Here is a 52,262-nt window from a genome sequence, read left to right as displayed (position 1 = left end):
GCTCCCCACCCGCTCCCCACTGCCGTGGCGCGGCCGATCCGAGAGGACGCCCGTGTCCACCAGCCCCCGCCCCACCCTCTTCGCCCTGCCCGGACTCGGGCTCGACGGCCGCGCCTTCGACGCGCTCGGCCGCGAGCTCGCCGACGTCGCGGACCTCGTCGCGCTCGACCTGCCCGGTGGATCCGGGACCTCGCTCGAGGAGATGACCGCTGCCACGATCCGCCGGATCCGCGAGCACGGCGCCTCCCGCTGGCTGCTCCTCGGGCACAGCATGGGCGGGAAGATCGCCTCGCTCGTGGCCTCCCGCACGGTCACCGGCCGCTCGGGCCTGTTCGGGCTCGCGGGCGTCGTGCTCCTCGCCGGGTCGCCGCTCTCGCCCGAGCCGATGGAGGAGGAGCGCCGCTCGACCATGCTCGGCTGGGTCGCCGACGGGCACCTCGACGAGACGCAGGCGCGCGAGTTCGTCGACCAGAACGTCGGCTCGCCGCTGCCCGCCGACGCCGACGCGGAGGTGCTGGCCGAGCTGCGCCGCTACTCCCCCGAGGGCTGGCGCGACTGGCTCGAGCACGGCAGCCGCGAGGACCGCACCGGCGAGGCCGCCCTCGGGGCTGTGCCCGCCCTCCTGGTCGCGGGCGGAGAAGACGGCGACCTCGGCGCCGACGCGCAGCGCCGCCTCAACGGCTCCCTCTACTCCCGCGCCCGGCTGCTCACGCTCGCCGGGGCGGGCCACCTGCTGCCGTTCGAGCGCCCGGTCGAGGTGGCGGCGGCGATCCGCCGGTTCTGGGAGGAGGAGGCCGGCACGGCGCCGTCGGTTCCGGCCGACGTCGGCGCGGCCATCGCCTCCGCCCGCACCTCCACGCGGGTGCGCGGGCTGCTGGCCGTGCGCGCGCTCGCCGACGACCCGGAGTACGCGCCCCGCGCCCTGACCGTCGCCCAGCTCGCGGAGCTGCGCGCGATCGCCGACCGGGTCGTCCCTCAGGAGGGCGGCCGGATCGACCTGGCCGCGCGGGTGGACACGCAGCTCGCGAACGGCGAGGGCGACGGCTGGCGCAACGCCGACCTGCCGGCCGACCCGATCGCCTACGGTCTGGCGCTCGACACCCTCCGGGGCTTCGCCGGCCTCGGCCCCGCCGAGCAGGACGCGCGCCTCACCGCGATCGCCGACGGCTCCGCGGAGCTCGGCGACGGCTCGGCCGGCGGGCTCGGTGCCGAGCAGCTGACCGCCTGGTTCGAGGACTGCCGCGTCGACCTCGTGAAGCAGTGGCTGGCCCACCCCGCGTCGATGGCGCGGATCGGCTACGACGGCTACGCCAGCGGCGGCGACACGCTGCCGCTCGTGACGGGCTTCCGCCTGCTCGGCGCCGACGACCGCGAGACCTGGGAACCGACGACGAGGAGTCACCGATGAACACGACCGGCATGCGCCGCTTCCCGCTCGACGAGACGGTCGACGCCGTCGTGATCGGCACCGGGGCCGGCGGAGCGCCCCTGCTCTCGGTGCTCGCTGCTCGCGGGCTGCGGGTCGTCGCCCTCGAGGCCGGGCCGCACGTCGATCCGCTCGGCCACACCGCCGACGAGACGGCGGCCGTGGAGATCAACTGGATGGAGGAGCGCCTCAGCGGAGGCGAGACCCCCACCGCCTTCGGGCAGAACAACAGCGGCCGCGGGGTCGGCGGCTCGACGCTGCACTGGGGCGCGTTCACGCCCCGCCCCGACCCGCGCGACCTTCGGCTCCGGAGCGACTCCGGTGTCGGCCGCGACTGGCCGATCGAGCACGCCGAGCTCACCGCGTACATCGAGAAGGTGGAGGCGACGATCGGAGTGGCGGGCCCGGCCGAGTACCCGTGGGACCCGTCGCGCCGCTACCTGCAGGGCCCGCTCGCGCGGAACGCCTCGGCCGACATGATGCTGCGCGGCTGCGCGGCGATCGGGATGCGCGCGACCGACGCGCCCGCCGCCGTGCTCAGCGGCCCTCGGGACGACGGCCGCCCCTCCTGCGTCAACTGCGGCCAGTGCCATCAGGGCTGCCGGACCGGCGCGAAGACGAGCATGGACGTGACCTACCTGCCGGAGGCGGTGCGGGCCGGCGCCGAGATCCGGGCCGACTCGTTCGTGCACGGGATCGAGCTGGACGCTGCGGGCCGCGTGTGCGCCGTGGTCTACACGAGCGGCGGAGTGGAGCACCGGCAGCGCTGCTCCGCCCTGTTCCTCTGCGCGGGCGGCGTCGAGACGCCCCGGCTCCTCCTGCACACCGGCATCGCGAACAGCAGCGGCCAGGTGGGCCGGAACTTCCTGGCGCACGGGGCGACCCAGGTCTGGGGCACCTTCGAGAACGAGATGCGCGGCTACCGCGGCTACCCCTCCTCGGTGATTACCGAGGACACCGTCCGCCCGGCCGACGCGGACTTCGCGGGCGGCTACCTGATCCAGAGTCTCGGAGTGATGCCGCTGACCTACGCGACGACGCTCGCCCGCGGCGCGGGACTCTGGGGCCGCGATCTGATGGACGCGCTCGACGGCTACCGCTTCGCGGCGGGCGTCGGGATCAACGCCGAGTGCCTGCCCGCCGACGGCAACCGGCTGGAACTGACGGACGAGCTGGACGAGCACGGGGTGCCGAAGGCGCGCATCACGTTCTCGGCGGGCGCCAACGAGGAGGCGATCGACCGGCACGCGATCCGGACGATGACCGCGATCGTGGAGGCGGCGGGCGCGACGAGCACGCGGGTGATGGCGCGCACGGCGCACACTCTCGGCACCGTGCGGATGGGCACCGACGCGGGCGACGCCGTGATCGACGCGGACGGCCGCAGCTTCGACGTGCCGAACCTCTGGGTGTGCGACAACTCGGTGTTCCCGAGCGCGCTGATCGCGAACCCGGCGCTCGCGACGATGGCGCTCTCGCTGCGGACGGCGGACCGCTTCCTAGCGGCGTAGCGTCGCGGCGGTGGGGCAGTTGCGGGGCGGCTGCGGGGCGGGACGACGGGCGACGTGCTCCTCCGCGTCGCCGACTGACCGCGCGGGCGCGCCCGGACTGCGCGCCCGGACTGCGCACCCCGCCGGATCAGCCGCGGGGCTGTGCGGGGCGACAGCGCAGTCCCGAGACGCGCTGCTCGAACGGCGGCCCGACGCGACGGCGCTCGACGGCGGTTCGGCGCGCGCCGAGCTGCCGAGCTGCCGAGCTGCCGGATCGTGGTGGCCGAACGGCGGCATGGCGCAATGCGGCGGCACGGCCCTGGTGTCGGCACGGCGTCAGGCGACGGTGCGGCCCCGGTGACGGTCCGCGCCTCAGCGGCAGTGGCGCGGCGGTAGGGCGCTGAGCACTCGCCTCCGAGCGACAGCACGGCCCGATCACCAGCGCGAACCCGCGCAACGGGCCGAACCCGCCCGACAGCCGATTCCCTCAGGGCAGCACGGGAGCACGGCAGAGCGTCAGAACGGCAGAGCGTCGGAACGGCAGAGTGTCAGAACGGGGGCGGCCGGTCCGCGAACCTCGGGGTCGCGGGTGGGCCTGGACGGAGCCGTGCCTCGAGGCCCGGCGGGCGCGTGGTGATGCGGCGGCCGGTGGGGGTGGTCCAGTCGGCGGTGCCGTCGGGGTGGAGGACGTAGGTCCAGCGGTCGCCGTGCCGCACGTGGTGGTGGGCGACGCAGAGGCTGGCGAGGTTGCCGGGGTCGGTGCCGCCGCCGTTGCGCCACTCGACGACGTGGTCGGCCTCGGCGCCCGCGGCGGAGCGGGTGCAGCCGGGGAAGCGGCAGGTCACGTCGCGGAGCTGGAGGAGGAGCCGCAGCTCGCGGTGCGGCAGTCGGCGTGTGCGCCCGACCGAGAGGACTGCGCCCGTCCGGGGCTCGGTCAGCACGCGGGTGACGGTCGCGGGGACGAGGCTCCGGGCGACGTCTGCCGGGATCGGGCCGTAGCCGTCGAGCTCGGCGGAGGCGTCGTCGACGCCGGACGCGGTGCTCGCCGACAGGGTGACCCGCACCTCGGCGCGCACGCCGGTGACGAGGGTCGGAACGGGCCGATCGGCACCGACCGAGTCGGGCACCGTGCCGATGACGTCCGCCTCGCAGAGGAGGTCGGCCAGAGCGTCGGCTCGCAGCTGGGCGAGGGTCCGCTCGTCGCCCGCTCCGGAGATCACGCCTGCGGCGCCCGCACCGGTGATTCCGGCCGGCTCCGCCCCGGTCGTCCCGCTCGACTCCGCCCCGCAGGAGCCCGCATCCGTGGCGGCAGGCGGCTCCGCCCCCGCCGGCCCCTCGGCGCCGTCGCGGAGGATCCGGGCGATCCGGTCGAGGCGGCTGTACGCCCCCACGGCGACCGGGGCGGGGAGGAGGGCGCAGAGCGTCGCCATGCCGTCGACCTCGGGAGTCAGCCAGACCGCGCGGTCCTCGCGGGCACGTCGGTGGCGCTCGGCGAGGGGCTGCTCGTGGAGCTCCTCCCGCAGCCGCGCCAGAGCGCGCCGCAGCTGCGTCGGCGTGGTGCGGGCCGCGAGCTCGGCCGCCCGCGTATCGAACGCGGCGCGGGAGCCCGGAGGCAGGGTGGCCGCGACGGCGCAGACGGCCTGGCCCGCCTCCCACCGCAGGCGCGCCCCGGCGAGGGCGGCGCGGGTGGCCGGCAGGTCTTCGACGAGGAGGCGTGCGTGGTCGAGCTCGCGGGAGGCGACCCGCTCGGAGACTCCGAGGGCGACCGCGAACTCCGCGCGGATCGACCGCTCGGCGAGGTCGCTCGACGCGTGGGGCGCCGAGCCGCGGGCGAACGACTCCGTATGCTCGAGCGCGGCCCGGTGCCCGGCGTGCAGCTCCTCGGCCGCGGCCAGGAGCAGCGGGGACGCCGAGCGGGCCAGCGCCGCGGCTCGGTCGCCGCGAGCACGCACCTCGCTGAGCACCGCCTCCGCTGCTGTCGACCCGCTGATCATCGTCATACGTGTATTCAATCAGCGACCACCGACACGGAAGCGACGGATCGTCACATCCGTGGAGAACCGGCGTGAAGCCCTCCTGTGGAGGGAGGGATCACCGCAGCCGACGCCGCACATCCCCGCCGTCCTCGGGGCGGCGCGCGCAGGACACCGGCGCAACACCCCGCCACACGCACCGCCACGCCCCCGCTCACCCGAACCGCACCGCCACACGCCCTCGCTCACGCGAACCGCACCGCCTCACGCCCCCCCCCTCACGCCGCCAGCCTCACGCGAACCGCCCCGCCACCTCCGCCAGGCACTCCCGGAACACCCGCACGGCCGGCGACGCCAGCTGCGCCTCGCGCTGGGCGGTGAAGATCGTGCGGCGGGGCGTGCCGGGCAGCTCGAGGAGGCGGCAGTCCGGGGCCTCGCCCGCCCAGACCAGGTCGGGCATCAGGGCGACGGCGTGGCCGGAGGCGGCGAGGCGGATCTGCGCCTGCAGGTCGGCGGTCTCGAAGCGGACGTCCGGCTCGAACCCCGCGACCCGGCAGGTCTGCTCGGCGAAGTGGCGGCTCGCGGTGCCGCGCGGCTCCATCACCCAGGCGGAGTCGCGGGCCGAGGCGAGGTCGACGACGGCGGAGTCGTGGCTCACGGCGAGGCGGATCGCGTCGGTCGTCAGGTCGCTGCGCACCAGTCCGGGCAGCCAGGAGGTCGAGTGGCCGGGGTACTGCTCGGCGACGACGAGATCGAACTCCCGCGCCCACGACGTCTCGTGCAGCGCACCCTCCGGCTCGCGCTGCACCATCTCGACCCGCACCTCCGGGAAGCGGTCGGCGACGGCCCGGAGCGCACCCGGCATGAGCGCGAGCGCGGCCGACTGGAACACCGCGACGCGCACCCGGCCGGTCACCGACTCCCCCGAGGCCGCGAGCGCCGCCTCCGCCCGCTCGAGCAGGGCCATCACCTCGCCGGCCGCCTCGACCAGGATCTCGGCCTGGGGTGTGAGCTGCACGCGCCGGCCCGCCTTCCGCAGCAGCTCGACGCCGGCCTCGCGCTCGAGCACGGCGAGCTGCTGCGAGACGGCGGAGGGACTGTAGGCGAGGGCCTCGGCCGCGGCGGCGAGAGTGCCGCGGATGGCCACCTCGCGGAGCAGGACCAGGCGGCGGACATCGAGCACGGCGTCTCTCCGATCGTTCAGCTGAGCTGACCGGTACCGGTAAGGAACGGTCGCTTCTGCTCAACGGTAGTCGGTCGAATACTGAAGGCACCCACCTCAGAGCAGAAGGACCGCACCATGACGGATCTCGCCAGCCCCGCTCTCGCCACCGGCCCCGCCGCCGACGGCCCGTCCGCCGATTCGATCGATCCCCGCCTGGTCGACGAGAGCGTCGCCCTGGTGCGGCGCTGGCTGCGCGAGGCGTCCGCGATCCCGATCGACGCCTCCGGGGCGCAGCTGGCGGGCGTGCTGAAGGACCCGACCGGCCTGGACTTCACGGTCGGCTTCGTCGACGGCGTCGTCCGACCCGAGGACACCCGCGTCGCGGCGGCGGCGCTGAAGGCGATCGCGGGCGGCGTGCCGTCCTTCCTCCCGGCTCCGATGCGCGGCGCGGTCGCCCTCGGCGGCGTCATGGCGCCACTCCTCCCGGACGTCGTGGTGCCGATCGCGCGCCGGGTTCTGCGGCGGATGGTCGGCCACCTGATCATCGATGCGACCGACTCGCGCCTGGGCCCGGCCATCGCCGCGATCCGCCGCGACGGCGTCCGGCTCAACATGAACCTGCTCGGCGAGGCCGTCCTCGGCCGCGAGGAGGCCCACCGCCGCCTGGAGGGGACGCACCGGCTCCTCGCCCGCGACGACGTCGACTACGTCTCGATCAAGGTCTCCTCGAGCACAGCCCCGCACAACCCGTGGGCCTTCGACGCCGCGGTCGACGACATCGTCGAGGAGCTGGCGCCGCTGTTCGCCCGGGCCGCCGCCTCCTCGCCGCAGAAGTTCATCAACCTCGACATGGAGGAGTACAAGGACCTCGACCTCACCATCGCGGTCTTCACCCGCATCCTCGACCGGCCGGAGTACCTCGGCCTCGAGGCCGGCATCGTGCTGCAGGCCTACCTGCCCGACGCGCTCTCGGCGATGATCCGCCTGCAGGAGTGGAGCGCCGCCCGCCGGGCCCGCGGCGGCGCCGGCATCAAGGTGCGCCTGGTCAAGGGCGCGAACCTGCCGATGGAGCAGGTCGAGGCCTCGGTCCACGGCTGGCCACTGGCGACCTGGAGCAGCAAGCAGGACTCCGACACGAACTACAAGCGCGTCGTCGACTACGCGCTGCACCCGGAGCGGATCCGCAACGTGCGGGTCGGCGTCGCCGGGCACAACCTCTTCGACGTCGCGTACTCGTGGCTGCTCGCCGGCACCCGCGGCGTCCGCGAGGGGATCGAGTACGAGATGCTCCTCGGCATGGCCCAGGGCCAGGCGGAGGCGGTGCGCCGCACGGTCGGCTCGCTCCTGCTATACACGCCGGTCGTCGCGCCGGCCGAGTTCGACGTGGCGATCGCCTACCTGATCCGCCGGCTGGAGGAGGGCGCGTCGAGCCAGAACTTCATGTCGGCCGTCTTCGAGCTCGAGGCCGACCCGGCGCTCTTCGCGCGGGAGGAGGAGCGGTTCCGCGCCTCCGTCGCCGCCCTCGACGGGGCCGTCCCCCCGGCGCACCGCGTGCCCGACCGGTTCGCCGCGAGCGGCCGTCCGGGACCGGGCGACTTCCGCAGCACCCCCGACACCGACCCGTCCGTCGCCGCGAACCGCGAGTGGGCGCAGGCGATCCTCGCGCGCGTCCCCTCCTCCCGGGCCGGCGCCGACGCGATCGAGGCCGCCACGATCGGCACCCTCGACGAGCTGGAGTCGGTGCTCTCCGGCGCCCGCGGCAGCGGCTGGAGCGACGTCCCGGCCGAGGAGCGTGCCCGCATCCTGCACCGCGCGGGCGACGAGCTGGAGGCGCGCCGCGCCGAGCTGCTCGAGGTCATGGCGGCCGAGGGCGGCAAGACCCTCGACCAGGGCGACCCCGAGGTCTCGGAAGCCGTGGACTTCGCCCACTACTACGCCGAGCGCGCGCTCGAGCTCGACGCGGTCGACGGCGCCCGCTTCCACCCGGCCGCGCTGACCCTGGTCGCTCCGCCGTGGAACTTCCCGGTCGCGATCCCGGCCGGCGGCGTCCTCGCGGCGCTCGCGGCCGGCTCCGCCGTGGTGCTCAAGCCCGCCGGTCCGACCGCGCGCTGCGGCGCCGTGGTGGCCGAGGCGCTGTGGGCGGCGGGCGTGCCCCGCGAGGCCCTGCGCCTGCTCCGCCTGCCGGAGGAGGAGCTGGGGCGCGACCTGATCGCCTCCCCGCAGGTCGACCGGGTGATCCTCACCGGCGCCTACGAGACGGCGGAGCTGTTCCGCTCCTTCCGGAACGACCTCCCGCTGCTCGCCGAGACGAGCGGCAAGAACGCGATCGTGGTCACCCCCTCGGCCGACCTCGACCTGGCGGTGAAGGACGTGGTGGCGAGCGCCTTCGGGCACGCGGGCCAGAAGTGCTCCGCCGCCTCGCTCGTCGTGCTGGTGGGCTCCGTCGCGCGCTCGAAGCGGTTCCGCGCGCAGCTGCTCGACGCGGTCTCCTCCCTCACGGTCGGCTACCCGACCGATCCCGCGACGCGGATGGGGCCGGTGATCGAACCCGCCGAGGGCAAGCTGCTGCGCGGCCTGACCGGGCTCGGCGCCGGTGAGACCTGGCTGCTGCAGCCGCGGAGCCTCGACGACTCCGGACGCCTGTGGAGCCCCGGCGTCCGCGACGGCGTGCGCCGCGGGTCCGAGTTCCACCGCACCGAGTACTTCGGGCCGATCCTCGGGATCATGACGGCGGCGACCCTCGACGAGGCGATCGCGATCGTCAACGAGGTCGACTACGGGCTCACCTCGGGCCTGCACGCGCTCGACCCGGAGGAGATCGGCACCTGGCTCGACGGGATCGAGGCCGGCAACCTCTACGTGAACCGCGGGATCACCGGGGCGATCGTGCAGCGCCAGCCGTTCGGCGGCTGGAAGAAGTCGGCGGTCGGCCCGGGCACCAAGGCGGGCGGGCCGGACTACCTGCTCGGCCTGGGCTCCTGGACCGCGGCGCCGTCGGAGGCGACCGCTCCGGTCGTCGGACCGGCCGCCCGCCTGCTCGCCGCGTCGCGCGCGGAGCTCCCGGCGGAGGAGCACGCCGCGGTGGAGCGGACGGCGCGCAGCTGCGCGGCGGCGTGGGCCGCGGGCGCTCCTCGCGACGTGACGGGGCTGGAGGCGGAGCGCAACGTCTTCCGCCGCCTGCCCTACGACTCCGCCGTGCTGGTGCGCCTGGCCGCCGGGGAGCCGCTGGGCTCGCTCGTGCGGGTGGCCGTCGCGGCGGCGACCGCGCAGGCACGGGTGGTCGTCTCGAGCGCCGTGGCGCTGCCTCCGCAACTCGCCGCCGGTCTCGACGAGGCGGCCGGCGCCGTCGTGGTCGAGGACGACGCGGCGTGGGAGGCGCGGGTGCGCGCCCACGGCGCCGGACGGGTGCGCCTGCTGGGCGCCTCCGCCGCGACGGTGACGGCCGTGACGGGCGGGCGCCCCGACCTCGCGGTCTACGCGGGCCCGGCGACCGAGGCGGGCCGGCTGGAGCTGCTGCCGTTCCTCCGCGAGCAGGCCGTGTCGATCACGGCCCACCGCTTCGGCACGCCGGACCACCTCACGGACGGGCTGCTCTGACCCGCGCGATCCGACCGGCGTGATCGGACCGCCTGCCGCGAGATGCCTCTCCGGCACGCCCGCTCCCGCGCGTCGCGTACCGGAGCGGCGTCTCGCGGGAGAGGGAGACGGAGGGACGACCGGGCGGAGAGGGATCAGCCGCAGGCCGCACGTCAGTCCGCGTCAGCTCCGCGGCGTGTCCGCAGGGAGGGAGCGCGCGTCGTTGCTGGTGCGCGGGCCCTCCGGGAGGAGCGAGGCGCGTCCCACGCCCGATCGACGGCGGCGGCAGGGGTCAGCAGGATGTGCGCATGACCCGCCAGGAGAACGGCCGGCGCACCGCCGCGCCCGTCCGCGCGCCACGCACGCGCACACGCCCGCGCACGCGCCCGACCGTCGGCTCCGCCTTCGACCCGCGGTCGAACAGCATCAACGCCCTGCGGCTCGGGCTGGCGATCCTCGTCATCGTGTCGCACTCCTTCCCCCTCGGCGGCTACGGCGACGACCCCGGGTTCGGAGGCTCCACCCTCGGCGCCTGGGCGGTCGGCGGGTTCTTCGCCACCTCCGGCTTCCTGATCACCGCGAGCCGGCTGCGCTCGCGATCGCTGGTCGACTTCCTCTTGCGGCGCTTCCTCCGCATCTATCCCGCCTTCCTCGTCTCGCTCCTGGTCGTGGCGTTCGTCGCCGCACCGCTCGCGTCGCTCCTCCTCGGAGCCGGCGAGTACAGCGCGGCCGGGGCGGTGCGCTTCGTGGTCGCCAATGCCGCCCTCTTCATCCGGGAGTACGGGATCGCGGGGATGCTCGGCTCCGTGCCCTACCCGGGCGCGTGGAACGGCTCGCTCTGGAGCCTGTTCTACGAGTTCGTCAGCTACTTCGTCATCGGCCTGCTCGTCTCCCTGGCGCCCGCGCGCTGGGTGCGGCCCCTCGTGGTCACGGGATTCGCGGGCCTCACCCTCGTCGCGGCGGTGCTCGCGACGGACCTCGTCCCGTTCCCGGCGCCCCTCAACCAGACGGTGACGCTCGTCGGGTACTTCCTCGCCGGCGCGCTCGTGCACCTGTACCGCGACCGCCTCCCCCTGACGGGCGCACTCACCGCCGTCGCGGCCGTGCTGCTCGTCCTCGTGATCGCGACCGGCCTCTACCGCGTGCTCGCCGGCCTCCCCCTCGCCTATCTGATGGTCGCGCTCGGCGCCCGGCTTCCCCTGCGTCGAGTGGGCGCGACCCACGACATCTCCTACGGGATGTACATCTACGCGTTCCCCGTACAGCAGCTGCTTTCGCTGGCGATCGTCGGAGCCGGAGCCGACGTGCCGCTCTGGGCGTACATCGCGCTCTCGGTCGCAGCGACGGTCCCCCTCGCGTGGGCGAGCTGGCTGCTGGTCGAGCGCCCCGCGATGCGGCTGAAGCGCCTCACCGCCCGGGCTCCCGTCGACGTCGAGGGCCACGTCCTGCGCTGAGGCGCCGAGCCGCGAGCCCGGAGCCGCGACCCTGCAGCCGTCCTCGCGCACCGCGCCCGCCCGCAGCCGTCCATGCCCGGTCGCGCCCCCGGAGCCGCCCGCCCGCAGCCCCCGCCGGTACCCGCGAGCCCCGCGCAGCCGCCGGACTCCGACTCTCCGCGTCAGCCGTCCCAGCCGCCGGGGAGGTCGCGGACCACCCGCCAGCGCGGGTCGAGCTGCGTCGCCGCCCCGCCGTTCCACGCGCGGCTGTGGAACCACGGCGCGATCACGTCGGCGCCGCCGTGCACGTGGTCGCCGAGATGCGCGCCCCAGTACGAGAAGGTCGAGTTCGTCAGCACCAGGCGGCGGGACGCGGCCAGCAGGGCGAGCTGCTGCGGCACCGGCGTCCCCGCCCCCGGGAAGCGCACCTCGAGGCCCTCGAGGACGCGGGCCAGCTTCACCCGGCACCAGTCGAGGTCGTCCGACACGATCAGGACGCTGCGCACGGGCTCCCGCTCGCGGGCCAGGGCGAGCGCCGCGTCGACGTACTCGACCACGTCGAAGGAGTAGCGGCCGCGGAAGGCCGGGACGCTGTAGTAGTCGCCGCGCCGGATGTTCACGGTGAGGTCCGCCTCCGGTCGCGCCGCCGCCACCAGAGCGGTGAAGGGGCCGCCGGGCGGGAGCAGCATCGTCGCGACGAAGTCCGCCAGCTCGTCCGTCGTGAACTCCACGCCGAGCTCCTGGTGGACGCTCCCGAGCTCGCGGGGGCTGAAGAACGACATCTCCGCCGGGGGCACCACGAGCTCCTCCAGGACCCGCGGGAAGACCTCCGCCCACTCCGCGGTCCTCCGCGTCGCGCGCACCGCGGTCGGCACCCCGCGGCTCCGACGGGCGTGGGCCTGCAGCCAGAAGTAGGCGAGATTCCCGACCCCGAACGACTCGCCGGGCAGCAGCACCGTCGTGCCCCGTCGGCGGAGGGGCGCCAGCAGCGCCGAGCGGACGTCGCCGAGCGTCACCACCGCGGGCCTCCCCTGCTCACGAGAGCTCTCCGAGCGCTACGAGCTGGGCGAAGCCGGGGTGCGCGGCCCGCACCTCCTCGAAGGTGCCGGCCCCCTCGATCCGGCCGCCGTCGAGGAAGAGCAGCCGGTCGGCGCCGCGCACGGTCGAGAGCCGGTGGGCGACCACGAGGACGGTCATGCTGCCGTGCAGCTCGGCGACGGCCCGCGAGATCTCGTGCTCCGTGCGGTTGTCGAGCGCCGACGTCGCCTCGTCGAGGACGAGGACGGAGGGGCGCCGGTACAGCGCCCGGGCGAGGCCGAGCCGCTGGCGCTGGCCGCCGGAGAGGCGGACGCCGCGCTCGCCCACGCGGGTGTCCAGACCCTGCGGCAGCCCGCCGACGAACTCCTCGAGCTGCGCCGTCCGCAGCACCTCGCGCACGCGCTCGTGGTCGACCTCGGCCGCCGGCACCCCGAAGGCGACGTTCGCGGCGACGGTCGCGTCCAGGAGGAACACGTCCTGCGGCACCACGCCGAGCCCCGCGTACCAGGCCGCCGGGTCCTCGTCGATCGGCCGCCCGCCGCAGAGGATCCGGCCGCTCGTGGGCGGGAGCAGGCCGAGGACCAGGTCGAGGAGGGTGCTCTTGCCGGCGCCGCTGGATCCGACGAAGGCGGTCGTGGCGTTCCGCTGGATCACCAGGGAGACGTCCCGCACCACGTCCACGTCGGAGTCGGCGTAGCGGTACGTGACGTGCTCGAGCGCGATGTCGCCGGAGTAGCGGCCGCCCGGCCCGGGCGTCTCGTCGTGCGCCCCCTCGGAGGCGAGCTCCTCGGCCGCCTCGGAGACGATCCGCAGCCCCGCCTGCCCGCTGCGCACGATCGCGAAGGTGGCCGAGACGCGGTTGAGCGTCGGCAGGGCGCGGAGGGAGGCGGCCGCGAAGACGCCCAGGACGGAGAGCGCCTCGGCGCCGGAGCCGGTGGCGACCAGGATCCCCGAGACGCCCACGACGGCGACGACGAAGCCGATCTCGAGCAGGTACTTCGGCAGCTCCGAGACGAGCGAGAGGGAGCGCAGAGCCTGGGCGCTGCGGCGCTTGGCCCCGCTGAAGCCGGCGACCAGGCTCGCCGCGCTCGAGGTCAGGCGCGCCTCGCGGAACCCGTCGAGCGAGGGGAGCAGGAACTGCCACGACTCCAGCGCGGCCTCCGCCATCTCCTCGCCGATCCGGCCCTGCCGCCGCCGCAGGAGCGCCTGGACGCCGCCGAGCAGCACCGCGAAGAAGACGGCCGCGAACAGAGTCGCGACCGGCGAGGCGACCAGCAGGATCGCCACGATCGCGACGAGCACCAGCAGGTCGGAGGCGATGCCGATCACGCCGAGCAGCACGCCGGCCGCCTGCGCGCTGGCGTCGTTGATGGTCCGGTACACCTCGGCGAGGCGCCGGGAGCGGTGGACGGCGTAGGGCGCGAGGACGTACCGCCGCAGCAGCTCCGTCGCAGCGTCGGCCGAGATCCGCGTGGTGCGGCCGAGCAGCCACCACCGGAAGACGATCGTCCCGGCGCTCTTGAGCACGAAGACGACCGCGACGAAGCCGGCGATGATCGGGAGGAGGGTCTGGACGTCGGTCGAGCCGAGGACGCCGGAGAGGACGCCGAGCGCGCCCGTGGTGGTGTCGGTCCCGGTGAGCAGCGCCATGAGCGGCACCATCGCGGCGACGCCCAGGGTGTCGAGGACCGCGAGCGCGAGGGAGCCCGCGACGGCGGCGGTGATCCAGCCCGGAGAGGCGGCGCCGGCCAGCGAGAGGAGGGTGCGCAGCCCCGGTCGCAGGGACCCGCCGCTCACGCCGCCACCCCCTCGTACACGGCGGCGATCCCGCCGCACATGGCGGAGACGTCCCGCACGGCACGAGGAGCCGCGGCCCGCGACGCCTGCCGCTCCAGCGCCGCGGCCACCGCCTCCGGGTCGTCGGCGTCGACCAGCGAGTCCCGCTCGACGATCTCGGGGTTCCCGCCCACCGCGGAGGCGACCACGCCGATCCCGCGGGCGGCCGCGTCGAGCAGCGTGTAGGAGCAGTTCTCCCAGACCGAGAGCTGGGCGACGACGTCCGCCGCGGCGAGCGCCGCCTCCGGATCGGCGAAGCCGGGGAACGACACGGCGTCGCCGAGGCCGAGCCGCTCGGCCCGGGCGCGCAGGGCGCCGTCGAGCGGCCCCTCGCCGGCGACGGTCAGCGTGGCGCCGGGGACGCGCCGGCGCAGCACCGCGAAGGCCTCGAGCAGCGCGTCCAGGCGCTTCTCCGGCGCCAGGCGCGCGAGCGAGAGGACCCGGAGCGACCCGGGCTCCCCCGGCTCGCGGTCGCGGGGCGCGGCGTCGACTCCGTTGAGCACGACCTGCACCGGCAGGCTCGGCCGCCACTTCTCGATCATGGTGCGGCGGGTGGCCTCCGAGACGGCGATCGCGCCGTCGAAGGACCGCAGCCGCGCGTGGTGCGCCGCCGCGGTCGTCCGCGCCCGCAGGGCGGTGCGGTGGTAGACGTCGGGCCCGGCGATGCCGTGCTCCGTCGTGACGCGGCGGACTCCGCGGGGCAGCGGGGTCGCCGCGGCCACGAGGTCGGCGTGGGCGAGGTGGGAGTGGACGATCGCCGGGCGGAGAGCCGCCGCGGTCGCGCGCAGGGTCGCCACGGAGGCGGCGGCGCCGGCGGTCACTCCGAAGCGCCCGGTCGTGACGGCCGAGCCCTGCTCCCGCAGCCGCTCGGCGAGCGCTCCCTCCGGGCAGAGCACGACGAGCCGGTGGCCGGGGATCCCGTGCCGGGCGGCGTCGAGGACGTGGCGGGCCACCCCGCCGAACTCGCCGACCGGCACCACCCAGAGCGCGAGCGGGGTCACAGCCACTCCTCCAGCCGCTCGAGCGCGGTCCAGAAGCCCTCGCCGCTGTTGACGTGCCCCTGCCAGATCTCGGGGATGAACGGCACCCCGGGCGCCAGCTCGTCGAGCGACGCCGCGAAGTCCGGCCAGTCGATCTCGCCCTCGCCGATCTGCACCCCCTCGCCGTCGACACCCGTCGCATCGACGAGGTGCAGGTGCGCGCTGAGCGGAGCGAGCAGCGCCACCGCCTCCGAGAAGGCGAGCCCGAGGTGGTTCGCCGCGAGCTTGGTGTGCGAGGCGTCGAGGCAGAGCGGCGTGCCGGTCGCGGCCGCGAACTCCGCGGTGTCGCGCGGGTCCACGAAGAGGTTGTGGAACTGCTGCCCGCCCATGAGCCACGGGTAGGGCGGGAGGGTCTGCGCCAGCACGCGGACGCCGCTCGCGTCGATCCGCTCGAGGGCGTCGCCGACGCGCTCGTAGAGGGGAGCGCGCTGATCCGGAGCCACGTGCGCGTGCCGGGTGAAGCCGCCCATCGTGACGACCATCATCGGGTCCTCTTCCTGGCGGAACCAGCGCGCGAGGCTCCGGGTGGTCTCGACGGTGCGCTGCACCTCCGCGATCGAGCGCTCCCACACGTCGTCGTCGAAGGAGGCGAGGTCGACGAGGAAGTCGCCCGCGAACAGGTCCGGCAGGTGGGTGGTGAAGCCGGAGTCGAGGCGGCGGGTGAACACGTCGTCCGGCTCGATCTCCAGGTCGCGGTACGAGAAGTGGAACTCGAGGAAGTCGGCGTTCGACTCCGCGGCGAGCGCCGCGTGGTCGTGGTACCGCACCGGCAGGCCCCAGGGGCGGCGGAACCGGAACGGCCGGCCGGACGGCGTGCTCTCGCGCAGGTCGCCGGCGAAGAAGAACCCGCCCTCCTCGACGTCGCGGTGGAGCGCGCGGCCGAGCAGCTGCGGCAGCTCGTTGGGCTGGAGGCCCCGGCCGGGGCTGCGGACGACGACGTCGGCGGCGCGCACCACGTCCCCGATCGAGAGGTCGCGGGAGGCGACGAGCGACTTCGCGAGCGAGACGCGGTTCATCGACTCCCCCGTCGAGACCGATCGGGCGTCGCGCGTGCCGAGCGAGTCCTCGATGTCGCGGATCTCGCCGACCATGCGGCGGAACTCGTCCGGGAGCAGGGACACCGTGTGGTCGTTGCCCTCCATCCCCCGGTCGACCGTGAAGTGCTTCTCGACGATGCGGGCCCCGCGGGCGACGGCGGCGACGGGGACGTGCCAGCCCCGCTCGTGGCCGGAGTAGCCGACGACGCCGCCGCCGATCTCGGCGAGCCGGTCGAGGTAGGCGAGGTTGAGGTCGCGGTAGGGCGCCGGGTACGTCGACTGGGTGTGCAGCAGGGCGAAGGAGGTGCCGAGCGAGCGCAGCAGCGCGACCGACTCGAGGATCTCGGACTCGCGGGACATCCCGGTGCTGAGCAGCAGGGGCAGTCCCCGGGTGCCGGCGTCCTCGATCAGGCCGTGGTTGGTGAGGTCCGCCGAGGCGATCTTGAGGCCCGGGATCCCGTAGTCGACGAGCGCCTGCACGCTCGGGGCGTCCCACGGGGTGCAGAGGACGTCGATCCCGGCCTCGGCCGCGTGGTCGAAGACCCGGAGGAGCGGCTCGGCGGGCAGCGAGAAGCGGCGCAGGAGGTCGATCGTGTACTGGGCGCCGAGGTCCTCCCCCGCGGTGGCCCCGCCGGCGCGCCGGTAGAGGGAGTCGAGGTCGCGCAGCTGGAACTTCACCGCGTCGGCGCCCGCCTCGACCGCGAGGTCGACCAGCCGCCTCGCCAGATCGACCGAGCCGTTGTGGTTGTTGCCGATCTCCGCGATCAGGAAGGCCGGGTGGCCGTCGCCCACCTCGTGACGGCCGATCCGCAGCGCCCGATCGCCCTCGACCGCGATCGCGACGAGGTGCCCGCGGTCGTCGACGAGCGGGAGGTGGCTGATCCCGTCGCGGCCGAGCCGGGCGGCGATCGCGGTGGCCGGCTCGTCCGCTCCCGCCGTGCGGACGGCGGTGTTCGCGACGGCGAGGGCCGGGACGTCGAGGGAGGCCGTCGGGTTCGCGATGATCCAGCGGCGGAAGTCGCCGTCGGACACCGACCCGCGGAGGATCCCGTGCCCGTCGACGCAGAAGACGATCCGCTGCTTGTTCGCGTTGATCTTGGCCAGCGCGGTGAGCACCGGGTCCTCGGCGAAGACGATGAACGGGGCGAGGTGCCGGTCGATGATCATGCGCCGCCTCCCGCCGACAGGCCGAGGAGGGTCTGCTCGACCACCGCGAGGTCCGCCTCGGTGTCGATGTCCCCGCCCTCCGCCTCGTCCATGACGAACAGGCCGACCCGGCCGCCGATCCGGTTGCGCTCGCGCTCGTAGACCTCGGTGCGGGTGAGGTAGAGGGACCCGGTCTCGCGGTAGAAGAAGTCGGCCTCGGCGAGGTCCTGGCGCCGCGGCCGGGCCGTGACGTCGTACTGCGGCACGGCGGCCCCCTCCTGCAGCCGCCAGAGGAACGGCGTCTGCGGGACGACGCCCACCAGCGAGTCGACCCCCGTCGAGGCGAACTGCTCGAGCGCGCGGGCGAGGGTGCCCGGGAGCCGGATCGGCGAGGTCGCCTGGAGCAGCATCACCGCGTCCGGGCGGCGCCCCAGCGCGGCCCGGTGCTCGATCGCGTGGAGCACGACGGGCTCGGTCGCCGTCTCGTCGCGCGCCAGCTCGGCGGGCCGGAGGAACGGCACGTCCGCTCCCGCCCCCTCCGCGATCGCGGCCAGCTCGGGGTCGTCGGTCGACACGAGCACGTCGAGACCGGCGGCGAGCGCCTGCTCGATGCTCCAGACCACCAGCGGGCGGCCCGCGACGGGGCGGGCGTTCTTGCGCGGGACGCCCTTCGAGCCCCCGCGGACGGGGATGACGCAGAGAACGGTCACAGGGTGTCTCCTTCGGCGATGGCGAGTGCCCGGCGGGCGACGGCGACGGCCGGCTCGACGGCCGGGACGGGCGGAGCCGCGGTCGGCGTCTGCCCGCCCCAGCGCGCGAGCCGGTACCGGCTCCAGAACTCGAGCACCCAGGCGGGCGGGTCCTCGCAGACGACCCACGCGGGGATCCCGGCGGCCGCGGCCTCCAGAACCCCGGTCGAGAAGATCGAGGCGACCGGCCGGGCCTGCGCGGCGAGGTCGCCGCCGCGGAGCACCCGGATGCCGCGGCGCTCCCACCGCGCGTGCTGCCAGCGCGAGCGGCGGTCGACCTCGGCGGGGTGGGGGCGGTAGTCGGCGCCCGCCTCGCGGCAGAAGCGGGAGGCGGTGGCCGCGGCCGTCCGCCGGGGCAGCTCCGCGCCGTGCAGCTGGCCGAGGAACAGGGGCCGCTCCTCGAGCCGCTCGGGGCGCGGGCGGCGCGACGCGGTCCAGAGCAGCTGGCTGCCGACGACCTCGGTCTCCACGTCGCTGCGGCCGGAGGTCCAGAAGGCCGCGTCCTCCTCCGAGAACGCCAGCAGCGTCGCTCCGGGCGGGAGCGGCGGGGCGGAGGGGGTGAGCAGCCCGTGCTGCACGACCAGGAAGCGGGCGCCGAGGATCCCGGACCAGCGGTGGGCGGCCGCTCCCGCCGCGAGGAAGTGGCCGGTGGCGATCACGGCGCGGAGGCTCCGCAGCTCGGCGGGCGGGTCCGCCTCCGGGTCGACCGGGTGCGCACTCCAGCGGCCCGGCAGCAGCCCGGACAGCGCGTCGCCGGCTCCGGAGGGAGCGAGGACCGCCGCCGGAGCCCCGCCGAGAGGAGCGAGCGAGGCCGCGGTCGAGGCGAGGGCGCTCGCCGTCGATGCCTCCACCGCGAGCAGGACGGCGGGCCGGTCGCCTCGCACGTGCAGCACCAGGCGGGTCGGCTCGGAGCGCCGCAGCGCCGCCCGGGCGGTGCGCAGCGGGTCGCGGCCGCGCTGCCAGCGGCGCCAGGCCTCCAGATCGGTCGGGTGCGTCAGCGCCACAGGGCCCTCACCTCCCGCATCCGGTGCACGAAGGTGTGCTCGGCGCCGGTGCGGCGCGCGCCCGCCTCGCGGATGCGCCGCGCCCACGAGGTGTCCGCGCCCGCCCGCCGCACGTGCTCGACGAGCTGGTCGCGCTCCTCGAAGACGAGCACCTCGCTGCCCACCTCGTAGAACTCCGCCACCTCGGGCCGGTCGATCAGGGTCAGCGCCCCGACGCCCGGCGCCTCGAAGGCGCGCATCGAGAGCCCGCCGTGGCCCGCGCCGTGCAGAGCCAGGGTCGCGGTCGAGCCGGCCATCACTCCGTAGTAGCCCGCCCGCGGGACGTCGCGGCGGGCGGGGACGCCGGCCGAGCGCCAGCGGCCGGTGCGCGCCACGTCCCAGGGATGCCGCGACCACTGCCGCCCGTACGCCTCGACCGCGACCCCGCCGGTCGCGAGCTCCCGCAGCACGCGCTCGCGCTCGGGGTAGCGGGCGCCGACGAAGGTCACCGCGGCGGAGGGGCGGGGGCGGAAGGAGAGGAGGGAGTCGAAGGCGTCGGGCAGGTGCCCGGCCGGAACCCCCGCGCGGGCGAGCTCGGCGACGTCGGCGGCGGAGTAGCTGACGATCGACACCGCCTCCCCGGCGAGGGAGCGCAGGCGGTCGACGGGGTGCCCCATGTTGCGGAGCTCGTCGTAGAGCCAGAGCACCACGGGGACGCCGGCGCGGCCGATCTCCTCCCACCAGGCGTCGCCGAGGGAGTCGCCCTTCACCACGAGGACGGCCCGGGGCCGGACGGCCCGCAGCGCCGCGATCGCGCGATCGGTCTCGGCGCGCATGGACGAGCGCCGGAGCCGGCCCCCGGGGAGCCGGTGGCCGAGGGCGTCGCGCACGTGGGCCAGCCCGGTCGCGGCGTCGTAGCGGTGGACGACCACGTCGTCGCCCAGGTGGGCCAGCGCCGACTCGAGCGCCTCCCAGTAGCCGTGGAAGACCGGGCTCACCACGAGCACGGACCCGCTCACCGGGACGCCGCCTCGGCCGCGGCGACGAGCCGGAGCTCGCGCCGGAGGACGGCCAGCGGGCGCACGTCGCTGCCGGCGGCGGCGCGCACCGCGTTGGCGGCGAGGTTCACGGCGGAGGCGGCGCGCAGGGCCGCGGCGAGGGCGGCGGGGCGCCCGCCCCACTTGCGGGCGTAGCGCAGGCGCGAGGCGACCAGCCAGACCAGTCGGCGCGCGGGGTCGGAGGAGCCGCCTCCCGTGTGCTCGGCGACGACGGAGCCGGCGAAGACCGAGGGCACTCCGCGCTCGCGCAGCCGGCGCTGGAGGTCGACCTCCTCGCAGTTCATGTGGAAGGACTCGTCGAACCCGCCGACCGCGCGGAACTCGGCCACCGGCAGCAGCATCACGGCGCCCACCACCCAGTCCACCGGCACCGTCGCGCCCGGGGCGCACCGGGTGTCGTGGCCGACGGCCGCGTGCAGTCGCGGGCGCCAGCGCGCGAGCGGAGTGAGCCACTCCACGACGTAGTGGCGCAGCCGCGGGAAGCGCCGGCCGACCCACTGCCGCTCCCCGCCCGCGTCGACGAGGTCCGGAGCGACGACCGCGGGCAGCCACGGCCGTCCCGCCTCGAGCAGGTCGCGGAGGAAGGAGGGCCCGACGACGAGGTCGCTGTTGAGCACCAGGAGCAGCGGGTGGCGCGCCCGGGCGGCGCCCGTGTTCACCGCGGCGCCGAAGCCGCCGTTCCGCTCGCGCCGCACGACCTCCACTCCGTCGATCCCGGCCGGGAACGGGATAGGGGAGGCGTCGTCGACGACGACGATCTCGAGGGCGGGAGGCGACTCCTGGCTGCGGAGCCGCTCGACGAGGGCGAGCGCGGGCGCGGGGTCGCCGTAGTGCGGGATCACGACGCTCACCCCCTCGGCGGTCACCTCGCGACCGTCTCGGCGGCGCGGTCCCGGCGGAGCGAGCGGCGGGTGCTCCGGACGGTGGCGGCAGGGGGCTCCGCGCCGACGGGCAGAGCGCCGAGAGCGGGGAGGATCACCCGGAGCAGGGCGTCGATGTCCTCGACGGCCGCCGCGGCGACGTCCGGTCCGCGCCCGAACGGGTCGGCGAAGTCGTCCTCGGCTCCGTAGGGGGCGGTGTCGTCGGCGAGCAGCCGCAGGAGCGGGACGCCGGGGGCGGCTCCCGCCAGCCGCGCCGCCCGGCGGACCGTGGTGGTGCGGCGCGCGGCGGCCGGGAAGTGGCGGGTGACCCACTCCCGCTGGCCCGCCTCGAACGCGAGCACGGGGTCGGTGCCGGCGAGCATCCGGCCGTCGGCCTGGCGCGCGCGGTGCCCGGCCGTGGAGAGCCCGCGGGCCCGCAGCGCATCGCTGAGCTCGGGGTCGAGCCCGCGGCCGACCTCCGCGTGCGTTCCCGCGCTCTCGACCCGCCAGTCGGAGCCGGCGCCGAGCAGGCACGCCGCGATCAGCTCGGCCGAGGGCGACCGTGCCACGTTCGCATGGCAGAGCAGGAGCAGGCGCCCGCTCATCGAGCCGCCCGGCGGGACGTCTGCGGAGGCAGGGCCCGCGACTCCACCGGGGCGAGCTCGGACCGGCGCGGTGCCGTCGCCGCGCGCTTGCGTCCCGTCGCCGGCTGCGGCTCGGCGTAGTACGCGTTCTTGCGGTCGTAGTAGTAGTACCCGGTGTCGCCGTCGCGGGCGGTGACCATGTTGAGCACGGTGCCGAGCACGCGGGCGCGGACCTGCTGGACGATCCGCCGGGCGGCGACGACCTCGGGCCGGCGCGTCTGGTTCGAGGCGACGACGAAGACGACGCCGTCGACGACGGTCGCGACGATGGAGGCGTCGGTGACGGGCAGCACGGGCGGCGCGTCGATGATGACGAAGTAGTCCTTCGAGAGGCGCGCGACCAGGGCGCGCATCGCCTCGGAGCCGAGCATCTCGGACGGGTTGGGCGGGATGTGCCCGGCCGGGAGGGCGTAGAGGCCCGCGGTGCCGGTGGGGCGGATCGCGTCGTCCACGGGGATCTGGTGGCTGAGGACCTCGCTCAGGCCGATGGCGCCGTCGATGTCCAGCATCCGCGCCACGGAGGGCCGGCGGAGGTCCGCGTCGACCAGGAGGGTGCGCTGCCCGGACTCCGCGGTGACGCGGGCCAGTCCGGCGGCGATCGTGGACTTGCCCTCGGCCTGGTTGGCGCTGGTGATCACGACGCTGCGCGTCTCCTCGTCGACGCTGGAGAAGCGCAGGCCCGTCCGGAGCGAGCGGAACGCCTCCGCGGTGAGCGCGTCGGTGCCGCGGCGGCCGCCGGTCCGGCCCGGGCGTCCGGCCTTGGGGATGCGGCCGAGGACGCCGACGCCGAAGAGCTCGGTGAGGTCGTCGACGGTCCGCACGCGGATGTCGAGGGCCCGGCGGAGGAAGGCGAGACCGAAGCCGAGCACCAGGCCGCCCAGGGCGCCGAGCAGGATGTTCCGCACCCAGTCGGGGCTCGTCGGGGCGGCGGGCGGCTCCGCGTTCTCGAGCGGGACGACGGTGATCTGCGGCGTGCGGTCGGCGGTGGACTGCGTCTCGATGTCGGTGATGACGGCCGCCAGCGCCGCGAGCGCCCCGTTGGCCAGGGCGGCGGCGTTCTGAGCGGTCCCGGCCGCGGCGGTGACCTCGATCAGGGTGCTGCCCGGAGCGACCCGCGCGGTGAGGCGGCCGCTCAGGGCCTCCCCGCCGGGATTCGCCTCCGGGTCGGCCTCGATCCGCTCGGAGACGGCGCTGCTCGAGATCAGCGGCAGGTAGGCGTTGGCCCGGGTCACCGCGGTCTGCGACCCGCTGATCGCATCGGCCGAGCTGCCGTCGCTCGCGGCGATCACGAATCCGGCCGAGCTCGACTCGTAGACCTTCGGAGTGAGGAACGAGAAGGCGGCCATCGCCAGGGCTCCGACGAGCACGGCGACCACGAGGGTCCGCCAGTTCCGCCGGATGAATGCGATGAGATCGACGACAGTCACTGCGCACCTTTCTGCGTGCCGCGCATGCGCCGCACGACGATGCTGAGGTGTCGGTCACGCTAGCAATGCGGAGCGCCTTTCCCTAGGCGGTCCCCGACCCCTCGGGAGGCCCTTTCTGCGAGGATGACGACATGTCCGCGCCAGGGGGAGAGATCGTCGTCGAGAGGCGTTACCCGCTCGTTCACGCGGCCTTTCCGATAGCACATTCCGCTCGGATACTCGATGCCGTCCTGATGGGCCTCCTGGTCTACCGGCTCCCCACCCCCTTCCTCCCGGGGAGCGTCCCGCTGGCCCAGACGGCGCTGGCCGCCCTGGTCCTCGTCAGCCTCTTCCGGCGGCCCACCCGCCGTCTCGGACGGGCCGCCTGGTACCCGTGGCTGTGCCTCGCCCTGCTCGCCTTCGCCCTTGCCGGCTCGTCCTTCGACGGCCTCGACGCCCTGCGCCGGGCGGCGAACATCGCGCTCGTCATGCTCGCCGCGGGCTTCCTCGCGAGCGGGCGGATCGACGTGGTCTCGGGGCTCAAAGGACTCGCCGCGGCCCTGTCGCTGAACGCCGTGCTGTTCGTCGCGGGACTCGCCCCGGACAGCTACCAGGGCGCCCTGACCGGCTTCCTCCAGGACAAGAACGTGGCCGGTCTCGTCTACGGAGCGGCGGCACTGCTGGTCTCGGCGCTCAGCTCGCGGCTATGGCTGCGGATCGGCGTGCTCGCGCTCGGAGCCGCTGCGGTCGTCGCCACCGACTCCCGCACGTCGATGGCGGCCTACGCCTGCGCGCTCGTGTGGCTCGTCGCGGCGCCGCATCTGCGCCTGCTCTTCCGCGCGCTCCTCGGCGGCGGCCTCGTCCTGCTGTTCCTCTGGGCCGAGCGGAACCTGGCGACGGCCGGCGACTACGGGGTGGAGCGGGCCGGCTCTGACGCCCTGCGCGCCCGCATCCTCGACGCCTCGGTCGACAAGGTGGCGCTCTCGCCGTGGACCGGCTCGGGGCTCGGCGAGGCGACCGCGCGGGTCGACGGGATCGACTGGTTCTTCCACAACTCCTACCTGGCGCTGATGGCCGAGGGCGGGGTCGTGCTGCTCGTCGGCGTCATCGGCACCGTGCTCGTGGCCGGCTTCGCGACCACGGCCGCCGGGGCCGGGAGCCGCCCGGGGCACGCGGTCGGCGCGGCGAGCATCCTGGTGCTGCTGTGCGCGACGCAGCTGGGCGAGGTGTTCTTCGCCCCGATCTCGTTCGTCGTGATCGGCGCGGGTCTCGCTCTGCTCGCGGAGCAGTCCGCCCGCGTCCGCTCTCTGCCGCCGGAGTAGCGCCTCCCGCGTCCACCCGATCCGGCGCGTATCCGCGGATCCGGGGCGCGCAGGTCCCGGTCGGCGGGCGCTTCCCGGTGCGCCGGAGGTCGCCTGGTCAGGCTCCGGTCGACCGCCGCTCAGCCCCGGCCGCGCTCGCGGACCGCGTCGCGGAGGATGGCGCGCACGCCCGCCCACATGTGCCGCGCGTTCAGCTCGGCCAGCACCCGCTCCCGGCCCGCGCGGGCGACCTCTGCCCTCTTCCCATCGTCGCTCAGCACCGCCTCCAGCACCGCCGCGATCCCCGCCGGATCGTGCAGGGGCAGCGAGAAGGACGTCTCGCCGTCGCGGACGTAGCCGGCCATCGCGGCGCTCGCGGTGACCGCCGTGCAGGTCCCGCAGCCGGAGGCCTCCAGCAGGACGCTCTGGCCCGTCGGGTAGGCGAGGTCGTGGCTGGTGACGACGACGAGCTCGGCGTCGCGCAGGTTGTCGCGGTGCCCGCCGACCGGGACGGGGTCGTGCAGGACGACGTTGGCCGGCAGCGCCCGGGACGGCCGCCGCGCAGGAGTGGTCACGATGTCGAACCGCCGGTGCGGCAGGCGCTCGGCGGCGGCGACCAGCGAGTCGAAGTCGCGCCCGCGGTCGACCCCGACGGCGAGCACCTCGAACCGCTTCGGACGCGGCGGAGCGGGCCGGTAGTAGTCGGAGTCGACCCCGAAGAGCACCGGTGCGATCCGCCGCTCGTCGACGCCGTGGCCAGCGAAGACCTCGCGCTGGTTCTCGCTGAGCACGATGATCCGGTCGACCCCCTGAAGCGTCCGGACCACCTGTCGGCGCCGCTGCGGCGAGCCGGTGAGCAGCTCCTCCGCCCACCAGCAGGAGAGGACCACGAGCGGCGTGCGGCCGTACGGCCCGAGCCGCGCGCGCCGGAGCAGGGCGGGGAGGCCCGCCTCCGGCTCGAGCACGCAGAGCACCGCGTCGGCCGAGCGGACCGCCCGGAGCGCGCGCAGCTGCGTGTCCACGTTCAGCCCCGTGCGGTGCTCCACGATGTCGCGCAGCTTCACGTGCGCGGGCCGAGACGCGTGACCGGGGACGAGGAGCCGCGTCGAGTCGTCCCGGAGGAGGTCGGCCCGGTACGGCAGCCTCCCGCGGGCGAAGGGCTCGCCCGGAGCCAGGCGCAGGGACGGGTGCTTGAGGAACAGTCCGAGCACTCTGAGGACTTCCGGTTCGCGGGTCATCGTCGTCCTTTCCCGAGGGAGGAGGAGAAGCTCCCCGCGGCATTCCCCGGAAAGCGGATCGGTCTCCTGGCGGGAGGATCAGGAATCATCGGAGAGGGCCATCCGCGCCAGAAGTCCGTCGATAGCCGACTTCCCGGAGGACGGGGAGTAGGAATCGTTCCAGCGGGCACGATCCCTCTCCCGCGACTCCGATAGTCCTCTCTTCTTCCGGGCTCTGATCAGCTCGGCCAGAGCCCGCGGATCCCCGGCTCGGAACGTGGCGTCGATCGACGGGCCGACGACCTCGGGGAGCGCACCGGCATCGCTCACCACCACGGGGACGCCGGCCGACATCGCCTCCGTCACGACCAGGCCGAACGACTCCGGCTGCACCGACGGCACCACCAGGAGGTCGATCCGCGAGAAGAGGTCGCCGGGCTCGATCCACCCCGGCCGGTCCACCAGAGCGGCGACCGGAGCGAGGGCCGCCTCCACCTCGCGACGCTCCCGCTCCGCCACGAACCGGGGCTCGCCCGCCAGCACCAGGCGATACGCGCCCGGTTCCCCGGCCTCCAGCAGCGCCAGCGCCTCGGTGAGGACCCGCACCCCCTTCGCGAGCGAGGGACGCCCGAGGAAGCCGAGGACGGTCGTCCCGTCCTCCCGCGGCCGCGCCTCCGGCAGCTCGACGCGGCGGCTCCAGTTCGGCAGCACGGTCGACCCGGGGACGACCCCCGCCAGATAGCGGGAGGGGACGAGGGTCGCCAGCGCGCCGCGGCGGGCCACGGGCGCGAGCAGCCGCTGCAGGCCGGACGGGCGCTGGTGCAGATGCACGATCCGCCGCGGACGCCCTGCGGTCGCGACGGCCGGCACCAGCCCGTTGCACCACAGCACGCCCTCGCGGGAGGAGGCGTCCCAGCGCCGCAGCGCGCGCATCCAGGCGGGTCTGCCCACGGCCTCGAGCTCGACGACCCGGTGGCCGGCGGCGAGGGCGGCGGCGACGAGCGCACGCGGCTCCGAGGGGCCGACGACCACGACCGGGACCTCGAGCGCCTCGAGCGCCTCCGCGATGCTCAGCAGCATCACCTCGCCGCCGCCGATGTCGCCGTTGTTGGTCGCGAGCGCCACCGGAGGCCGCCCGGCGCCGCCCGCTCCCCCGTGGATCATCCGCCGCCCCGCCCGCCTCCGTGCGGCGCCCCCGCGGCCCGCGGGCCCATCCTCACCGAGACGAGCGCTCCGCTCCACCGCCCCCGGCCGGACTCCGCGGGCCGCAGGAGCGCTGGAATACTGACCGGATGGAGCTCGTGGGCGTTCTCTGGGCCGACGAGGCCGTGCCGCTCGTGTCGGCGTTCGTCCACCGGCGGGCCGACGCGGCGGGCCTGCGCGCACTCGTGCTCAAGGGACCGACCGCCGCCGCCGACCGGCTCCGGCCGCCCCGCACCTCCGGCGACGTCGACCTGCTGGTCGCCCCCGACGACCTGCCCCGGATCCTGGCCCTCCTGGCCGCCGACGGCTGGACCGAGCGGCCCTGGCCGGACGGACCGACGCTCGCGGCCAAGCACTCGCGCTCCTACCGGCACGCCGCGTGGCCGGTCGACATCGACGTGCACTGGCGGTGGCCGGGATTCCTCGTGCCGCCGCGCGACGCCTTCGAGGCGCTGTGGAGCCGGCACCGGATCGTGGAGCTGGCCGGCCGTCCGGTCGCGACCGCCAGCGTCGCCGACTCGGCGCTCGTGCTGGCGCTGCACGCGCTCCGCGACGCCTGGCAGATCACCGACCCGCGCCTCACGCGGCCCTCCGACTACGACCTGCTCGTCGAGGCGGTGGCCGCCCGCGCGCAGCTGCACGCTCCGCTCCGGGCGGCGGCGGAGGAGCTCGGCGCCGTCCAGACCGCGCAGCCCTTCCTCGATGCGCTCGGCATCCGCGCGCGCGCCGGGGAGGTGCCCGCGGCCGAGCTGCGGGCGTGGCGGATCAACGCGAGCTCGCCCCACGCCTCCGCGGGGTGGGTGCAGGCCGTGCGCGCGGCCGGCTGGCGGCAGCGGCCGCTGCTCCTCGCCCGCGCCGTCTTCCCCGCTCCCCACGCCCTGCGCGCCGCCGACCCCGCCATCGGCCCGCGCCGGATCGACGTGGCGGCCGGCTGGTGGCGGCGGCTGCGCCGCGGCGCCCGCACGGCTCCGCTCGCGTGGGACCACCTCCGACGAACGGACAGGACCTGACATGACCCGCCGGCTGATCCGCGCCCCCTTCGGTCTCGGCGTGCGCTTCACCTTCGACGACACCGTCCCCGACCGCTTCGTGGCGGAGGTGGAGGAGTCGTGGAACGACGTGGACGACGACGCCGATCGCCCGGGCTCCGAGTACCGGGTGTCGCTGACCGAGCCGGTCGGGGAGCCCGGAGTGATCGCGCAGCCGACCGAGGACGCCCTCGCCGAGCACATCGGCGCCGCGCTCACCCTCGCGGCGGCCGACGCCTGCGAGGGTCGGCTGCTCAGCGTGCACGCCTCCGCGGTCGCCCTGCCCGACGGCCGCGTCGTCGCGTTCGTCGGGCGGCCCGGTGCCGGGAAGTCGACCCTCGTGAGTCTCGCCGCTCGGCGGTACGGGTACGTGACCGACGAGACGCTCGCCGTCCGCCGCGACGGGCGGGTGCTGCCGTTCCGGAAGCCCGTCGCCCTCCTCGACGGCGGCGACTGGAAGCGGCACCGCTCCCCCGCCGCGATGGGCCTGCAGCCGCTGCCGGACGCTCCGCTGCGCCTGGCCGCCCTGCTCCTGATCGCCCGCGACCCCTCCGGCCCGGCGGAGCCCCGGCTCGAGCCGATCGCCTTCGACGAGGCGCTCTCGGTGCTGCTGCCCGAGCTGAGCCACTTCTCACGGCTGCCCGCGGCACTGCACCACCTCGCCGGGCTGCTCGACTCCGTCGGCGGGGCCCGGGTGCTCCGCTACCGCGAGGCGGAGACCGTGCTGCCGCTCCTCGAGCGGATCGGGGAGCCGTCGCCGGTCGTCGCCGACGCGCCCGAGGCCGATGCGGCGGCGCCCGGCCCGGGCCTGCTCGCGCGCGCCGCCGGCGTCGAGTGGGTCGAGCGCGACGGAGTGGTCAGCTGCCTCCTCGACGAGCGGGTCGAGACGCTGACCGGGATCGGCCCGGTCCTGTGGCGCGCTCTCGGGACGCCCGCGACGGTCGACGCGATGACCGGGGCCGTCGTCGCCGAGCACGGCGCCCCGCCCGCGGGCGACCCCCGGGCGCACGTCGAGGCCGTGCTCGACGCGATGGTCGAGCACGGCCTCGTGGTCCGCGGCGCCTGACGGCGCCGAGCGCGCGGCTAGCCCGTGCGGACGTTCGGCCCGACGGAGCCGCGGGCGATGAACAGGTCGAGCAGGTTCACGAGCCCCACCGCGCGGATGTAGAGCGCCGCGACGTCGTAGCGGCCGACGGGGAGCGCCTCGAGGGCGGCGGGCCCGGTCGGATTGGTCGAGCGGTTCTGCGCGTTGACGTCGATCTGGATGACGTCCCGCAGGGCGGTGAAGACCGGGGTGAGGACCGCGTTCTGCAGCGTCGTGAGCAGCGGCGGGAGGGTGACGGTGAGCAGGGTGGTCACCAGCGCCTGGACGCCCAGACCGACGACACCCGCACTGACCAGCGGGACGCCGTTCACCCGGATGGCGGCCCCGAGCCGCGTCGTCAGGGTGGAGAGGAGCGCGGCGGTGAAGTTCCCCACCGCCGTGCCCGGCACCTGCAGGGCGTTGTCGACGAAGAGGGTCGAGTTCGGCGGGAGGCCGTTGACGTAGGGCGAGGTCGCGCCCTGGCCCGGTGCTCCGCCGAGCAGCGAGAAGAGATCGACCGTGATGGTCGCGGGGTTCGTCGACAGCTGCGCCTGGATCGGCTGCGTGCCGCCGGGGATGCTGCCGCCGAGGACCGACGTGGTGTCGACCGTGACCGTCAGCCCGAAGCCCGAGAGGTTCACCACGGCACCGAGCAGCGTATTGAGCGCCGCCGTGATCGCGGTCAGCGTCGGCGAGGTCAGCACCAGGTCCAGGCGGCCGACCTGGTAGTCGCGCTGCAGGTTGTCCGACCCGGGCACGCAGGCCGACTGGAGGGACGCGCGACCGGTCAGGGCACCGATCCGCAGGGTCAGGTCCGTCACGTTGGTGAGCAGAGCGGCCACTCCGGCGCCGCCGGACGCCGCGAGGATCGCCCGGAGGTTCACCGTCCCGAAGTCGGGGAAGCTCCCCGCCGTCGAGTCGAGCGCCAGCTGGCCCGCGTCCGTGATCGCACCGGAGGCTCCGCGGACGGTGCCGTTCGTGTTCGCCGACGCGTACTGGTTGAGGGTGCCGACGCCGGCGGGAGCCGCCAGCGTGAGGAGGGAGGAGAGCGTGCCGGTCAGCCCGGTCGCGTTCACGGCGATCGTGTTCAGCACCGTGGCGTTGACGCCGCCGGTCACGACGGCCGGGTTGCCCTGGTCGGGAGCGATCGCCGTCACGCCCGCGACGCCGGCCACGGTGTCGAGGTTCACGCCGCCGAGGAAGCCGCTGAGGAGGCGTCCGCGGGCGACCGCCTGGAAGACCGTCCCCACCGGGAAGCAGCTGATCGAGACGGCGGAGGCGGACTGCGCCAGCATCACCGCGGGCACCGACCAGACCGCTCCGGCCACGACAGTCCGCCGTGCGAAGACGCCCGCGGAATTCGCGCTCTTCTTCTCGCTCTTATCGCTGATATCGCTGGATGCGAGCGGATTAGACTCCGACATTGGCGGCCCTCCGGTGCTGTCGCTCGACGTACACCCCTTGGCGCGTCGGCGGCAAACATAGCGAGAGAGGCGTCGCCATAAGAGGCGCTGGCGGATTTCTACTCGCAGTGGCGGCGATCAGCGGAGAGGACGCGGAGAAGATGGCAGAGGACCCCCGGCTCCTTCTCTGGCGGCGCCGCCCGGACACGGCCTCCGTCGATCTGAACGGGCGCGTCCTGGTGCTCCCGCTGGACGTCTCCCCGATGGGCAGCCCCTACGCGCTGCGTGAGAGTGTGGCCGCGACCTGGCGGGCGCTCGACGACGAGCCGCAGGACTTCTCCGGCCTGGCCGACCGGCTCGCCCGCCTCCACGCCACCGATCCCGGCGCCATCGCCGACGACCTGGCGCGCGTGCTGAGCGGGCTGGAGGAGCTGCTCCTGGTCGAGAGCAGCCCGCGCGGCGAGGAGTCCCGATGAGGGTCGCGAGCGTCGTCGTCCCCAGCTACGCGGGGGCGGCCCGCCTGCCCCGCCTCCTCGCCGCCCTCGCGGCTCAGACCCACCGCGACCTCGACGTGGTCGTGGTCCTCGACGGCGTCGTCGATGCCAGCGAGCGCGCCCTCGACGCCTCCCCCGTGCCCGTGCGCCGCGTCGTGCTCCCCGAGAACCGGGGGCGCTCCGCCGCGCTCACCGCCGGCTTCGACGCCGCGCGGGGCGACGTGCTGATCCGCTGCGACGACGACCTCGAGCCCGGCCCGGGCTGGGCCGCCGCGCACGTCGGGGCCCACCGGGACGCGGTCGTCGGCGTCGTCGGCCTCTGCCCCGACGTCGACCCGGGCACCGCCTACTCCCGCGCCTACGGCCGGCCCGCCGGCGAGCGCTTCCGCCGCGGCGCCTACGCGGCGGGTTCCGACGCCTCCTGGCGCTACTGGGGCGGCAACGTCTCGGTGACGCGGGCGACGTACGACCGGGTCGGCGGCTACAGCACCGACTACCGCGAGTACGGCTGGGAGGACGTCGACTGGGGCTACCGGCTGCACCGCCTGGGAGTGCCGGTGCGGATCGAGCCCGGCGCCGAGGCCCTGCACCACGGCGCCTCCGTCTCGGCGGCGGTCCGCAGCCGGCGCGCGTTCCTCTCGGGGGCGGCCCGCCGCACCTTCGAGCGGCTGCACCCCGAGCAGGTGCGGGAGGCGGTGCCCGCAGCCGGCGCGTGGGACGCGGCCGTGCGCCTCCTGGCCCGCGGCGGGAGCGAGCGGCGGACGGCACTGGTCGCGGGAGTCGCGGACGCCGCGCTCGGAGTGGTGCCCCGCCCGGTCGGCGAGAAGCTGGTCGCGCTCGCCGTCGAGTCCGCAGCGATCGCGGGCTACGACCACGGCAGAGGGCGTCCCGCGCACGGGTGACGGCGGCGCGGATCGACGGACCCGTGGGCACGGCAGCGGCGCCGACGCCGTGCGGGAGCCGATCTAGGCTCCCCCGCATGCGAGTCCTTCTGGTGGGCGGAGCGGGCTACATCGGGAGCCACACCGCCGTCGCGCTCCTCGAGAGCGGCCACGAGGTGCTGGTCGTGGACGACCTCTCGCACGCGAGCGGGCGGACCCTCGACGCGGTGGAGGAGCTGACCGGCTCAGTGGTCCCCCGCCTGATCGCCGACGCACGCGACACGGCCGCGCTGACCCGCTTCCTCGCCGCCCACGGACCGGTCGACGCCCTGGTCCTGCTCGCCGGGCTCAAGTCGGTCGGCGACTCGGTGCGGCGGCCCCTCGAGTACTGGACGGTCAACGTCGGGCTCGCCACCGCGGCGTTCTCGGTCGCGGCGGAGTCGGGGATCCGCACCGTCGTCTTCTCGAGCTCGGCGGCCGTCTACAGCCCGGGCGGATCGATGCCGGTCGGGGAGGACTCCCCCGCCGGGCTCAGCGCGGCGAGCCCCTACGGCGCGACCAAGCGCGTCATCGAGGAGATCCTCGGCGACGCCGCGCGCGCCGATCCCCTCCTGCGCGCGGTCAGCCTCCGCTACTTCAATCCCATCGGCGCGCACCCGTCGGGGCGGATCGGCGAGGATCCGGCCACGGCGCCGGGGAGCCTGCTGCCCGTGCTGACGCGGGCCGCGGGCGACCCCTCCCGGTGCGTCGACGTCCTCGGCGACGACTACCCGACCCCCGACGGCACGGGGCTGCGCGACTACATCCACGTCTGCGATCTCGCGGCCGGGCACGTCGCCGCGCTCGAGCGCGCGCGGCCCGGGCATCGGGTCTACAACCTCGGCACGGGATCGCCGACGAGCGTCCTCGAGCTGATCTACGAGGTCGAGCGGGCGAGCGGGGAGACGGTCCGGTGGCGGGCCGTGGGGCGCCGGCCGGGCGACCTCGCCGCGAGCTGGGCCGACCCGGCACGCGCCGAGCGGGAGCTGGGCTGGCGGGCGGTGCGCACCGTCCGCGAGGGCGTCCGCGACCAGTGGCGGTGGCAGACCCTGCAGCGCATCGGCGTCTCCTGATCCTTTCGGCACGGCGTCACTGAAAGGATGACTTCTTCTTCTCCGCGACTCTCCTCCATCGTTGTGATCTCCGAGGGAATAGCGCCTCCGCGACGCACTCCAGACGATCCTCGCCATTCCGCTCGCGGCTTATCCGGATTATCGGACTCTCCTTTCCCCGTCGTTCTGCGACGACTCGTACTCGCCTTTCGATTCCTTCTCCACGAGCCGGTTAGCTTCTACTGCACTGCTGATCGGTCACCGACGACGGATAAGCATTCGGAGCCGCTCCCGTCTCCGGATGGCCGCCCGATCCTCACCGCACGCCCGGGGGAAGGGGCCCATCATCACTGCCGTCATCGACGCGACCACCCGTTCCCGATCCGTCCCGCCGGTCGGTCCCGGCCTGATCGTGCACGAGTGGGTCGAGCGCCGCGGAGGCGCCGAGCGCGTGCTCGAGGCGATGACCGAGGCCTTCGCCGACGCCGACGTCCGCGTCCTCTGGAGCGACTGCGCCGAGGTCGTCGGCAGGCCCGTCTCGGAGTCCTGGCTGGCGCGCACGCCGCTGCGCCGCCACAAGGTCCTCGCCCTGCCGGCGATGCTGCCCACGTGGCGGCTCCCGGTCGGCACCTCCCGCGAGTGGGTGCTGGTCAGCTCGCACCTCTTCGCCCACCACGTCCGCACCAGCGGACCGACCCGCAAGCTCGTCTACGCGCACACCCCGGCCCGCTACATCTGGGAGCCCGACCGCGACGGCCGCGGCAGCAGCCTCGCCGCCCGCACCGCGAGCCTGCTCCTCAAGCCGATCGACCGCCTCCGCGCCGCCGAGGCCTCCTCCATCGCCGTGAACAGCCTCTTCACCGGGCAGCGGGTGCGCGACGCGTGGCACCAGCCGTCGCGGGTCATCTACCCGCCGGTGAACACCGAGCTGCTCTCGACCATCACCGACTGGCGCTCCCCGCTCGACGAGGACGAGCTGCGCCTCCTCGACTCGCTCGCCCGGCCGTTCATCCTGGGCGCCTCGCGGTTCGTCCCCTACAAGCGCCTCGAGAAGGTCATGGACGCCGGAGCCCGCACCGGGCTGCCGGTCGTCATCGCCGGGCACGGCCCCTGGGAGGCGCGGCTCCGCGCCTACGCCGAGGAGATCCGGGCCGACGTGACCTTCGTCATCTCGCCCTCCGACCAGCTGATCCGCGCGCTCTACGCGCAGGCGCTCGTGTACGTCTTCCCCGCCGTCGAGGACTTCGGGATCATGCCCGTCGAGGCGATGGCCTGCGGGACGCCGGTCATCGGGACCGACATCGGCGGAGTGCGCGAGAGCGTGTCCCTCGCCGGCGGGGGCGTCATCGCCGACCTCGAGGGCGATCCGGACTGGAGCGACCTGCTGCGCCGTGCGCTCGCGCTCGACGTCGACGCCTTCCGGGCTCGCACCCGGGTCTTCTCGCGCCGGCGCTTCATCGCCGAGATCCAGGACTGGGTCGCCGAGCAGACCGCCTGACGACGGCGCTCCCCGCCGCGGGAGGCCGTCCGTGCGCGCGTCACCGTGCGTGCGGACGACGCTCCCGCGGAGGGATCAGAACAGGCCGCGCGGGGGCTCGATCGAGGCGAGGACGCCGGGGGCGGCGATCACGCTGAGGCGGCCGACCTCCTCCGGGGTCAGCTCGGGCAGGCGCTGCGCGAGGTCGAGGAAGCGCTCGATCTCGGACTCCTCGAGCACGTCGGCGGCGAGCGTGCGGAACTTCGACACGTACTGCTCGCGGCTGAACGGGTGCGCGCCCAGCGGGTGCGCGTCCGCCACCGCGATCTCGTCGACGATCGTCGTGCCGTCCGTCAGCAGGATCTCGACGCGGGCGCCGAACGCCTTCTCGCCCGGATCGGTGGAGTGGTAGCGGCGCGTCCACTCCGCGTCCTCCTGCGTGGTGACCCGGTGCCAGAGCGCGATCGTGTCGGCGCGGGCGGCCCGCTCGGGGGCGTAGCTGTGCACGTGGTGCCAGGCGCCGTCCTGCAGCGCCACCGTGAAGATGTACGGCACGGAGTGGTCCAGCGTCTCGCGGGACGCGGCCGGGTCGTACTTCTGCGGGTCGTTCGCGCCCGAGCCGATCACGAAGTGCGTGTGGTGCGAGGTGTGCAGGACGATCCGCTCGACGCGCTCGGGATCGGCGGCCTCGGGGTGCGTGCGGTGCAGGCGGCGGGCGAGGTCGATCAGCGCCTGCGCCTGGTACTCGGCCGAGTGCTCCTTCGTGTACGTGTCGAGGATCGCGCGCTTGGCCTCGCCGCGGTCGGGCAGCGGGACGTCGTAGCTCGCGTCGGCGCCGTCGAGCATCCAGGCGATGACGCCGTCCTCGCCCTCGTAGATCGGCGACGGGCTGGTCTCGCCGCGCATCGCCCGGTCGACCGCCTCGATCGCCATCTTCCCCGCGAAGGCCGGCGCGTACGCCTTCCAGCTCGAGATCTCGCCCTTGCGCGACTGCCGCGTGGCGGTCGTCGTGTGCAGGGCCTGCGCGACGGCCTGCTCGATCGTCGCGACGTCGAGGCCGAGCAGCGTTCCGATCCCGGCGGCGGCCGAGGGGCCGAGGTGCGCCACGTGGTCGATCTTGTGCCGGTGCAGGCTGATCGCGCGCACCAGGTCGACCTGGACCTCGTAGCCGGTGACGATGCCGCGGACGAGCTGCGCCCCGCCGATGCCCGCGTGCTGGGCGACGGCGATCAGCGGAGGGATGTTGTCGCCCGGGTGCGAGTACTCGGCCGCCAGGAACGTGTCGTGGTAGTCGAGCTCGCGCACGGCGACCCCGTTGGCCCAGGCCGCCCACTCGGGCGAGACCCGGCGGGCCGGGTCGACGCCGAGGACGACCGAGCCCTGGCCGCCGATGGAGGCGGGGTGCGCGAGAGCCTGCGCGCGGGCGGCGACGACCGGGCGGCGCAGGAGCGACGCGGTGGCGACGGCGGCGTTGTCGATGACCCGGTTGACCACCATCTCGGCGACCTCGTCGTCGATCTCGACCGGATCGGCGGCGACCTCGGCGAGCGCGTGGGCGAGCTGCCCGTGTCGCGGGAGCTCCTCGTCGCTGCGGTGGACGCGGACGTGGTGTTCGTGCACGGGCGGCTCCTTCGTCTCTCCCCCAGGCTATCGCCGCCTCCGGCCCGGGCCGCGCGGGCAGAATGGGCGGATGTCCTCCCCCACGCGCGTCGCGGCGCTCGACTGCGGCACCAACTCCCTCCGCCTGCTGATCGCCGACGTGGAGGGCGGCCGCCTCCGGGACGTCCAGCGCCGCACCGAGCTCGTGCGGCTGGGCCGCGGGGTCGACCGCACCGGCCGCTTCGACCCGGCCGCGCTCGAGCGGACCCTCGCCGTCACCCGCGAGTACGCGGCCGCCGCGCAGGAGGCCGGCGCCGAGCGCCTCCGCTTCGTCGCCACCTCGGCCACCCGCGACGCCGCCGACCGCGAGGACTTCCTCGCCGCCGTCGAGCGGATCCTCGGCGTCACCCCGGAGACGATCTCCGGCGAGGAGGAGGCGCGGCTCTCCTTCCGCGGCGCGGTCTCGGCCGTCGACTCCGCCCGGCCCGTGCTGGTCGTCGACCTCGGCGGCGGCTCGACCGAGCTCGTGCTCGGCGGAGCGGAGCCGGAGCAGGCGCACTCGATGGACGTCGGCAGCGTCCGCCTGACCGAGCGCCACCGCCGGGCCGCCGCACCGACGGAGGGCGAGCGCGCGGCGATCCGGGCGGACGTGCGCGCCGCGCTGGCCGCCTCCTCCGTCGACCTCTCGCAGGCCCGGAGCGTCGTCGGCGTCGCCGCGACCGTGCTCACGATCACCGCGCACGTCCTCCGCAGCACCGACCGCGCCGCGCTCGAGACGTCCCTCCCCCTCTTCGACGTCCTCGCCGCCTGCGACGAGCTCGCCGCACTGTCTCCGGAGGGGACGGCAGCCCTCCCCTGGGTCCGCCCGGGGCGCGAGGACGTGCTGGCGGCCGGCGCGCTGGTCTGGGGCGAGGTCCTCCGCGCGGTCCACGAGGCGTCGCCGGGCGTCGACCGGGTCCACTCGACCGCGCACGACATCCTCGACGGCATCGCGCTCGGCCTCGCCTGACGCCCGCGCGGGTCAGGCGGTGAGGGCGCTCCCGGAGTCGCGCGGGAGCCGGGCGGCGGCGGCGAGCGGCACGAGGGTCAGCACCGCGAGGGCGAGGAAGGCGACGCGGTAGGGGACGAGGCCGGGCCCGATCGCGGTGCCGACGGCGAGCGCCACCGCGCCCACCGCGACTCCGAGGCCGGCCGCGATCTGCTGCGTGGTGGCGTTGAGGGTGTTGGCGCCCGACATCCCCTCCTGCGGGACCTCGGCGAACGTGACGGTGTTGTAGGCCGTGAAGCCCGCCGAGCGGGCCACTCCGCTCAGCACCAGCAGCGCCACCACGAGCGCCACCGGAGTCGCCGGCTCGAGGAACGCCATCGCCGCCATGCACGCCGCCCCGACCGCGCTCGCCGCGACCAGCACCCCGCGGAAGCCGAGGCGCCGCAGCAGCGGAGTCGTGGCCGGCTTGATCGCCAGATTGCCGGCGAAGAGCGCCAGCACCACGGAGCCGGCCTGCACCGGGCTCCAGCCGAACGCGTCCTGGAACAGCAGCGGGAGCAGGAACGGCACCGCGTTCACGGTCGCCCGGTAGAGCGATCCGCTCGCGTTGGCGACCCGGAAGGTGCGGAAGCGGAAGGCGTCGAGCCGCACGAGCGGATGCTCGGCGCGGCGCAGGTGCCGCACGGCGAGCGCCGTCACGACCGCGCCGACGAGCAGCGGCGCCACCGCCCGCCCGTCGAGCTCGGAGCCGGTGAGGAGCCCCGCCGCTCCGACCAGCGCGCCGAGCCCGACCGCGACGAGCACCAGCCCCGTGACGTCGAGCGGGGGCGGCGCGCTCTCGGCGGTGGCGGGGACGATCCGGCGCGCGATCGCGAACGCGACGACCCCGAGGGGCAGGTTGATCAGGAAGATCCAGTGCCAGGAGGCGACGGTGGTGAGCAGCCCGCCGAGGAACGGCGCGATCACGGGGGCGACCAGTCCCGGCCAGACCAGGATCGCGATGGCGTGGATGATCCCCTCCCGCGGAGTCGCCCGCAGCACCGCGAGCCGGCCGACCGGCACCATCAGCGCGCCACCGACGCCCTGCAGGACCCGGGCGCCGACCAGCAGCGGCAGCGTGGGGCTGAGCGCGCAGAGCAGGGAGGCGAGGGTGAAGACGGCGATCGCGGTGGTGAAGACGCGGCGCACGCCGAAGCGCTCGCTGAGCCAGCCCGAGGCCGGGATGAGGACGGCGACGGTGAGGAGGAACGCGGTGACGGTGATCGAGACCGCGGCGGAGTCGACGCCCAGGTCGGCGGCGATCGCGGGCGCGGCGGTCGTCACGATCGTGGCGTCGAGGTTCTCCATGAAGAAGCAGCCGGCGACGAGCAGCGCGAGGGAGCGGTGGCGGGGGTCCGTGCTGTCCTCCTCGGCGTGGGGCTGTCGGCGGCGAGCGTAGCGCGGCGACGGCGCGGCCGCCGGGCGGGTACCGTCGCAGCATGAGCGCTGCAGCCGAGACCAGGACGATCCAACTCCGACGCTACGAGCTGATGGACGGGGTGATGGACGACTTCCTCGCCTGGTTCCCCGAGCGGATCGTGCCGGCGCGCGAGGCCCACGGCTTCCGGATCGAGTTCGCCTACGCCGACCGCGAGGTGAACGAGTTCGTCTGGGCGGTCAGCACGGCCGGCGACGCCGACGCGTTCGCCGAGGTCGAGCGGGCGTACCTGGCCTCGCCCGAGCGCGACGCCGCCTTCGCGGGCGAGCCGAAGCGCGTCGCGGTGCAGCACGTGCGGCTGGTCGAGCGGATCGTCTGACCCGGGCGGTGTCCGACCGGGGCGCCGTCGGCTCCGGGCGCCGTCGGGTCCGGCCCGGTCAGCTCCGGGCGCGCCGGACGGCCGCGAGGACGCCGCGGACCACGAGCGTCCCGAGCGCGATCGACCCGATCGCTCCGGTCAGGCGTGCCCAGACGTGCTTCGGCCGGTCGATCCCGGCGCGGTCGGCGGGCGAGGGGAGCGAGGCGGGCGCGAGCGTGCGGCCCGCGGCTCCCGCCTCGGCCATGTGGGCGAGCCGGCGCACGGCCTCGCGGTTGCGGATCCAGAGGAACGAGTGCATCAGCGGCTTCGGGATGAGCGTGCCCGGGCCCTTCACGGGCGCCTCGTGCATCCGCACCTTCGCGCCGCGGGCGTGCGGCTCGACCTCGACGCGCACCCGGGCCTCGCCGAGCGGCCAGCCGGCGGCCTGGATGACCATCCGGCGCGGCGGGTCCCACTCGAGAACCGTGGTGCGGTCGTCGATCACGAGCGGCCACAGGCCGAAGGAGTGGTGCAGCTGCGAGCCCACGTGCGGGAAGTCGGCGTCGACCTTCCGCATCCGCGACGCTCCGACGACCCAGCTCGGGAACAGCCAGCCGGAGGCGAGCACCGCGAAGACGGACTCGGGCGGGCAGTGGACGACGCGGGTGGTGCGGGACATCGCGGGCTCCTTCGAGTGGTGGTGGGGCGCGAGGGGGCGCCGTCCCTCAGCCTGGCAGGCCGGGGGCGGCGACGGGCGCAGCGCAACGGCGGCGGCTCAGGCCGGGCGCGCCTCCGGCGACAGGTCGGGCGACTCGCGCACCCCGAACTCGTGCCGCAGCGCGCTGCGGGCGGCGTGCCAGCCGGCCATGCCGTGCACGCCCGGCCCGGGCGGGGTGGACGAGGAGCAGAGGTAGAGCCCCTTCGCGGGCGTCCGCCACGGGTCGGTCGTGGGGACCGGGCGCGAGAGCAGCTGCGCGACGCTCGCGGCGCCGGCGGCGATGTCGCCGCCCAGATAGTTCGGGTTGTAGGCCTGCATGTCGCGGGCGGTCATCGAGGAGGCGCCGATCACGCGGTCGCGGAACCCGGGGGCGAAGCGCTCGATCTGGGCGGTGATCGCCTCCTGCTGGTCGGCGGGCGAGTACCGGGGGACGTGCGTGTACGCCCAGAGGACGTGCTTGCCCTCGGGCGCCCGGGTCGGATCGACGATCGAGGGCTGCGCCACCAGCACGTAGGGGCTGCGGCTGTGCCGGCCCCGCTTCACGTCGCGCTCGGCGGCCGCGATCTCGGCGCGGCTCCCGCCGACGTGCAGCGTCCCCGCGCCGGCGAGCTCCGGGTTCGTCCACGGCACCGGCCCGTCGAGGGCGAAGTCGACCTTGGCCACGCCGTTGCCGTAGCGGAAGCGCTGAAGTGCCGCCGCGTACGCCGGGGGCAGCCGGTCCCCCGCCATCGCGAGCAGCGCCGTCGGCGTGCCGTCGACGAGCACGGCGCGGGCCGGGGGCAGCTCCGAGAGCGAGGTCACCTCGACGCCGGTCTCGATGGTGCCGCCGTGCGCCCGGAGGTCGTCGGCGAGCGCGTCGACGATCGACTGGCTGCCTCCGATCGGCACCGGCCAGCCGCGCGCGTGGGCGTAGGCGCCGAGCGCCAGGGCAGCCGCGGCCGTCGACGGGCTCGGCATCGGGCGGATCGAGTGCGCGGCGACCCCGGAGAACATCGCCGGGGCGACGTCCTCGCGGAAGCGCAGGTTCCACACCGGGGTGCCCTGCTCGAGCACCCGCAGCCCGAAGCGGATCAGCACGCTCGGGTCCGTCGGGATCCGCAGCAGCGCGTCGTTGGTGAAGCCCGCGACGCGGTCGGCCCGCTCGGAGAGGGGTCCCATCAGGGCGCGCCACGCTGCTCCGTCGCGCCCCAGCGCCTCGACCGTGCGGTCGAGGTCGCGGTAGGCGATGCCCGCGCGGCCGCCGTCGAGCGGATGCGCGTACGAGATCTCGGGGACGACCAGCTCGATGCGCCGGTCGAGCCCGAAGGCGCGGAAGAAGCCGGACGCGAGCGCCATCGGGTGCACCGCCGAGCAGACGTCGTGGTGGAACCCGGGCAGCGTCAGCTCCGCCGTGCGCGCGCCGCCGCCGATCGTCTCGTTGCGCTCGAGCACGGTGACCGAGAGCCCGGCCCGCGCGAGCGTGACCGCGGCGGCGAGGCCGTTGGGCCCCGCCCCGATGACGACGGCGTCGACCACGGTCACTTCCTCCGCAGGGCCGAGACGACGCCCGCGGCGCCGGCGGCGAGGGCCGCGGCGGCCCCCGCGTAGCTCAGGGCGCGGTGGCGGATCATCCAGATCTGGGGTGTCATGGTGTGCGCGCGGTCGCTGAAGAGGCCGCGGGCGCCGTGATCGCCGGGGACCGGCTCGTACACGTTGTTCGGGAGCATCGGCTCCGTCTTGTCGGGGGCCTGCTGACCGTCGAAGGCGCTGCGGGCGAGGTACCAGTCCATGAAGCGCCCGGCGAAGCGGTCGCCGAGGATGGTGCCCGCGGTCGGCTCGCCGACCCAGGTGCGGCGGCGCGGCTTGTCGGCCACGTCGGCGATCGCGATCGCGCCCACCTCGGGCTCGTAGATCGGCGGCACGGGCTGCGGGTGGTGCGGCAGCTGCGACTTCACCCAGTTGAACTGGATGGTGTTGAGCGCCGGCATGTCGACCTCGGACAGGCGCACGCGGCTCTTCGCGTGCAGCAGCTCCGCGGTGACGGCCTCGGTGAAGCCTCGGGCGCCGAACTTGGAGGCGCAGTACGCGGCCTGCAGCGGGATGCCCCGGTGCGCGAGGGCGGAGCCGACCTGGATGACGTGCCCGCGGTCGCGCGGGGTCATCCGGGAGAGGGCTGCGCGGGTGCCGTTGACGAAGCCGAAGAAGTTGACGCCCACGGCGCGCTCGAAGTCGGCGGGCTCGGTCGAGAGGAACTCGCCGAAGACGCCGACCATCGCGTCGTTGACCCACAGCTCGATCGGGCCGAGCTCGGCCTCGACCCGGTCGGCCGCCGACTCGACGGCCTCGCGGTCGGCCACGTCGGTCGGGATGCCCAGCCCGCGCCGGCCCTTCTGCTCGATCTCGGCGACCGTGGCCGCCAGTCCGTCCTCGCCGCGCGCCAGCACGGCGACGTCCCAGCCGCGGGAGGCGAGCTCGCGGACCGTGGCGCGTCCGAGCCCGGCCGTGCCGCCCGTGACGACGGCGACTCCGCGGCTCATGCGCGGGCCTCGCGGGAGGAGGTCTCGAGGCGGGGGTGCTGCGTCATGGTGCGGGCTCCTTCGTGAGGGCGCGGTGTGCGTCGGGAGTCCCACGCTAGGCGGGAGCGGCGGCGCGGCGCGCGGGGTTGCGCCCGATCGGTGGAGAGCTCGGTGGATCCGCGCCCGGGGAGGAGAATCGCTCCCGACAGCTCCCGGCTCTCCTCCAGAGACCGCCGCCAGACTGACGCCCGCCCGAGCACCCTCCGACCGGATCGACGCATGACCTCTCTCCTCGACCTGAGCCTCGTCTCCGGCCCCCTCGTCGTCGCCGTCTACCTGCTCGCGATCGGAGCGCTCCTCCTCCTGCTCGCCGCCCACGTCCGCGCTCCCCGCCGCGGGCGCTCCCGACGCGGCGGGATCGCCGTCGCGGTCCTCCTCCTGGGCCTGATCGGCGGCGCCGCCCTGGCCGCCCTCGTCGACGGGCCCGACGGCCCGTTCGGCGTCGACTTCACGCCGGTCACCCGGGTCGCGATCGGCCTGGGGATCGGCGGGCTGGGCGTCGCGCTGGTCGTCCTCGGCCATGCGATCGCCCGCCGGCGCGTGCGGGGGGTGCTCGCGTCGCTCGCCGCCGGAGTGCTCGTCGTCGCGGCGGCCGCGATGACCGTCAACATCGACTTCGGCCAGTACCCCACGGTGCGCAGCGCGCTCGGGATCAGCGCGTACTCCGACTCCTCCGTGCCGGTCGCCGCCGCGGACGGACCGCACTCGGACCTCGCGACCTGGACCGCCCCGGCCGGGATGCCCGCCGTCGGCTCGGTCTCGACGGTCGCCATCCCCGCCACCGCGTCGGGCTTCCCGGCCCGCGACGCCGTGGTCTACCTCCCGCCCGCGGCCCTCACCGCGACCCCGCCGCTGCTGCCGGTGATGATCATGCTCTCGGGGCAGCCGGGGTCGCCCTCCGATCCCCTCTCGACCGAGAAGTTCCAGCAGACCCTCGACGCCTACGCCGCCGCGCACGCCGGCCTCGCCCCGATCGTCGTGTCGCCCGACCAGCTGGGCGATCCGGACAAGAACCCGATGTGCGTCGACTCGCCGCTCGGGAAGTCGGCCACGTACCTCACCGTCGACGTCCCGAACTGGATCCGCGCGAACCTCCCGGTGCTCGGCGACGCGCAGCACTGGGCGATCGGCGGCCTCTCGCAGGGCGGGACCTGCTCGATCCAGCTCGGCGCCGGCCACCCGTCGCTCTTCGGCAACATCGTCGACGCCTCGGGCGAGCTCGCGCCGACCCTCGGCAGCGAGGCGGCGACGGTCGCGCAGGGGTTCGGCGGAGACCAGGCCGCCTACGAGGCCGCGAAGCCGGTGAACGTCCTCGCGGAGAACGCCCCCTACACCGGCACCGTCGCGATCTTCGGAGTCGGCGCCGAGGACACCTCGTTCCTCCCCGGAGCGAAGACCGTCTACGCCGCGGCCGTCGCCGCCGGCATGAGCGCCACCTACCTCGAGGTGCCGGACAGCGCCCACGACGTCACGGCGTGGTCGGCGACCTTCGACAAGGGCCTCGAGATCCTCGCCGACCGCTGGAAGCTCGTCCCCGCCTCCTGAGCGGCTAAGGGCCTCAGGCGCTCTCGACCAGCCGGACCGCCGCCTCGATCCCGCCGCTCCACGGCGCTCCGTGGCCTGGGACCACCCAGCGCGCCCCGGTGGGCAGGAGCGCCTGGAGCGACGCGAGCGCCTGCTCCGGCTCATCGGTGAAGGGCGCGGGCTGCGGACCCGTGCGGCCGGTGAGCACGTGGCGGGTGGTCAGCCCGTCGCCGACGAAGACCGCGTCGGCCAGCGGCACGTGCACGGCGATGCTCCCCGGGGAGTGACCCGGGAGCGCGATCACGCGGGGAGCGCCCGGCAGGTCGAGCGTCTGCCCGTCGTGCACCTCGACGACCGCGGTGAGCGGCGGGACCTTCGCGATGCCCTTCCGCAGCGCGTAGGCGGCGAAGCCGAGGAGCGGCAGGACGCGCAGCCGCGGTGTCGCGGTCCTCGGCTTCGCCCCGCCCTTCGCCCGCTCGGCGTCGGCGGCGTGCACGTGGACCGGCACGCCGTGGTCGCGGCGAAGGCGCTCGGCGAAGCCCACGTGGTCGGAGTCGCCGTGGGTCAGCACGACGCCGCGCACGTCGTCGAGGGTGCGGCCCATCGCGCGCAGCTCGGCCAGGAGCTCCGGCCAGAGGCCGGGCAGGCCGGCGTCGATGAGGGTGACGCCCTCGTCGGTGTGGACGAGGTGGACGGCGACGATGTCGGTGCCGATGCGGCGCAGGTGGGGTCCGAGTTCCATGATGGCTACGCTAGTTAGCCATCATGGCTACTGTCAATAGCTATACTCGGCCCATGCCCACTCCCGACCGCACCTCCCTCGAGGCGATCGTGCGCGCCGCCGGCGAGCTCCTCGAGCGCGACGGGCTCGCCGGGGTCACGATGCAGGCCGTCGCGCAGAGCGTCGGAGTCCGCGCCCCCTCCCTCTACAAGCGCGTCGAGGGGCGCGAGACGCTGATCCGCCTCGTCGCCGCGGACGCCCTGACCGTGCTCGCCGACCGCCTCGCCGACGCCCCCGACGCCGCCGCGCTCGCCGACCGCCTCCGCGCCTTCGGCCACGAGCGGCCGGCCGCGTTCCTCCTCATGATGGCCCCCGCTCCCGGCACGCCCGTCGCCGCCCAGGAGTACCGCGACGCGGCGAGCGCCCGCCTGCTTGACCTCACCGCGCAGCTGGCGGGCGAGGAGGACGCCCTCGAGGCGGCGCGCACGCTGACCGCCTGGGCGACGGGGTTCATCGGGATGGAGATCACCGGCGCCTTCACCCTCGGCGGCGACGTGGAGAGCGCCTGGCGCTTCGGGCTGGGGCGGATCGTCTCCGCGCTCGCTCCGGCCGCGTCGCGCTGAGCGCCGCCGCTCAGGCCCGGCGGAGCGCCGCCTCGTCCTCGAGGAACCGCGGACGGCACGCGACGATCCCGCTGACCAGCAGCACCGCCACTCCGGCGAACAGCAGCGCGTACGCGCCGCCCCAGTCCCCCTGCGCCTCGTAGAGCACGCCGATCAGCAGCGGACCGAGGCAGGCGAGCCCGTAGCCGAGCCCCTGCGTGGCGCCGGAGAGGGTCGAGGAGCCGGTGGTCGTCCGCGTCCGCGCATTCACGAGCGTCAGCGTCATCGGGAACGTGCTGACGCCGAGCCCGAGGCAGACCACCCACGCCACGGCTCCCTCCAGCGGAGCGACGACGAGGCCGGCGTAGCCGACCGCGAGCAGCGCGCAGCACACCACCACGACCACGACCGGGTTGCGCATGCCCAGCGTCAGCGGCGGCACCACGAATGCGGCGGCGAGGCCGAACACCGAGAACAGCGCCAGCAGCGCCCCGCCCTGCGCCGGATCCGCGCCCGCGTCGACGAGGATCGTCGGCAGCCAGGTGATGATCCCGTAGGTGTGCAGACCGGTCATCCCGAGCATCAGCACCATCGCCCAGAGCAGCGGCGTGCGCCACGCCCCGTCCACGCGGCCGCCGGCGGCGGCCGGGGCCGCCCCACCCCCTCCGCGGGCCGCGAGCGCCGCCCAGAGCAGGCAGGCCGCGGCCGTCATCACGGCCCAGATCCCGATCGCCCAGCGCCACCCCGCCGTCGAGGCCAGCGGCACCGCGACCAGCGGAGCGACGAACTGGCCCACCTGCAGCAGCGCCAGGTAGAGCGAGCTGACCGTCTTGATCCGCTCGGCGAAGTACCGCTTCACGATCGGCACGATGAGCACGTTCGTGGTGCCCACGCCCGCGAAGGCGACGACGGTCGAGAGCACCAGCGCGACCGGGCTCGGGCTGAGCGCGCGGAGGGCGATGCCCAGCGTGGTCACCAGCGTCGCGATCGCGAGCGTGCGCTCCAGGCCGATCCGGCGCGAGACGGCCGCGGCGACGAAGCCGAAGACGGCGAAGGAGGCGGTGACGATCGTGCCCAGCGCCCCGTAGAGCGAGGGCCCGAAGCCGAGATCGCCGCCGATCGTGTCGAGCAGCGGGCTGAAGCCGGTGACGGCGGTACGGAGGTTCAGCGCGGTGATCGCGATGGCGGCGAGAGCCAGGAGGGCGGTGGCGCGGAGCGTCGGTGCTGCGGTCATGGAGTCCCCGAGAGATAGGATGATGGGATGAATCCTGGCGAGTCTAGCCCCGCGGCGCCGTTCCAGCGCGAGAGCGTGATCGACCACGTCACGGCGCTGTTCCACGAGGAGATCCGCTCCGGCCGCTGGGCCGTCGGCGAGCGGATCCCGGTGGAGGCCGAGCTCGCCCGCTGGACCGGCGCCGGACGCAACTCCGTCCGCGAGGCCGTCCAGGCCCTCGTGCAGGCGGGCCTCGTGCGGCGGGAGCAGGGGCGCGGCACGTTCGTCACCGCGCGCTCGCAGCTCGCCGAGTCGCTGCGCCGCCGCATCCCGAGCGCCGCCCGCCGGGAGGGGCTCGAGCTGCGGTTCGCGATCGACGGGGCGACGGCCGCGCTGGCGGCCGAGCGCCGCACCGGGGAGGACGTCGCCTCCCTCCGCGCCCTGCTGGCCCGCCGGGCCCGCTCGTGGGAGGCGCCGGAGCTCGCCGAGCGGATCGCCGCGGACACCGCGCTGCACCGGGCCGTCGTCGTCGCGACTCACAACGACCTGTTCGTCGAGCTCTACGACGGCCTCACCGGCATGTTCGAGTCGGTGCTGGAGGAGGACGTCGTCGGCGAGGAGGACGTGCACGCCCGCCAGCACGCCGAGCTGGTCGAGGCGATCGCCGCGGGCGACGCCGAGGGGGCGCGGCGCCGGATCGAGGAGCTGCTCGCGCCGCTGCTGGCCGAGGCGCAGCACGACGTCTGAGGGGAATCCTCCGCGGCCGGCGGCGGACGGCACGCGCTCGCGGCCGGTTCCGTGCCGCCCGCCGTGTGGGATCAGCCCCGCGGACGCCGGGTCGACCAGAGCGCCCACGCCACCAGCAGCGGCTGGAACGCGAGGCGCACGGCGCGCTTGCGGTCGGTGTCGAGGCCGAAGGCGCTCGTCCGCGTCACCCATTGCGAGACGTTGCCCGGGAAGATCGCGGTGAAGAAGGCGGCGGCCGCGGCTCCGACCAGCGGCGCCCGGCGGCGCGCGAGCACCAGCGAGGCGCCCAGGCCGATCTCGACCACGCCCGAGGCGAGCACGACCGCGTCCTTGTCCAGCGGCACCCACTCGGGCACCTGCGCCTGGAACTCCTCCCGCTTGCGGGTGAGGTGGCTCACCCCCGCGAAGAGGAGGGCGGAGCCGAGGAGCACCTTGGCGCCGGTGCGGAGGAGGGAGGGGGAGGAGGATGTCATGCGCTCCATCGTTCCCGATGCGGGCCGCCGCCGCCGCCGTGGCGCGGCCACTGCGCACGAACGTGCCGGTGTCGGAGGCGGCGCCTAGTCTGATCGCGTGACTGACCGCATCCTCGTCCTCACCACCGGTGGCACCGTCGACAAGGAGTACTCGCTCGCGGGCGAGCTCGAGATCGGCGCCCCGATGGTGCCGCGCCTGCTCGCCCCGGTGCTCACCACGCTCGAGTTCCGCGTCGAGGAGGTCCTCGCCAAGGACAGCCTCGAGCTCGACGACGCCGATCGGGCCCTCATCCGCGAGCGGGTGCTCGCCGCCGAGGAGGACCGGATCGTCCTCACCCACGGCACCGACACGATGACCGCGACGGCCGAGGCCCTCGGCGTCGTCCGCGATCGGGTGGTCGTCCTCACCGGCGCGATGCAGCCCGCACGGATGCTCGACAGCGACGCCGCGTTCAACCTCGGCACCGCGGTGGCCGCCGTGCAGCTGCTGCCGCCGGGCGTCTACCTCGCGATGAGCGGGCGGGTGCTGCCCGCCGGCTCCGTGGTGAAGGACCGGTCGATCGGGGTGTTCCTCCCGGCCTGAGCCGGACCAGGATCGAGGGGCGCCCGCGGACGGGCTCCCGGCCGGACCGGCGTCAGGCCTCGGCGAGCTCCGCGGTGCAGGCCGCGCAGAGCCCGAAGACGTCCACGACGTGGTGCGCGTCCGTGAAGCCGTTCTGCGACGCGACCGAGCGGGCCCACTCCTCGACCTCGTCGGCCGCGATCTCGACCGTCAGCCCGCAGCGGCGGCAGATCAGGTGGTGGTGGTGCGTCCCCGGCGTGCAGGCGCGGTAGAGGCTCTCGCCCTCGGGCGACTGCAGCGAGTCGGCCTCGCCCTCCACGGCCAGGTCCGAGAGCGCGCGGTAGACCGTCGCGAGCCCGATCGGCGAGCCGGAGGCGTGCAGCGCACTGTGCAGGCCCTGGGCGCTGACGAAGTCCTCGCGACGCCCGAGAGCCTCGCGCACCGCCTCGCGCTGCCACGTGTTGCGCTTGACCACTGGACCACCTCCACTCCGCACGACCCGGGCCACGCTACCGCCCCCCGCCGACGGCGAGCCGGGAGCGCCGGACGCCCTTGCGGCCGATGATCCGGCAGACCGCGTAGATCGCGAACGAGATCGTCGTCACGTAGGGGCTGATCGGGATCGATCCGCCCAGCGCGAGCAGGATGCCGCCCACCAGCGCGCCGACGGCGAAGAGCACGCTCAGCAGCGGCACGACCACCGGCGAGGCGGAGAGGCGCAGTGCCGCGGCCGCCGGCGTCACCAGGATCGCGAGCACGAGCAGCGAGCCGACGATCTGCACCGAGACGGCGACCGCGAGGCCGAGCAGGAGCATGAACGCGATCGAGAGCGCCCGGGTGGGGATGCCGCGCGCGGCCGCCACGTCGGCGTCGACGCTCGCGAAGGTGAGGGGGCGCCAGATCAGCGCGAGACCGACGAGGACGACCACCGAGATGCCGATCAGCCATCCGAGCTGCGGGTCGTCGACCGCGACGATCTGCCCGGTGAGCAGGCCGAACTTGTTCGCGCTGCGGCCCGGGTAGAGGGCCAGGCAGAGGATGCCGATGCCGAGTCCGAACGGCATCAGCACCGCGATGATCGAGTTGCGGTCGCGGGCGCGCGAGCCGAGCACGCCGATCAGGACGGCCGCGATCAGCGAGCCGACGATCGATCCCTCGACGACGCCGACGCCCAGCAGCAGACCTGCGGACGCCCCCGCGAACGAGAGCTCGCTGATGCCGTGGACCGCGAACGCCATGTCGCGCGACATCACGAAGACGCCGATGAGCCCGCCGACCACTCCGAGGACCGCGCCGGCGATCACCGAGTTCATCAGGAGCGACAGCAGCGCTCCGTAGTCCGAGAAGTCGAAGATCTGCGACCAGACGTCCGTCACGACTGCCCCTCCTCGTGCTCGTGCACGTGCGAGTGGTCGGGGGCGCCGACCACGATGACCCGGCCCCGGGCGCGGATCACGTCGACGGGTGCGTCGTAGAGCTCGCTGAGCACCTCCGAGCGCAGGACCTCGTCGGGGGTGCCGATCCGGAATCGGCCGCCGGCGAGGTAGAGCACGCGGTCCACCATGCCGAGCACCGGATTCACGTCGTGCGTGACGAAGAGGACGCCGAGGTTCCGCTCGCGGCGGTGCCGGTCGATCAGCTCGCTGACCGCCCGCTGGTGGGCGAGGTCGAGCGCGATCAGCGGCTCGTCGCAGAGCAGGAGCGCCGGGTCGCCCGCGAGCGCCTGGCCGACGCGGACGCGCTGCTGCTCGCCGCCGGACAGGCTGCCGATGGGGGCGTCGGCGAAGGCGGTGGCGCCGACGGCCTCGAGCAGCGCGTCGACGGCCGCGCGCCGGGAGCGGGAGGGCAGGGGCAGGCCGAACCGGTGGCCGTCGATCCCGAGCCCGAGCAGATCGCGCGCGCGCAGCGGCGTGCCCTCGTCGGCGAGCTTCTGCTGCGGGATGTAGCCGATGCGCCGGTTGCCGCGGTGCACGGGCTCGCCGAGCACCTGCAGCTCCCCCGCGCTCAGCTGCTGCTGGCCGAGCACCGCGCGCAGGAGGCTCGTCTTGCCGGAGCCGTTCGCGCCGAGCACCGCGACGAACTCGCCGGCGCGCACGTCGAGGTCGACGCCGCTCCACAGCTCGCGGTCGCCGAAGCGGAGGCCGGCGCCGCGCAGCCGCAGCACGGACGCCGAAGGGCCCGCCTCCGGGGAGACGGGCCTGGTCGGGGAGTCGTGGCTCACTGGGAGAGGGCTCCCTCGATCGCGTCGAGGTTGGCGGTCATCCAGCCGGTGTAGTCGTCGCCCTCGGGCAGCGTCTCGGTGACGGGGACAGCCGGGATCCCGGCGGCCTTCGCGGCGTCGAGCACCGCGTCCGTCTGCGCGCCCTCGGTCTGCTCGTTGTAGATCAGCGCGTCGACGGCCTCGCCGGAGAACAGCGCCAGCGTCTCCTGGAGCGTGGTCGCGGGGACATCGGTGCCCTCCTCGACCGCCTCGCTGAAGGCCTCGGGAGTCGCGTCGGTCAGGCCGAGCGCGTCGGTCATGTACAGCGGGACGGGCTCGGTGATCGCGATGGAGCGGCCGGAGAGCGTGCCCTTCAGCTCGCCCTCGCGGGCGATCAGAGCGTCGAGCCCCTCGTCGAGGGTGGCGAGATTGGCGGAGTAGGCGGAGGCGTTGTCGGGGTCGAGCGCGGCGAGTTCGTCGCCGATCCGCCCCGCGACCTCCTTCATCACCGAGAGGTCGTACCAGACGTGCTCGTTGAACTCCGCGTGCTCGTGCCCGCCCTCCGACTCCTCCTCCTCCGCGTGGTCGTGGACGTCCTCCAGGCCGGCGATCACGGTGGCCGTGATGACGGGGGCCTCGGTGCCGGCCGCGCTGATCATGGTGTCGAGGAAGTGGTCGTAGCCGCCGCCGTTCTCGATCACGAGGGTCGCGCCGGACACGGCGAGTTGGTCGCGGGCGGTGGCCTCGTACTCGTGCGGGTCCTTGTCCGGGCTGTCGATGATGCTGGTCACCTCGACCAGGTCGCCGCCGATGCTCGAGACGAGGTCGCCGTAGACGTTCGTCGACGTGACGACCTTCACGGGCCCGCCCGCGGCGGCGGCGGCGGAGCTGTCGGAGGCGCTGCCCGCTCCGGAGCAGCCGCTCAGGGCGAGCGCGGTGCCGCCGAGGAGGGCGGTGAGGGCGAGGAGGCGGGTCTTCACGGTGAGCCGATCTGGGTCAGGGGCCGGGCGGGTGCCCCCACGCTAATGGCTATTGATAACGATTGTCAAAATCGTGCGGAGGCGCCCGCCGGTCATCCGCGGACACACGCGGACACGGGGCGACACGCGCCTCGCTCCGGCCCCCTCGCCCCTGGCACAGTCGCTGCACACCGCCCCCGACGAGACGAGGACACCGTGACCACCACCGCACCCACGACCACCGGCGCCGACGCCGCGACGACGATCGGCGCCGCCGCCGAGCACTGGTCGACCGCCCCCCGGCCCGACTCCCCGGACGCCTGGCTCGTCCGCGCCGAGGAGGTCGCCGCCGTGCTCGCGACCGACGCCCTCGAGCGCGACCGCGCCGGCGCCGCCCCCTTCGCCGAGGTCGCCCTGCTCAAGGCGGCCGGCCTCGTCACGCTGCTCGGGCCCGCCGAGCACGGCGGCGGCGCCCAGGAGTGGACCACCGCCCTCCGCGTCGTCCGCACCGTCGCGCGCGGCGACGGCTCGATCGGCCAGCTGCTCGGCTACCACTACCTCTGGGCCTGGGCGGCCCGCCTCGTGGGGACCCCTGAGCAGATCATCGCGGTCGAGCAGCTCGCGACCGAGGGGGACCTCCTCTACGGAGGCGCGGTGAACCCGCGCGACTCCGACCTCACCGTGCGGGAGGAGGGCGACGAGCTGGTCTTCACCGGCCGCAAGTCGTTCTCGACCGGCGGCGTGGTCAGCGACCTGACCGTGCTCGAGGGGGTGCTCGAGGGGACGGACACCCACCTCTTCGCGATCGTCCCCACCGATCAGGAGGGGATCGTCTTCGGCCGCGACTGGGACAGCCTCGGCCAGCGGCTCACCGAGTCCGGCTCCGTCGAGATCCGCGGCGTCCGCGTGCCGTGGGCGGCGGCGGCCGGCTTCGTCGACAGGGTCTACCGTCCGCTCGTCTACAACACCCTCAACGTGCCCGTCATCCAGCAGGTCTTCGCCGAGTTCTACCTCGGCATCGCGCAGGGAGCGCTCGAGCGCGCGGCGCAGTACACCCGCGAGCGCACCCGGGCCTGGCCGTACGGCGGCGACGACAAGGAGCGCGCCGGCGACGAGTGGTACGTGCTCGAGGGATACGGCGACCTGCAGTCCCGGCTCTGGGCCGACGAGGCGCTGATCGACGCGACGGGGGCCGCGCTCTCGGCCGCGCTGCACGCTCCGCGCGAGGAGCTGACGCCTCGGCGCCGCGGCGAGATCGCCGTGCGGATCGCCGCGGCCAAGGCGCGGATCGTCGAGGACGGCCTCGCGACGGCGACCCGCATCTTCGAGCTGACCGGCGCCCGCGCCTCCGCCAGCTCGGTCGGACTCGACCTCTACTGGCGGAACCTCCGCACCCACTCCCTGCACGATCCGCTGCCCTACAAGCGCCGCGAGGTCGGCGTCTTCGCCCTGCTCGACACCGTCCCCGAGCCCAGCTGGTACACCTGATCGGCCGCGGGGCGCGTCCTGCTCCGGCGGAGCGCCCCGCCCATACGCCGCCCCGGCGTCGGTCCGCGACAGGCCGGAGCGGACCCCGGGGTAGCGTGA

The 52,262-nt window shown here is 75.0% G+C and carries 45 protein-coding genes; 18 read left to right on the top strand and 27 right to left on the bottom strand.

Annotated elements, in window-relative coordinates:
- The first annotated feature begins 52 nt into the window (after window positions 1–52).
- Complete coding sequence (locus tag C5C59_RS00950) at window positions 53–1,408, top strand: alpha/beta hydrolase (RefSeq protein ID WP_181134788.1); 1,356 nt, start codon at window positions 53–55, stop codon at window positions 1,406–1,408.
- Window positions 1,405–2,937, top strand: a complete 1,533-nt coding sequence (locus tag C5C59_RS00945; RefSeq protein ID WP_104225175.1) for a GMC family oxidoreductase — start codon at window positions 1,405–1,407, stop codon at window positions 2,935–2,937. Before C5C59_RS00950 ends, C5C59_RS00945 begins: the two co-directional genes overlap by 4 nt.
- A gap of 527 nt (window positions 2,938–3,464) precedes the next feature.
- Here C5C59_RS00945 and C5C59_RS00940 read toward each other — a convergent pair.
- Window positions 3,465–4,916, bottom strand: a complete 1,452-nt coding sequence (locus tag C5C59_RS00940; protein WP_104238349.1) for an HNH endonuclease signature motif containing protein — start codon at window positions 4,914–4,916, stop codon at window positions 3,465–3,467.
- A 265-nt stretch (window positions 4,917–5,181) separates the two neighbouring features.
- Entirely contained in the window at window positions 5,182–6,072 is an 891-nt protein-coding gene (locus C5C59_RS00935; protein ID WP_104227335.1) for a LysR family transcriptional regulator, read from the bottom strand.
- Between the two features lie 117 nt (window positions 6,073–6,189).
- On the opposite strand from C5C59_RS00935, the gene C5C59_RS00930 reads away from it, so the two are divergent.
- Window positions 6,190–9,651 carry a bifunctional proline dehydrogenase/L-glutamate gamma-semialdehyde dehydrogenase gene (locus tag C5C59_RS00930; RefSeq protein ID WP_104238350.1) on the top strand — a complete coding sequence of 1,154 codons (3,462 nt, stop codon included), beginning with the start codon at window positions 6,190–6,192 and terminating at the stop codon, window positions 9,649–9,651.
- A 287-nt stretch (window positions 9,652–9,938) separates the two neighbouring features.
- Window positions 9,939–11,084 (top strand): acyltransferase, encoded by a 1,146-nt coding sequence (locus C5C59_RS00925; protein ID WP_104238351.1) that lies wholly within the window; start codon window positions 9,939–9,941, stop codon window positions 11,082–11,084.
- 161 nt (window positions 11,085–11,245) lie between these two features.
- Here the strand turns inward: C5C59_RS00925 and C5C59_RS00920 are convergent, their stop codons facing one another.
- Genes C5C59_RS00920 through C5C59_RS00875 form a run of 10 tightly spaced genes read right to left on the bottom strand, consistent with a single transcriptional unit; the run spans window position 11,246 to window position 22,881 of the window.
- On the bottom strand, window positions 11,246–12,079 hold the full coding sequence (locus C5C59_RS00920; RefSeq protein ID WP_146082825.1) for an alpha-1,2-fucosyltransferase: 834 nt from the start codon (window positions 12,077–12,079) through the stop codon (window positions 11,246–11,248).
- Window positions 12,080–12,098: 19 nt separating this feature from the next.
- Window positions 12,099–13,898 (bottom strand): ABC transporter ATP-binding protein, encoded by a 1,800-nt coding sequence (locus C5C59_RS00915; protein WP_104224510.1) that lies wholly within the window; start codon window positions 13,896–13,898, stop codon window positions 12,099–12,101.
- Entirely contained in the window at window positions 13,895–14,938 is a 1,044-nt protein-coding gene (locus C5C59_RS00910; protein ID WP_181134787.1) for a glycosyltransferase family 4 protein, read from the bottom strand. The genes C5C59_RS00915 and C5C59_RS00910 overlap by 4 nt, the downstream gene beginning before the upstream one ends.
- Window positions 14,935–17,181 (bottom strand): N-acetylneuraminate synthase family protein, encoded by a 2,247-nt coding sequence (locus tag C5C59_RS00905; protein ID WP_104238354.1) that lies wholly within the window; start codon window positions 17,179–17,181, stop codon window positions 14,935–14,937. The genes C5C59_RS00910 and C5C59_RS00905 overlap by 4 nt, the downstream gene beginning before the upstream one ends.
- On the bottom strand, window positions 17,178–17,870 hold the full coding sequence (locus tag C5C59_RS00900) for a cytidylyltransferase domain-containing protein (RefSeq protein WP_104238355.1): 693 nt from the start codon (window positions 17,868–17,870) through the stop codon (window positions 17,178–17,180). Before C5C59_RS00900 ends, C5C59_RS00905 begins: the two co-directional genes overlap by 4 nt.
- Window positions 17,867–18,913 carry a hypothetical protein gene (locus C5C59_RS00895; RefSeq protein WP_104238356.1) on the bottom strand — a complete coding sequence of 349 codons (1,047 nt, stop codon included), beginning with the start codon at window positions 18,911–18,913 and terminating at the stop codon, window positions 17,867–17,869. Before C5C59_RS00895 ends, C5C59_RS00900 begins: the two co-directional genes overlap by 4 nt.
- Window positions 18,904–19,911, bottom strand: a complete 1,008-nt coding sequence (locus tag C5C59_RS00890; protein ID WP_104238357.1) for a glycosyltransferase — start codon at window positions 19,909–19,911, stop codon at window positions 18,904–18,906. Before C5C59_RS00890 ends, C5C59_RS00895 begins: the two co-directional genes overlap by 10 nt.
- Window positions 19,908–20,816: a glycosyltransferase family 2 protein gene (locus tag C5C59_RS00885; protein WP_104238358.1), complete on the bottom strand. Its 909-nt coding sequence runs from the start codon at window positions 20,814–20,816 to the stop codon at window positions 19,908–19,910. Before C5C59_RS00885 ends, C5C59_RS00890 begins: the two co-directional genes overlap by 4 nt.
- Window positions 20,813–21,415, bottom strand: a complete 603-nt coding sequence (locus C5C59_RS00880) for a hypothetical protein (RefSeq protein WP_104238359.1) — start codon at window positions 21,413–21,415, stop codon at window positions 20,813–20,815. Before C5C59_RS00880 ends, C5C59_RS00885 begins: the two co-directional genes overlap by 4 nt.
- On the bottom strand, window positions 21,412–22,881 hold the full coding sequence (locus tag C5C59_RS00875; RefSeq protein ID WP_104238360.1) for a polysaccharide biosynthesis tyrosine autokinase: 1,470 nt from the start codon (window positions 22,879–22,881) through the stop codon (window positions 21,412–21,414). The genes C5C59_RS00880 and C5C59_RS00875 overlap by 4 nt, the downstream gene beginning before the upstream one ends.
- Window positions 22,882–23,114: 233 nt before the next feature.
- Between C5C59_RS00875 and C5C59_RS00870 the strand changes: the two genes are divergently transcribed.
- Window positions 23,115–24,182 carry an O-antigen ligase family protein gene (locus tag C5C59_RS00870; RefSeq protein ID WP_104238361.1) on the top strand — a complete coding sequence of 356 codons (1,068 nt, stop codon included), beginning with the start codon at window positions 23,115–23,117 and terminating at the stop codon, window positions 24,180–24,182.
- A gap of 119 nt (window positions 24,183–24,301) precedes the next feature.
- On the opposite strand, the gene C5C59_RS00865 is transcribed toward C5C59_RS00870, so the two are convergent.
- On the bottom strand, window positions 24,302–25,399 hold the full coding sequence (locus tag C5C59_RS00865) for a glycosyltransferase family 4 protein (protein WP_104238362.1): 1,098 nt from the start codon (window positions 25,397–25,399) through the stop codon (window positions 24,302–24,304).
- 78 nt (window positions 25,400–25,477) lie between these two features.
- Complete coding sequence (locus tag C5C59_RS00860) at window positions 25,478–26,542, bottom strand: glycosyltransferase family 4 protein (RefSeq protein ID WP_104238363.1); 1,065 nt, start codon at window positions 26,540–26,542, stop codon at window positions 25,478–25,480.
- Window positions 26,543–26,670: 128 nt separating this feature from the next.
- On the opposite strand from C5C59_RS00860, the gene C5C59_RS00855 reads away from it, so the two are divergent.
- Together C5C59_RS00855 and C5C59_RS00850 are read left to right on the top strand one after the other, a co-directional pair.
- Window positions 26,671–27,591, top strand: a complete 921-nt coding sequence (locus tag C5C59_RS00855) for a nucleotidyltransferase family protein (protein WP_104238364.1) — start codon at window positions 26,671–26,673, stop codon at window positions 27,589–27,591.
- A 1-nt stretch (window position 27,592) separates the two neighbouring features.
- Window positions 27,593–28,675 carry a PqqD family protein gene (locus C5C59_RS00850; protein ID WP_104238365.1) on the top strand — a complete coding sequence of 361 codons (1,083 nt, stop codon included), beginning with the start codon at window positions 27,593–27,595 and terminating at the stop codon, window positions 28,673–28,675.
- Between the two features lie 17 nt (window positions 28,676–28,692).
- Here the strand turns inward: C5C59_RS00850 and C5C59_RS00845 are convergent, their stop codons facing one another.
- Window positions 28,693–30,117, bottom strand: coding sequence for a choice-of-anchor G family protein (locus tag C5C59_RS00845; RefSeq protein ID WP_146082826.1), 1,425 nt, complete (start codon window positions 30,115–30,117; stop codon window positions 28,693–28,695).
- A 140-nt stretch (window positions 30,118–30,257) separates the two neighbouring features.
- Here C5C59_RS00845 and C5C59_RS00840 point away from each other — a divergent pair, with 140 nt between their 5' ends.
- The 4 genes from C5C59_RS00840 (at window position 30,258) to C5C59_RS00825 (ending at window position 34,060) form a co-directional block, all read left to right on the top strand.
- Complete coding sequence (locus tag C5C59_RS00840) at window positions 30,258–30,572, top strand: hypothetical protein (RefSeq protein WP_146079661.1); 315 nt, start codon at window positions 30,258–30,260, stop codon at window positions 30,570–30,572.
- Window positions 30,569–31,492: a glycosyltransferase family 2 protein gene (locus C5C59_RS00835; protein ID WP_104238368.1), complete on the top strand. Its 924-nt coding sequence runs from the start codon at window positions 30,569–30,571 to the stop codon at window positions 31,490–31,492. Before C5C59_RS00840 ends, C5C59_RS00835 begins: the two co-directional genes overlap by 4 nt.
- A 77-nt stretch (window positions 31,493–31,569) precedes the next feature.
- The gene (gene galE, locus C5C59_RS00830; protein ID WP_104238369.1) at window positions 31,570–32,583 is read left to right on the top strand and encodes a UDP-glucose 4-epimerase GalE; all 1,014 of its coding nucleotides are present in this window, start codon (window positions 31,570–31,572) and stop codon (window positions 32,581–32,583) included.
- 280 nt (window positions 32,584–32,863) lie between these two features.
- Window positions 32,864–34,060, top strand: coding sequence for a glycosyltransferase (locus tag C5C59_RS00825; RefSeq protein ID WP_104238370.1), 1,197 nt, complete (start codon window positions 32,864–32,866; stop codon window positions 34,058–34,060).
- 75 nt (window positions 34,061–34,135) lie between these two features.
- Here C5C59_RS00825 and C5C59_RS00820 read toward each other — a convergent pair whose 3' ends face one another.
- Window positions 34,136–35,659, bottom strand: coding sequence for an MmgE/PrpD family protein (locus tag C5C59_RS00820; RefSeq protein ID WP_104238371.1), 1,524 nt, complete (start codon window positions 35,657–35,659; stop codon window positions 34,136–34,138).
- A gap of 70 nt (window positions 35,660–35,729) precedes the next feature.
- Here C5C59_RS00820 and C5C59_RS00815 point away from each other — a divergent pair, with 70 nt between their 5' ends.
- Complete coding sequence (locus C5C59_RS00815) at window positions 35,730–36,647, top strand: exopolyphosphatase (protein WP_104238372.1); 918 nt, start codon at window positions 35,730–35,732, stop codon at window positions 36,645–36,647.
- Between the two features lie 12 nt (window positions 36,648–36,659).
- Here the strand turns inward: C5C59_RS00815 and C5C59_RS00810 are convergent, their stop codons facing one another.
- Window positions 36,660–37,973 (bottom strand): MFS transporter, encoded by a 1,314-nt coding sequence (locus C5C59_RS00810; RefSeq protein WP_104238373.1) that lies wholly within the window; start codon window positions 37,971–37,973, stop codon window positions 36,660–36,662.
- A 131-nt stretch (window positions 37,974–38,104) separates the two neighbouring features.
- Here C5C59_RS00810 and C5C59_RS00805 point away from each other — a divergent pair, with 131 nt between their 5' ends.
- Window positions 38,105–38,422, top strand: a complete 318-nt coding sequence (locus C5C59_RS00805; protein WP_104224531.1) for an NIPSNAP family protein — start codon at window positions 38,105–38,107, stop codon at window positions 38,420–38,422.
- Window positions 38,423–38,480: 58 nt separating this feature from the next.
- Here C5C59_RS00805 and C5C59_RS00800 read toward each other — a convergent pair whose 3' ends face one another.
- The 3 genes from C5C59_RS00800 to C5C59_RS00790 all read right to left on the bottom strand — a co-directional run bounded on the left by C5C59_RS00800 (window position 38,481) and on the right by C5C59_RS00790 (window position 41,635).
- Window positions 38,481–39,080, bottom strand: a complete 600-nt coding sequence (locus C5C59_RS00800) for an SRPBCC domain-containing protein (protein WP_104238374.1) — start codon at window positions 39,078–39,080, stop codon at window positions 38,481–38,483.
- A gap of 96 nt (window positions 39,081–39,176) precedes the next feature.
- Entirely contained in the window at window positions 39,177–40,634 is a 1,458-nt protein-coding gene (locus C5C59_RS00795; protein ID WP_374953736.1) for a phytoene desaturase family protein, read from the bottom strand.
- Between the two features lie 2 nt (window positions 40,635–40,636).
- Window positions 40,637–41,635 (bottom strand): SDR family oxidoreductase, encoded by a 999-nt coding sequence (locus C5C59_RS00790; protein ID WP_104233564.1) that lies wholly within the window; start codon window positions 41,633–41,635, stop codon window positions 40,637–40,639.
- 258 nt (window positions 41,636–41,893) lie between these two features.
- Between C5C59_RS00790 and C5C59_RS00785 the strand changes: the two genes are divergently transcribed.
- The gene (locus C5C59_RS00785) at window positions 41,894–43,219 is read left to right on the top strand and encodes an esterase family protein (RefSeq protein WP_104238376.1); all 1,326 of its coding nucleotides are present in this window, start codon (window positions 41,894–41,896) and stop codon (window positions 43,217–43,219) included.
- Between the two features lie 13 nt (window positions 43,220–43,232).
- Here the strand turns inward: C5C59_RS00785 and C5C59_RS00780 are convergent, their stop codons facing one another.
- Window positions 43,233–43,940: an MBL fold metallo-hydrolase gene (locus tag C5C59_RS00780; RefSeq protein WP_104238377.1), complete on the bottom strand. Its 708-nt coding sequence runs from the start codon at window positions 43,938–43,940 to the stop codon at window positions 43,233–43,235.
- A gap of 53 nt (window positions 43,941–43,993) precedes the next feature.
- On the opposite strand from C5C59_RS00780, the gene C5C59_RS00775 reads away from it, so the two are divergent.
- Window positions 43,994–44,542: a TetR/AcrR family transcriptional regulator gene (locus tag C5C59_RS00775; protein WP_104238378.1), complete on the top strand. Its 549-nt coding sequence runs from the start codon at window positions 43,994–43,996 to the stop codon at window positions 44,540–44,542.
- Window positions 44,543–44,552: 10 nt separating this feature from the next.
- Here C5C59_RS00775 and C5C59_RS00770 read toward each other — a convergent pair whose 3' ends face one another.
- The gene (locus C5C59_RS00770) at window positions 44,553–45,755 is read right to left on the bottom strand and encodes an MFS transporter (RefSeq protein WP_104238379.1); all 1,203 of its coding nucleotides are present in this window, start codon (window positions 45,753–45,755) and stop codon (window positions 44,553–44,555) included.
- A 27-nt stretch (window positions 45,756–45,782) separates the two neighbouring features.
- On the opposite strand from C5C59_RS00770, the gene C5C59_RS00765 reads away from it, so the two are divergent.
- On the top strand, window positions 45,783–46,481 hold the full coding sequence (locus C5C59_RS00765) for a FadR/GntR family transcriptional regulator (protein ID WP_104238380.1): 699 nt from the start codon (window positions 45,783–45,785) through the stop codon (window positions 46,479–46,481).
- Window positions 46,482–46,552: 71 nt separating this feature from the next.
- Here the strand turns inward: C5C59_RS00765 and C5C59_RS00760 are convergent, their stop codons facing one another.
- On the bottom strand, window positions 46,553–46,963 hold the full coding sequence (locus C5C59_RS00760) for a hypothetical protein (protein ID WP_181027249.1): 411 nt from the start codon (window positions 46,961–46,963) through the stop codon (window positions 46,553–46,555).
- Between the two features lie 88 nt (window positions 46,964–47,051).
- Here C5C59_RS00760 and C5C59_RS00755 point away from each other — a divergent pair, with 88 nt between their 5' ends.
- A complete protein-coding gene (locus tag C5C59_RS00755) occupies window positions 47,052–47,537 on the top strand; it encodes an asparaginase domain-containing protein (RefSeq protein ID WP_104224541.1) in 486 nt (161 codons plus the stop codon).
- A gap of 52 nt (window positions 47,538–47,589) precedes the next feature.
- Here C5C59_RS00755 and C5C59_RS00750 read toward each other — a convergent pair whose 3' ends face one another.
- The 4 genes from C5C59_RS00750 to C5C59_RS00735 are packed head-to-tail and all read right to left on the bottom strand — an operon-like array spanning window position 47,590 to window position 50,696.
- Window positions 47,590–47,991, bottom strand: coding sequence for a Fur family transcriptional regulator (locus tag C5C59_RS00750; protein ID WP_104238381.1), 402 nt, complete (start codon window positions 47,989–47,991; stop codon window positions 47,590–47,592).
- 34 nt (window positions 47,992–48,025) lie between these two features.
- Entirely contained in the window at window positions 48,026–48,829 is an 804-nt protein-coding gene (locus C5C59_RS00745; RefSeq protein ID WP_104224551.1) for a metal ABC transporter permease, read from the bottom strand.
- Between the two features lie 59 nt (window positions 48,830–48,888).
- Window positions 48,889–49,737 (bottom strand): metal ABC transporter ATP-binding protein, encoded by an 849-nt coding sequence (locus C5C59_RS00740; RefSeq protein WP_104227225.1) that lies wholly within the window; start codon window positions 49,735–49,737, stop codon window positions 48,889–48,891.
- Window positions 49,734–50,696 (bottom strand): metal ABC transporter solute-binding protein, Zn/Mn family, encoded by a 963-nt coding sequence (locus C5C59_RS00735; RefSeq protein WP_104238382.1) that lies wholly within the window; start codon window positions 50,694–50,696, stop codon window positions 49,734–49,736. The genes C5C59_RS00740 and C5C59_RS00735 overlap by 4 nt, the downstream gene beginning before the upstream one ends.
- 195 nt (window positions 50,697–50,891) lie before the next feature.
- Between C5C59_RS00735 and C5C59_RS00730 the strand changes: the two genes are divergently transcribed.
- Window positions 50,892–52,163 (top strand): acyl-CoA dehydrogenase family protein, encoded by a 1,272-nt coding sequence (locus C5C59_RS00730; protein ID WP_258062505.1) that lies wholly within the window; start codon window positions 50,892–50,894, stop codon window positions 52,161–52,163.
- The last annotated feature ends 99 nt before the right edge of the window (window positions 52,164–52,262 follow it).

Source organism: Rathayibacter sp. AY1F4, from assembly GCF_002931775.1.
Classification (GTDB): Bacteria; Actinomycetota; Actinomycetes; order Actinomycetales; family Microbacteriaceae; genus Rathayibacter.
Note: the sequence above shows the minus strand (reverse complement) of the source record. Positions and strands in the feature narration are given on the sequence as shown.

Coding starts and splice junctions, on each gene's coding strand:
- C5C59_RS00945 (WP_104225175.1), top strand. CDS start 1,405: ATGAACACGACCGGCATGCGCCGCTTCCCGCTCGACGAGACGGTCGAC.
- C5C59_RS00940 (WP_104238349.1), bottom strand. CDS start 4,916: ATGACGATGATCAGCGGGTCGACAGCAGCGGAGGCGGTGCTCAGCGAG.
- C5C59_RS00930 (WP_104238350.1), top strand. CDS start 6,190: ATGACGGATCTCGCCAGCCCCGCTCTCGCCACCGGCCCCGCCGCCGAC.
- C5C59_RS00925 (WP_104238351.1), top strand. CDS start 9,939: ATGACCCGCCAGGAGAACGGCCGGCGCACCGCCGCGCCCGTCCGCGCG.
- C5C59_RS00905 (WP_104238354.1), bottom strand. CDS start 17,181: ATGATCATCGACCGGCACCTCGCCCCGTTCATCGTCTTCGCCGAGGAC.
- C5C59_RS00880 (WP_104238359.1), bottom strand. CDS start 21,415: ATGAGCGGGCGCCTGCTCCTGCTCTGCCATGCGAACGTGGCACGGTCG.
- C5C59_RS00870 (WP_104238361.1), top strand. CDS start 23,115: ATGGGCCTCCTGGTCTACCGGCTCCCCACCCCCTTCCTCCCGGGGAGC.
- C5C59_RS00865 (WP_104238362.1), bottom strand. CDS start 25,399: ATGACCCGCGAACCGGAAGTCCTCAGAGTGCTCGGACTGTTCCTCAAG.
- C5C59_RS00860 (WP_104238363.1), bottom strand. CDS start 26,542: ATGATCCACGGGGGAGCGGGCGGCGCCGGGCGGCCTCCGGTGGCGCTC.
- C5C59_RS00855 (WP_104238364.1), top strand. CDS start 26,671: ATGGAGCTCGTGGGCGTTCTCTGGGCCGACGAGGCCGTGCCGCTCGTG.
- C5C59_RS00850 (WP_104238365.1), top strand. CDS start 27,593: ATGACCCGCCGGCTGATCCGCGCCCCCTTCGGTCTCGGCGTGCGCTTC.
- C5C59_RS00845 (WP_146082826.1), bottom strand. CDS start 30,117: ATGTCGGAGTCTAATCCGCTCGCATCCAGCGATATCAGCGATAAGAGC.
- C5C59_RS00840 (WP_146079661.1), top strand. CDS start 30,258: ATGGCAGAGGACCCCCGGCTCCTTCTCTGGCGGCGCCGCCCGGACACG.
- C5C59_RS00835 (WP_104238368.1), top strand. CDS start 30,569: ATGAGGGTCGCGAGCGTCGTCGTCCCCAGCTACGCGGGGGCGGCCCGC.
- galE (WP_104238369.1), top strand. CDS start 31,570: ATGCGAGTCCTTCTGGTGGGCGGAGCGGGCTACATCGGGAGCCACACC.
- C5C59_RS00825 (WP_104238370.1), top strand. CDS start 32,864: ATGGCCGCCCGATCCTCACCGCACGCCCGGGGGAAGGGGCCCATCATC.
- C5C59_RS00815 (WP_104238372.1), top strand. CDS start 35,730: ATGTCCTCCCCCACGCGCGTCGCGGCGCTCGACTGCGGCACCAACTCC.
- C5C59_RS00810 (WP_104238373.1), bottom strand. CDS start 37,973: ATGGAGAACCTCGACGCCACGATCGTGACGACCGCCGCGCCCGCGATC.
- C5C59_RS00805 (WP_104224531.1), top strand. CDS start 38,105: ATGAGCGCTGCAGCCGAGACCAGGACGATCCAACTCCGACGCTACGAG.
- C5C59_RS00800 (WP_104238374.1), bottom strand. CDS start 39,080: ATGTCCCGCACCACCCGCGTCGTCCACTGCCCGCCCGAGTCCGTCTTC.
- C5C59_RS00790 (WP_104233564.1), bottom strand. CDS start 41,635: ATGAGCCGCGGAGTCGCCGTCGTCACGGGCGGCACGGCCGGGCTCGGA.
- C5C59_RS00785 (WP_104238376.1), top strand. CDS start 41,894: ATGACCTCTCTCCTCGACCTGAGCCTCGTCTCCGGCCCCCTCGTCGTC.
- C5C59_RS00780 (WP_104238377.1), bottom strand. CDS start 43,940: ATGGAACTCGGACCCCACCTGCGCCGCATCGGCACCGACATCGTCGCC.
- C5C59_RS00775 (WP_104238378.1), top strand. CDS start 43,994: ATGCCCACTCCCGACCGCACCTCCCTCGAGGCGATCGTGCGCGCCGCC.
- C5C59_RS00770 (WP_104238379.1), bottom strand. CDS start 45,755: ATGACCGCAGCACCGACGCTCCGCGCCACCGCCCTCCTGGCTCTCGCC.
- C5C59_RS00765 (WP_104238380.1), top strand. CDS start 45,783: ATGAATCCTGGCGAGTCTAGCCCCGCGGCGCCGTTCCAGCGCGAGAGC.
- C5C59_RS00760 (WP_181027249.1), bottom strand. CDS start 46,963: ATGGAGCGCATGACATCCTCCTCCCCCTCCCTCCTCCGCACCGGCGCC.
- C5C59_RS00745 (WP_104224551.1), bottom strand. CDS start 48,829: ATGAACTCGGTGATCGCCGGCGCGGTCCTCGGAGTGGTCGGCGGGCTC.